The sequence below is a fragment of the Legionella santicrucis genome (assembly GCF_001468135.1).
GTDB lineage: Bacteria > Pseudomonadota > Gammaproteobacteria > Legionellales > Legionellaceae > Legionella > Legionella santicrucis.
Genome location: NZ_LNYU01000078.1, coordinates 1 through 57,671 on the forward strand (window position 1 = coordinate 1; position 57,671 = coordinate 57,671).

A 57,671-nucleotide genomic window follows, 5' to 3' on the forward strand; every position below is an offset into this window, starting at 1 on the left:
CATATCCATTGGATTCCCTCCCTAAAATTAAGAGCGGAATTCTAATGCTTTTTAGTCAGCCAGCAAGTCCCGTGCGTAACATGAGTAAAGTAAGTTCTTCGTGTTTATTGGAAAAACATATTAGTTGACTTTAAGTCAAAAAGAGGCCTAAACCCACACTTTTTTATAGTGTTGAGACACGTTCAGAGGATATTTTGCTTTTTTCCAATTTCTCTAAAAGTTCGTTAGCCAGTGTAGCAGGATTTCCTTTTGCAGTATTAATAACAGCATCAAAGTCTATTCCTTCTGGAATATTAAGCGAAACACGCTCTTGATTTTCAAAAAAACCAAACCGATTAGCTAGCTTACTATATTCTTCAATAGTTTTTTTAGAGCCTATGCGTGGTAAATCATCGGAAGTTAATTCCAGAGTATCATCGTTAAGTTGCAATTTAACCACACGATCTGAGTTAGTTATTATCTGAACTTCTTCGTCGTAACTTTGTTGTAGTGCATCCAGGTCAACAGGGTTTTCTAAAAATAAGCGATCACCATTTTTGTCCGTATTTGCATGTTTATTAACCATATAAAACAGTTCATTTCTTGAGAGCACGTGCTCAGAAGAATCATCAAATAATTTATCTGCCGTGACTAATGTTGCTAACTGATGAAATGGAAATAATCCTACCCGTTTATCCATAGGATTATCGATGTCAGCTTTACGATTTCTCTCTTGAATACGCTCACTTAATTTCTGCACAGGACAATAAGTAAAAACTATAGAAATGGTCAATGTTTCACTTGGATTTTCTTCACTATATTGCTGTGCACGCCTTTGAAAATTTTCTAAACATTCTTTGGCACTCCCATCTGGATCTGGCACAAGATCAATAACAACGGATTTCCCGGAATTGCCTTTGTCGAAAACTTCATCATAAAGCATCACCATGGCATCACCAATTTTGGTAACCAGACGTAAGTCTTTAGCCAGTTTAGATATTTCGCTTTGCATAAATCCTGCCTTTGTCAGGACATCTTCGAGGTTAGGAAGCAAAGGATTAGGGAATTGATGAGCCGTAATGAGATGACCGCCTTTGGATATAGTAAGCACTCCTGTACCGCATAATGTTAAAATTTCATCTTCAGTCATTAGTGTTTGAAGGTTTTGTATCACATCCGATTTATCGAGTTTCTCAAACATTAAGGACTTTAGCTCACTCGGACTCATATTAACAATTTTACCCACCACTTCATCAATGCTCGATGATTTCCATCCATATGTTGTAACCAATTCTCTGCACAGTGATGTTTTTCCTGCGGTTGATGATCCTAATAACAAAACAACATGCATGATAAACCTCTTTAATAGGGGAACAATAGATACAGTATAAGCTCACTTAGCATAGTTAAACCCATATTACTCTGTCCATGAATTATACAAAAAAGATGCTTGATTTTTTTCTAATTCAATTTGCTTTGCAAAAAATTTACATTGAATGAAATTTTCTAAATGGCTTTTGATAAAGTTATCTATTAGATTACTCAACCTTATGCAAGCTAAGTATTAAACTTCTATTTTTGTAAGTTACAGATTAGTAGGCGACTTAATTCAGAATTAACACTTTTGGTAGTTATGGGGATTTGGTCGCACTTCTGTCAGAAGAATACTTACAGAATCGAAAAAGAAAATAGACCCAAAAGGAATACCTCAAACATTAATAGAAAAATCCACCATAGCTGAAGTTTGATATAAAAATGAGAGAGAGTTGTAATTGAATAAAACAGATAAACGAATCCATGGACTTGATGTATTACGATCAGCAGCCATTATGTTGGTGTTCATGTATCACTATGTGGTTTTTGTTAGCCGTCAACCAACTTTTGGTTTTATAGATGAGATCGGATGGGTTGGGGTCGATTTATTTTTTGTTTTAAGCGGTTATTTGATTGGGAATCAAATTTTTTCACCTATTGCTAATCAACGAGAATTTTCATTTAAAATTTTTTATTCTCGACGATTACTTAGGACATTACCCACCTATTTATTTGTATTAAGTATTTATTTTTTGATTCCGAGTTTTAGAGAAAATGCTATATTACCACCTCTTTGGAAATTTTTAACATTCACACAAAATTTTGGTCTTCAAACAGGTACAGCATTCTCACATGCTTGGTCATTATGTGTTGAGGAGCAATTTTATTTAATTTTGCCAGCAATGGCCTTAATTATTTTATATAAAAAATCGATTCATCACGGTTGGATGATTCTGTTTGGATTATTACTTATGGGAATAATTTTACGAAGTTCTCTTTGGATTTATTATAGTCAACATGCAAAAAATCATTTTCACGCCCTTTATTACACAAAAATATACTATTCTTCGTTTTGTCGTTTAGATGAGCTTGTTTTCGGTGTTGCAATTGCACTGATACGAAATTTTCATCAGAATGTATGGGAAAAAATTACGAAAAAAGGTAATTTAATTTTACTATTTGGGATTATTAGCAGCGGAGTAAGCTTTTACTTGTTTATTCAAGACCATTATAGCCTGTTTGTAACGGCCTTTGGTTATCCCTTATTGGGGATTAGCTTTGCTTTTCTAACTCTTGCAGCTCTTAGCCAAGACTCTTATTTATATAAAATTAGAATACCTGGCACTTCAACTCTGGCTGTTTGGTCCTATGCTATCTATTTGATCCATAAACCAGTCAGTGTACTCATCTACCGTGCATTTTCAAAATTTGGAATTGATCCGTCTGGTCTTATCATGATACTGACTATAACTTTTGCTAGCATAGTCGCTGGTTGGTTGCTCTATACTTGCATAGAAATCCCTTTTTTAAAACTTCGTGAGAAAATTGGGAAAAAGAATCCCAATATGGGAGGAGTGGATGCTACTTCGATTGTAAGGACATCCAATTAGTAATGACTTGTAGCTGAGCTTAAATTGAGTTAAATCCAACAGGAAACGGTCCTTTTCGTCAGGATCCCGGCCGAACCTCCATACTCAGTTTTTGAAAGGACATCGCCCTCTTCCCCCGAAAAGTATTATTATAATAATATTCAAATTCCTTGCGCGGGAGAAGGGGCTGCTCAAAAGAACGTTAAGATTCTTATAATGAGCAGAGCCATAACAGTTCATAACAACTCATCGATAGTTTTAAAAATAAGAGGGGATGATCTCTTTAAATAAAGTAGGAGAATTTCCTCCCTTTTTACTTTCCGTGGTAAAAAAGAACCTTGAGGTTTCACACATCATTTTAGAATCCATGATAGGAGAAGAAAACTGAAAATTGTTTTCGTTAAAATATTCAAATAGTTTTTGAATATTTTTAGGTGTAAAGCTAGCAACAATTTCATGTTCATTGATGACTTTGTATTTTGTTATATCAGTTCTTGCTAAAACTTCTTTTATGCCATTCATCGCTTGAAGATCATTTGGAATAAATCTTATAGTTAATTTTTCCTTAGCTCCATATGTAGATAGGCTAAAATAAAGACTCTCAATGCCTATTTTTTTTAATTCACTCTGAATTGATTCATGGCTTACTGCAAGATTAAGTGAGGCAATTCTTTCTTGAAAATATTGCTTATTAATGGTGGGTAAAAAATCTATGGGCCGAGTAATCTTTTTATCATTCTCTGACAAAAACTCAATTACCGAACGCCCATCCTTAACCCAAGCAAGACATTTAATCTTAGTGTTGGTTGGATGAGCAAAAGTATATTGATAAGGATCTAAGTTGACTAATTTTATATTTTTTATCGCATTAGTTTTCAATTCATCCGCTAATTGATTCCCCAAAATAATATCTTCTAAGAGGATTGAATCGGATAAAATTTGCTCTAAATCATCAATTATTGCTTTGATGAATTTATCTCTATACCGAGAGCCTTCATCAAACGAATGAATAAATACCTTCATGCCCTTATCAGAATTGCTGACAATGACATCAAGAATTAAATCAGCATAATCCAAATTTCTTGGTTTCAATTTTAGTAATTTGTTCAATATAAATTGAATTTTTTTAATTATTTCTTGATCAAGTCCTGTATAATTACAGTGTATAACAAAATCAACTACAGGCATTGTAAGATTATTCCATTGCTGTATATCTTCCTCATAGGGTGTTATTTGGATTGAAAGGGTATTAGGAGGCAGCCCAAGTTTGTTAATCGAACTTTCAGTTTCTGAGATATAAACCCCGTGCGTCGTAATATGAGCTTGAGCGAGAACTTCTGTTTCACTAAGAATACTCAGACCTTTTTCTGGGGAGTATCTATAAAACGCTCGAAGAGGATAACCTAATTTTGATTGTAATAATAAAGCAGCTTTTGCTGATTTTTCTGTATGACCAACAACAATACCGACAATACCTTCTTCCTCATAGGTAGTAAGTGCCTCATTGTGACTAAGAGCTGGTTTCCCCCAATAATGAAGATCTTTGTCGGGAATAAGTTCTGAGGCAATTCCTTTTCTGCGCGTCTCCATTTCCATCATTTTTTCTCGAATACCATGAAGATCTTTTTTATCTTTACTAAAGCCAACTTTAGAATCATATTGAAATGTCCCATCAGCTGTACTATGACTCATGACATTTTTTTTATATAAATAAGGTACCAAAGTCCCTTGATGATGTGGGTTAATCATAACAAGCACATCACTTCCAAAAAGCTCTGTAGCTACTTCTTTCATCAGAAAAGAACATGGGCGCCATTTAAAGCCTTTGGGGGCCCAAATTTTGTCGTTTTCATATTGTTGTTCAAAAAATTTTTTTAATTCAGCAGTAGAATGAATACTATACTGATCCAATACACGTTTGTTTTCTTTTAATACTTTTAACTCATTATCCAATGCAGTATCTTTCAATCCACGCACATAGCAACCGTCCGTTTGGTAAAGTTTCATACCTAACTGTTGTTCGGCTATACCTTTAAAAGCGGGCAAAGGATTTATTCCAGCAATAATGCTGTTTACTTTAGGGCTATTTTTGCGATTATAAAGATCCAATAATGACAAAGAAGAAATATCTATATCTGAGAAAGTGACCTTTTTTCCTTCACGTAAACAAGCAAACAAAATTACTTGCAATAACATATTCTTTTCTGCTTCAAGAGCACTTAAGTAACAATTTGGAGAATATTCACATTCGCTGTGTAGATTACCTACCTTACCATCACCCTCAAAAATATTCAGTGTTTCTAAGTGATTTTCAATGATTTCATCAAGCTCCTTTAAAAAAGGAGGAACTTTTCGTAAGTCATTAAAAATATCAAGATACTCTTTATCAAAATGGCCTTCTGCCACAACACGAATAATATCAAGACAATCAGCATCATGTATTAACTTTTGATAAATATTTTTTGTTTCTTTAGTCTCTGAAGATTTCTTATTTTTACCAGCCTCACCATCTTTTTTTTCTATTGCTAACGCAATAGGCCCTACGGCATCTAATGAAAATCCGAGCGATAACATATCACTTTTAAAATTTTCTGCATGGGCTTTCTCATCACCTTCAATTTCATTGATATTTGCAGAATCATGATAAATGGCTGCTAGTTTAAGTAATTTAATCCTTTCTAAATTCAAAGAAGAGCCATCTGTTGTTTTTAATACATTTAAATAGTTAGGAGCATATTTTTGATATAATTCAATGAACATTTCTAAGTTAAGCGCAGCACTGCTGACATGTAAACCGCCATGGCGCGGTCTGTTGATCTGCGGTTTTATATCTATTTGTCCAGGATATGGGATTAAATAGTAGCTTTCAATCGCTGCTTGGGCAAGTTCATGAAAATGACTCTCTTTAGTTAAATTTAACTGTTGACATTTCTCAATAAAAGTCATGAAATAAATCTCCAACATTTTAAAACATGTTGATTATACCAAAACTAGTCCAATAATATGGACTCATACCTCCCTATTTTATGAATCCAATAAAAAAACAGAAAAACCCTTGAGCAATGTATTGTATTAGGAATCGATTGGCAAAAGATGTTTTCAGCACAATTAAAATCAGAGCAAAAAAAATGTTGCTCCAATGTTAGTGCCTAGTCTAACCCCATTTTGACAGATTCTGTTTGTGTTGGGTCTTCATGATCACGAAGTACTTTCAAGGTATCCCGTATTGATTTTTGTTTTTGCAGAAGTGGTGTGGAGGGTAATTCATTAGGAACAATATGTTCTCTATTCGCTACATCTTGAGAGGAGTTTTCAAATTGTATTACACTGACGAATGATTGGGACTCTTCTGAAAATGAACTAACATTTTGTTTCGTCTCAGAACTGATTACTTTCTCGATCTCACTATTTTCATTTTTTATACTGAAAAGTGATTGATTTACCATGCACGTTAATTCAATTGTGTTTAATATAATCGTCTTTTCTGTTTCATTGAGTTGAGAAAAAAGACCTTTGCCGTTAGATGGACCCAAGGTATCTCCATCCAATGTATTAATTTGCTTTGTAAAGATAATATTCAATACCTGTTTCATATTTTCTTTATCGGTATTGTTTTCTAAGAATTTGATAAGTGATAAAACGTTTTTTGCATTAATAGTTGTATCATTTCTTATAGTTATAGAATCAAGTTTTTCTATATTTCTAAAAAATTGTTTCTTTTGTTCTAAAGTAAAATCCAACGGATTGAGAAACTCAAAAGCTTTAATAAGATCGCTTGCTTCTACAATCTCAAGTTGCTCCTCACTATCATCCCAACAAGATGACCTTATAAAGCATTCATTTATTGCTATGTCTGGGGTAATTATGTCTAAATGTGGATGCTTATACTTCAGTGAAATAATTAGTTTTTCAAAATTAATTGACTCCTGGTTGGGGTTTATTTTGCGAATATTATCCTTAAGATTTTGTAATATTTGAGCAACTTCTTCATTACTGGCCGCCAATAAATAGGGTTCTAAGTGTGTCATAAGTGCGTGTTCAGTTATCCATATATCTCTTTTTTCAACTGATCCAGCATCTGCAAAAAAATCTTGATTTAATATTAAGTGATTTAAAAAAACATTAAATCGTTTGGGTAAACTTAAATTATCAATAAAATCAATACAACCACCTATATTCTTAGTTATATCCTTAGACCCTAATAAATATTGTCTAAACAGCCCCATTTCCTCTTGTAAATTGGTTTTATTTTCTCTGTAAAATGCAGCTACTTTCTCTGAGGACACACCACGATTTTTAAGCAACGTAAACCAAGTATTCAAAACAGGAAATTCTTTTGTTGAACTGATTAATGAATCATATAATTTTACATGCCAAACAACTGCTTGATAAAAGGGAATCTTTGCTAAAGAAAGACCCTCCGAAAAACTTTGATTGCCTGTAAGCATACAAACTGGTTCGGATGCCCCCATCAAGGCTTGCATCGATTGTGGATTGAGGGGAAACGGATTAATGATACGAATCACTTTATTTGACTCACGTTCTTGCGCTTCAAACTCCTCTTTAGTAATTTTTTTGGCAGTATACTCTGCACCTTCTTGCTGATACATATAATACTTAGGTTGCTCAGCGCTACCCGTGTTAGAGTAACTAAGCAATACTGTGCCACAAGTTTTTAAGTTATTTATAAAATCTGCAGACATTAATACTGCAATTGTGTTTTGTTTAATCACGTCCTTTTGGATTTGAGGCATAAGCGGCATGATCATATCAATATGTTTCATTTCCGAATTTTCATGTGCGGCATAAGCAATAAAATTAGCGGGACTTGCACCATTTCGAGCTGAAGCCATTTTATTAAAATAACCAAAATATAAACCACTATTGGGATTTAAATCATCAGGAAATTTTTTTCTATCATTGGGATGAATTCGTGAAAATAACTGCTCTTTATTAGCCTTTTCCTCCTCAATATAAATCCCAATATTATTGCATCCAAATCCAGAACTTAAATATATTGTCCCGGGAATTGTATCTATAAATTTTTTTCTTTTTTGCTGATTATGTGCTACATCATGCTCATATTCTGTCATAGATAGAACCGGTTTTTGGATGCTTGCAATAAGTTGTGCTGTCTTAGCGTCCATAAAGTGCGGGGTAGGATAAACAATAATGAAATCCGCATCATTAATTGTTCCTTTTATCTGTTTTTTTCCTTCCTCTGTTTGATATCCATGGATGAGTTGATGGTTTTGGTTATCTTGAAATAAAGCCTGGACCCTTTCTTTGTATTTAAGTTCTACATCTACAAGTACTTCTATCTGAACTTTCTTTCCTTTTTGTTTCGCTTGCTGTGATAAAATCTCTTGCAGTTTTGCGGCAGAACTAGGATCACCTAATGTTCCTTGAGGGGCATGAGTAAGAATTACAATTTTTTTCATGATACTGCATCCTAAAATCAAAAATAGTTCATTAGGAACATTATATGAGTGCCAACATTAAGCATTTCTTATGTCGATTTATCAGATCTTAGAGCTTCATTAAAAAATACTCATAGAGGGTAAGGAATGGATATCTGAAACATTTTTCTATTTTTTTTTGCAAAAATAGACTGCTGGAGCCTTTTAAGAATTTATTGTCATTGCAGAATTTTTATTTGTTAAATTGAAAGGAGTTAAGATTATGTTAATAAATAAAAACTATAATGAACATGTATTGACCATCACCTGTTTCAATAGGAGTATATATGCTTGAGATACGTGATCATGAAGTTCTTTCATATCAAAACGATGATGCTTTGCTTGACTTAAATATGGTGCCTGATATTGATACTCAAATCACTCAGACATTAATAAACCTCATTGATAGCCCTGTAAAAAGTTTAATAATTCAGGGTAGCGAAATGACTGTTCTTCAAGCACAAAAAATACTTGATTTTCTAAAAACACATCAACAAATTACACTGGATATTACTCTTCCAGAACATTTGGAAAACACTAAAATACAAATTGAATTGGACAACCTTATTTCCAATCATCGTTTAGAAAAGAACAAACAAAAGTTAGAAAAGAACCTCCCGCAAACACAGTCTACGTCAAAAAAGCCAGAAGGAAGAATACTTCCTAAAGGAAAAATAATACCTCGAATTGAAATTACTCTACATGAAGAGATGAGTACAGAAATTCAATCAATATCAATAAATGAAGTAGAAAGTCCATCGACCGTACTGCTAACGAATGATTTACCTAAATTGGATCGATCCCCAATTGCCACTCAGATTGTTACTGATATTTTGTCACTACCAACTCAGAGAGTGAATCTGTCCAACTGGAAAGAATTAACGAACAGAAAAGAAGCAGAAAAATTTAAAAAGGATCTAGGCCTTCAATTTAATAAAGGGAACCACCCGTTACCCGAACTTATAAAAAATAATAAGGAATTAGTAAAAAGTTTTACAATATGGAGTACAAAACTTAAATTTGATAAAGAACAATACAATGCGCTTCTTGATGTTTATGGGCAATATGGAGCACCTGGACTAACGCAGTTATTTAGAGCATGGGATGAGTACAATCAGGATCCTTACAAAGGACCTGTATTCATAGATACATATGCCTTTTTATTTAAATACATGCCCACCTTTTTACCTTTTATTGGCAATAAAGAATTCCAAGATACGCTTTCTAAAATAGCCAACCTCAGCAAAGAACATCGAAGTTGGTGGATGGCTCTTATCCAAAATCACGGTCGTAAAATTGGCTACAGTGACTTACCTGGTTTATTTAAACAATTTACTGACACAGTGAACACCATCGAACAGATGGGCTTAAGTTTTCACGAAATAAAAACGATTAAAGATGAAAAAGAGCTCTTGCCTACGCTTACTGCTTTCGTAGATCTTTTAAATAAGTGTCGCCCACAAGATCAAGCCGTTCAATGGCAATGTATCAATAACATCACCATTCCCGAACCTAATAATTTCCATTTTATTATTCCAGAAATGCAAGTAGAAACTAATTTGGGAGAAAGAGGAGAACTTGAATGGGTAAAAAGGTTATTAGTACAAAATAAAAATAGCAACCCAGAATTGGTTAAACCCGCATTTTATCGTTATCTTGCTACTCAAGAGCAACACCTACCTTTGGATCAATATAGAAAAATTATTGATGAATTGTTTTCAAATCAAGAACTCAATAATGAAGCTAAAATACGTATGCTTTATATTTTAGCCAAATCAACAAGCACGAATGCTAAAACAGGTTTTGATGCCAAAGCCGTACTTGAAGAATGGGAAAGCTTTCAAACAAGAATGATAAAACTCGATTCTCTAGATCGACTTAAAGCGAATCGTAGTACCATGGGAAGAGCATTATTCTCGAAAGGCATCGATGCGCAAGGAGGAACTCCAGCCGTACGTATTCAAACATTAAAACCTATTATGGACATGCTTGTTACTCCGCCCATGAGTTATTTAAACAAATTATTGAAACTTTCTGAATATAAATTTCTCGATCCCAAACTTAGTCTATTAGAGTTACAAGCAGTCCAAGCGGACATGATGAAAAAAATGGATAAGGCAGCCTCACTCTATAAAGATTATCCTGAAAGTATGATGCATGCAATTCGTCTGATTAAAACAGAAACCATCAAAGCAAACAATGATGGTCAATATTTTCCTGAACCCCAGGATATCACTCTTCTAGAACAATTCATTAGCGCCTGTGAAGTATTGACCGATTCGAACATCAATACAACGAATCCTCCGGAATTAAATCCCAAAGAAGTATTATTGCCGCTGCTTACTGCCTTTCATTTAGAATATGAAAACAAAACACGATTAGTCAATGAAATCATTGAGCCCTATAAAAGAAGACTCACTAATCCAAATAATGCTCAGTATCAAGAAAAAATTCAAAACTTGTTACCCTATGGCTTATCCTTATTACAATTAATCCAAAACAGAGACCATCCTAATAGAATGGACTATGCAGTATTCAATAGAATCCAAGATGATTTAATGAATCTGATTTGCCGTTCCGAGGCAACAACTAAAAAAGAGATTCGAGAATGGATGCATGAACACTATGGTAAACACTTTAGTGGAACAATATTACTCGATCTTAAAGACGCAGTTAATTTTAGTGCACTTTTCAGAGAACTTGGGTGTACTCAAAAAGAGACATGTTTGCTAATTGAACAGATGGTCAGTAACTTTGATAATGAAGAAGAAAAAGATCAACATGAAACTCTTGTAAAAAGCTTAGTGAGTCTCACAAAAACTTTAACTCCTGATCAAAAAATACGATTTTTTGAGTTCTGTCAAGAAGCATTTAAAACTAATGGACTGTTGTCACGCAACCAACATCCTGGCCCACCTAGTTATCTGACACAATTTAAGACTCTTGTTGATAATATTACAAACAATAATTCCTTTGATGAATTTGAACAATATATGAATCTTATTCAAGAGCATCGTTCAAATAAAGGTGATGTGACTAATTCCCTTGCAAAATGCAGCTACTTACTGGATATTCTTTACCCCCAACTTATAAAACAGCAAATCGCACGTAAGGAAGCATTTAACTTTTCAGCCGAATTAGTCTGCCTGAGCATGCCTGACTCACTCAATAAATATCATGAGAAAGCAAAAGTCCCTGCAGTACTGGATTATCCGAACGAGTTAAATGAGTTAAGGGATTCCATTTTTGATTTAATAAACAATACTAACTCTGGCATTAAATCAATCGATAAACTAAAAAAAATTAAACAAGATATTGATGTAATTTTAATGCTTTCAGCAAATAACAAAGAATACTTTAAGGACTGTCAAGCAATCAGTGCTCGTATTACTGAAATCATCAAAGCAGTAGAGGAGCGTTCTACACAACAGCAAAATAAAAACCTTTTTCAAAATGTTTTAAACTATTTTTGGAAAACTTCCCCTCGCACTGATGACGCAACTGAGGAAGAATTAGCCAGCTTGGAATCACTTGGCCTCATTCCAGGATTGGTAGAAAAGGAATCAAATACATACAAAGATCTCCAGACAATCAGGAATAAAGAAAATCACAGTTTCCAAAATATTGTCCTTCATCTCCATGCGAAAAAAAGAGAACTAATTCAAAAATATAGCAATATTGCTACTCGTGCGAATCACTTTATTAGCATGGCTCTTAAAAGTTCGCCAGATAATGTGAGCAAAAATCATAACGATATATGTCAACTTATTGATAAATTGGTTGCTCTTGATCATCAAAACCTTATTTTAAGTCTCATGTACCACTATTCAGGAGGTCTTCCTGATCGCGATGTAAAAGATTTAATCGAATTATTTAACTCCAAAGAATACAATGAATTACCTCTAAAACTGCAAAAAGATTATATTAATGCTGTAATCACGCAAATGAATAATTCAGTGAAATGCAGCAAGGCAGATGTTCACACTTTTCTTAAATTTATTCATGAAAATAAAGAAAATAACTCAATCACTCAATTCCTTCACAATTATTATCAACATGCCCCATTCCCGCCCTTATCCACCTTTATAGAGTGGACTACATCAGTACGATCTGGAGCAGAAATATCTGAAAGAACAGTTGAAGAAAAATACAAATACTTCGACAAACATCCTTGTGCCATAACCAAGCATGATGGACGTGAAAGAGAAAATGGATTCAAGCTCAATGAGGCGAAAAAAACTCTGAAACAGATGCCCGAAGTTCAAAAAATATTTACTCAAGACTATCTTGATGAAATTAAAAATGAACAAGAACGAGTAAGAGATTTATCTACCCAACAAATATTGGACCAACTTAAAGTATTTAAAGAAAGACCGCCTGCAAATCATATTAAAATGGTTATGCTCACAGCAGAGTTATTACATCGATGTAAAGGTCGTCCTCCGGAATTTGTGGGTAAAAGCCAAGTACCTGGACGTTCCTATGAGCTGAATACCACTCAAATTATAGCCATTCTTTCCCTCTTGGAAACAGGTAATAAAGTTACTGCTGAAATAGGAACCGGCGAAGGAAAAACACGAATCATGATGATTCTAAATGCCTGTCAATTTCTTAAAGGCAAAACTGTTGACTTCTTGACCAGTAACTTAGCTCTTGCAGAACGTGATTACCTTGAATCATTGCCATTCTTTAACTCTCTGGGGGCAGAAGTTAATTTCATCACCTCTTCATCTAAAATTGAAGATTATAAAATGGGTGGAATTAACGTCTCTGATCCTGAAAATCTTTGCCTGTTTCGTAATAAAGCATTCAGCCAAAATAAATCGGATCAAGTACTTAATAAAGATCCTGAAAAGCGAGCCTTATTACTGGATGAGGCCGATGTAACTTATTTTGATGTTGCAAATTTAAAATACAATTACTCTTCAACAATACCGAAACAAAATATCGATTTGCTAGCACTTTTTCCATTACTGATGGATTTTTTTGCTCAAAGTGATACTGAAAAAACATACTTAGAAAACAAACAACGTTGTAATGAACAATTACTCACCTTTATTGAGACAAGAAACACCAGGTTATTCCAAATTATTAAATCAATACCTGTCTCACAACTAGAAAAATGGCAAGATGCAGCCTATACAGCTCGTCATTTAGAATATAATGTTGATTATACTGTTGTATCCGATGCCACCACACCCACTCCACTTGGTGATAAAAAAGTAGCTGCTGCGATGTGCCTCATCGGTTCACGTATTAGTAAGAATTCTAATTTTGGTGATGGTGTGCATCAATGCTTGCATGCCGAACTCAATCGTCTCATCAAAGCACAAGACCCTAATATAGAAAATCCATATCTAAAAGAGGCGCTTGAACAATGTAAAAGTAAGAAACGTTTTTTTAATATCGATCCCATAAGAAAGATTACTTTTACTAGTTCTTCTAATACCTTACTTAAAGCCTATAACCATGGAAGCTTACATGCAGTAACTGGGACTATAGGTTCAAAAATGGAACAAAGAGAAGCTCAATCTGAATTTGGAACGCAATTTATCTATGTACCAAGACATAAAGGATTACGTCGTTTTGATCGCCCTACTCGCATTACTCAAAATGAAACAAAACAATTAGATGCGTTAGTCGATCATATCTTGGAGTCGAGAGCGAAACATCAGCCAATTCTTTTGATTTGTAAAAATGACAATGAATCTAAAATACTTCATGATAAATTAGAAGAGCGTTTAAAATCAAAACGAAATCAAGAGGGTTTGCCCAAACTGACTCGTATCCATGCGGGGATCGATTATGATGAATCTATTTCCGAAGCAAATTATATTAAAAATGAAGCTGGAAAACCAGGCCAAGTCACTATTACCACTGAGATGGAAGGAAGAGGTGTTGATATTGAACTCAAAGAGAAAGCGCATAAGTCAGGGCTTAAAGTCTTACTGACTTATCTTCCTCATGGAGAAAGAAGTTATGGTCAAATTATCGGCCGATCTGGACGATATGGTGCTATTGGTGAGACACAAATGGTTTTGAACCTCAATGAACTTAAAAAGGATTTTGGTATCAACCAAGTTAATACTGATTTTTATCTTAATCCTGAGGACTTTATTAGAAAACTGCAAATTTTTGCAACCCATACGAAAGAGCTTCGCCGTCTGTTCCATCGTGCTTATGATAATTATTTATCTTATTTTTCAGATCGTTATGCTACACTTCAAACTGAAGATAATGATTTAACAATAGCTTGGAGCGAGTTTTTAGAAAACTACAATCACAGTAAAGACCTCACTCTTCAAGTAATTGAAGCTCAATTAGAACAAAAAAACCCAAATATCGACATTATTCATGAGCAACTGAAACAACATAATCTAAAAGCCCAAGAACTTTGGCGCGAATTTACAGAACAATTACCCCTAGAGCAGAAAAATATAGATCAAAGCACTCCTATCCAAAACATCAAAACACCCAGGCTGTTGAAACGATGGTTAAGCGAATTAAAACAAATCAAACAAGATTCTGTAATCGTTGAAGATGTTCAAAAAGTACGGCTACAAGAACGTTATGATCCTACTGCCGCTGGTAGCGTACAAATTGTAAAAAATCCAAGTCTGCTCGTCGGATTTCTTGCAGACATTCGTGCTGCATGGCGAGGCGAAGGAATTTTATTTCCCAATCTTCGTGCCTGGTGGGCAGGACAGCTTTCTTTTGCTAACTTCCTTAGCCAACTTCCTTTCTTTCGTTGGATCATTACCCCTAAAGAGGAAACACATATTATTAAAAAAGAGGTTCCTGCTTCCCATGCAATATTGTATGAAAAATTAGCCGATGAAAAAGAAAACAATTCTTCTAAAAAAAATAACGATGATATAGAGACAGAGGAACCGATCCATTCATTGCCCTTGTTTCAACAACCAACAACAAAACCAGTGCAACAAACTGAAATGCAACAGGAACAAAATCACAATAAAATACCTTAACCGTTCAGATTGACTCATAGAATTATGATCTTCTGTGTCCCTCCTTTAGAAGCACGTAGCCATCCCCGCGTTGCGGGGGTACAATCTCCTAAAAATAATAATGCCCGTAATCAATTCTGATTTTTATTAATAATTTTAATCGACCTAAGGTAAAAAATATTTTAAATTTCCTACTTGATAAATTAGGGGTATCAACATATTTAAATGCAGTTGGATAACAAATTTTTTCATGAGTAAAAGGTGTATCGTATGAGTAATTTAAAAAGAGGCATTAGTCAGTTTATTTTTATGGGAAGGTGGTTACAACTTCCATTATATTTAGGTCTTATTTTAATCTTGGCTGTGTATGTTTATCGTTTTGTGTATGAATTGTTTCATTTAATAGTACATCTTAACAGTTTTGATGATACCCTCATCATGTTAGGTGTGTTGGATCTTATTGATGTTGTCATGATCGCTAACCTCCTGATTATGGTGGTCATGGGAGGGTATGAAACTTTTGTCTCCCATCTCGCGTTAGATTCACATCCTGATCAACCCGAATGGCTTGATCATCTCGATGCAGGGGCTATGAAAATAAAATTAGCTCTTTCATTAATTGGCATTTCATCCATTCACTTATTGAGAACGTTTATTGATCCCAACAAACTCAGCAATTTTTCTGTAATGTGGCAAGTCATTATTCATTTAACCCTGCTCATTTCTGCTATAGCAATTGCTTTAACAAATAAAATGCTTGTTCAAAGTAAAACCCATTAAAATAATATTCGTGTTTGCAATTCGTCAGTGCGGCGAATTGTAAATACCCTAGCCAGATACCCTTATCTTGCGACTAGTGCTGAAGTTAAAAATAAAAATCCGGTTGATTCTTTGCCCTAGTCCATCATTGATCTAAAATAATGCGCTCATGAATCTGATAACTCACAAACGCATCATTGCCTCTTTTAATTTTGAAGTTGATTCAAGGGATCAGAAGGCTGTTGAGTTTCCGGCTTTTCTTTTCTGGAAAAGAGGGAAAAGTTCGACATAACCCCGATTTTTACTTTCTGACTGTCTGCTTCGGCAATGACCCGGGTAAGCGCATCAGAAGAAGTATAGGCTCCTGGATTCATCAATGCTCCAGTGTAGGAATAAATGGCATTGAATTTTTTATCAGCGATCACTTGATTAATTACAGTCACCATTTTGGACACACTCTCATTGACAGTGAGACGTGCATTTTTACCACCCATATCTGTTTTTACCCATCCAGGAGAAATAGCAAAAGCGCCAGGCGCCTGAGCGAGTTTTTCAGGATCATCGCTAAAGGTATCCGCCCAGTTTTGAACCATTTCTTTGCAACGACTATAAATCATGATTTGTCCCGCTGCTTTGGTCATGGCAAAAGCATCCAACCCCACCACTTTTGTACCAAGGGCATGAGGCGAAGTTAAATAGACAATACAGGCGTTTTCATTTTTCAATTTATCATTCAAACCAAGGATAAGCTGCAATGGACCTTCGAGGTAGACCTGTTTGCAAAGTTGGTATTCAGACCAAAAGGTTTCAGGATTTAAAGGCAAAGCCTCCAGCAGGCGCACATTATCATTTCCCGTGGTCCCGGCATTCAATATCAGGAGATCGATCTTTTCTTCTGAAAGATGGGTGGTAAAGTTCTGGATTTGTGCGGGATTAGTTAAATCAAGCTCAGAAAGAACTAAATTTTCACCATACTGTTCCTGATAATTGATTAAATCAGTCAAATCACTGGTTGCCCTATGGGTGGCAATGACTTTATAGCCTAACTCCAGATATTTTCCTACAAACCCCAAGCCGAGACCACGAGTTCCACCCACTACAATTGCTGTTTTTTTTGTCATTTATAATCCCTCAATAAAAATTGTTTTAATAATCTGTGTTGTTTCTGATTTACAAAGTGATTGTCTCCTCCTGTTTCATTCAATTAAATTTTTTATCCTTCGCTTTGCTTCTAGATCCAGTTTTTCATCGTTTAAAAGCATGTCGAAAACTCTTTTTTGATGCTCTAGGTCTTCGCCACATCTTTCTTCCAGCGCTTTATTCCATCTTTTTACAAGATCTTCAAAGGACATATTTCCGGCACCATTCAAAAGATCGTGAAATCTGAGCCGCCAATAAGCATCAATACTTTGTTTCAGCCATGCGACCATTTTAGGCGTCAAATTCATCTCTTTCAGACCCAGTCCTTTAACCAAACCTTTTTCAAATTTTTTGGTTCGAAAATGCGCATGTTTCTTTCCATAAAACTTGTTGGCGATCCGCATGCATTTTTCACCAAGATGAATACCTGCTTCAGAATCTGGAGATACGCTAAGATGGGAACGAATTTCCTCAACCAATTTCATCCAATTTTTTTCAAATAAGATTTTTTGTTTCGAAGCATCTGTTTTTGTTTTAAAGTCAGCGTATTGCTTCAATTCTTCTGGAGTGAAAATTTCCCTCTCCCATGATTGTTGAAGCTCGGTATTAATTCGATACATTTCAATCAATTGAATCAATGTCTCCCATGGAATCACTGTTCCTTTACCTTTGGAAGCAATCTTTCTTAAAGTTTTAGCTCCGTTCAATAATGTTTTTGCTTTACTTTCTAGCATCTGAGCCTGTGCCTTAAAATGTTCAAAGGTATCTCCCGGCTCATTAAGTAGCAGTTTGATTTTGCCGAGTTCAAAGCCAACGAATTTCAGCGCAATGATCTGCTGTAATTTCAGCAAATCCTGTTCAGAATAAACGCGATAACCATTAGCCTGACGCAAAGAGGGTTTTAAGAGTGAAATACGATCATAATGATGCAGTGTTTGCACCGATACGCCTGTCAATTCACTTAGATTTTTGACAAACCATTGAGTCATTTTTTGTGCTCTCCTTATCTCGAAAATAAAAGATAAGGTCTATAGTAACTATAGTGTCAAGCATTTTTTATTCGGGGGGATTTTTTGTATTCGTGAACGATCGTTCCTCGGATATTTAGGCGTGTTATCACTGTCATTGAGCTGTCGATAACTCAACAAAGTGTAATTTGGATTTTCTTCTGCACGTACAACTCTTTTGCCATAGTTTCGGCTTATCAGGGATTAGGCGTGTTTGAATTGGAAGAGCTTTGATCTTGTACTTTATCACTAGAAGCGCCTTGATCCTCTCCTTTTGCTTTTAGCTCACCCTTTAGCTTTTTTTGATCGGGAATATCATATATTGATTTTCCAACTACTCCACTTACATAACTCGTTTTTACAGTCTTGTTTGCGCCAGAAACAACCGTGGCAAGAATAGGTAAAGATGAGCTTAAGGCAGAAGCACCCACGCCTATTCCAAATGACGCAACAAACAGCCCCACTGTTATTTTTTCCCCAGTATTAGGTGGTATTTTATATTTTAAATAATTTTCTGCACTGTTATAAATAGTAATACCTGAGCCTGCAACACCACAAGCCAGTGCACCAACACCAAAAATAGCAGAACCTAATGCTGCAGGGGGGAATACAGGAGTTATCGCTGTAGAACCAACAGCAAGTACAGTACTAGTTATAGTGCCAATTCCTAAACCTAATTGAGCAATTTTACGTGTTTTCTGTTTTTTTGTTTCGCCACCTGTAGGCAGTGCAAAACTAATATTATTTTTATGTTCAAAGCATCCTAAGGCTGAATTAACCTCGCTCTTTATCTTTTGCATATACTTAGGCTCTATGCAGTTATTGGCAACAAGTTCGCCCATATTTTCTTTTATTGCTTTATAAAGAGTAACAACCTTTTCTCTTAATATACCAGCATCTACGGTAGAATGTTGCTCTAAGGTACCATTGGTCAAAAAATCGAGAGAATATTGTTTAAAAGCTTCTTTTAACTGCTCAATATAATGAATAGTTTGATTAAATAATATTATATCATCAGTATTTACATTTGGGTTCGTTTGAAGATACACCTCACGTAACTCCATGATATGTCGCCCAAATTTAAATAAATAATCAAGCGCGCCTACTTCCGCGATAACTGATGTAGCTTGTAAATTTAACAAATCCACATAACCTCTAAGCTGTTTTATCTCCTCTTTACGCTCAGGCGGAGTATTCTTTTGTGCTTCCTTAAGCTGATTTTTTAAAAATTCAAATAAACTCCCATTTGGTGCTGATTCAGTTGGACGATTGAATATTTTTAGAGAAATATTTGCCGAACTCCGTCCTGTATCTGGAGTAATGTGTTTTAATGACCAATTTGCTGGATTTATAACCTTGTCTTTAGATATTCTGCTTTCTGGGTTGTTTTCTTTAATAATATCAACTAACTTTTGCAGTTCACCAATAAATTTTTCTTGATAATTCTGAATATAACTCTGGTGATCTTCTTCTAATCTTGCAAAATTAATAGTAATATCTTTACCCATGTATATCTCCTGTACACCTATAATAATCAGTATAGAAAGATCATGGTCAAAATTCAAACAAAGTGAAATAAAGATCGCCATCTTTGTTTGAAGATTCAAATGTTGAGAATGCCCTAAAAAGATATTTTAAGAGAAGTAGCATTATTTTTTGTTGGCTTTATTAATGAGTAACTATGGGCCGAATAAAAAATTTGGAGGATTATTGAATGATTCTTGATCATGTTGGAATTACGGTTTCTAATTATGAGCGCTCCAAAAATTTCTATTGCCATGTTTTAGAACCACTAGATATTACTTTAATCAAAGAACAAAATCAGTGGGCAGGGTTTGGTAAAAAAGATAAACCTGAATTTTGGTTTGGCGAAGGGAAAAAGAGCGATTATTTTAGCCATATTACTTTTGTTGCAGAAAATAAAAAAGCCGTGGAACAGTTTTACACTATAGCGTTGCAACAGGGGGCAACATGCAATGGTGAACCTAAATATAGAACCAATTATTATCCTAATTATTATGGTGCTTTTATTATTGATCCAGATGGTCATTATATAGGAGCAATTCTGCGCGCTTGAGCCCCAAGAACTATTATTTCAGTTGAAATAACCCTTTTGATCTTATATTGTTGCTCCAGAATCTAACATGAATTAGGGAGTTTCATGAAAAATCATTCTGGAGTATTTAGGTTAAGTGACTATCAAGTTCTTGATTATTTAATAAAACATGTTGATTTAGAAATTGATCTTTCTAAAAAACCAGTACAATCAAAAGCTTGCTTGACTATTGAGCCTAATCCCAAATCACAATCTCACTCTGTTAATTTGGAATTAGACGGTGAGAATATGAGCCTGGAATCAATTGCTCTTAATGGGAAAATACTCTCTCCCGAAGAATATGAGCTCACAAAAGACTCTTTAATAATCAAAAACATTCCTCAAGAAAAAGAATTTACACTTGAAACAACAACCCGTTTAGGTGAAAACACTGATTTATTCGGTTTATACGAAACAGAAGGAACAATTCTTGTTAAAGCTGAAACCGAAGGTCTACGACGTGTCTTATATTGCAACGATCGCCCAGATAATTTAGCCACATATAAAACAACCATTATCGCTAAAAAGAAAGACTACCCAGTATTACTCTCTAACGGAACTCTGATAGAGCAAAAAGACTTAAATGAAGGGCTCCATGCAGTAACTTGGCTAGATATGACGCCCAAACCCAGTTATCTTTTTGCTTTGGTCGCAGGAAAACTCCAAAAATCGGTAACTTATTTTAAGACTCGTTCTGATCGTGAGTTACCTATTGAATTTTACGTACCTCCTACTGCCACCGCAAAGTGTGATTTTGCTAAAGAGACATTAAAAGAAGCAATGCGTTGGGAAGAAATCATTTTTAATTTAGAATGTGATTTACCTCAACATATGGTTGCAGGTGTTGATAAATATGCTTCAGGAGCGTCTGAACCTACTGGATTAAATTTGTTTAATACTGCAAATTTATTTGCAACCCCCGAAACGCGTACTGATAATGATATTTTACGCGTATTAGAAGTCGTCGCCCATGAGTATTTTCATTATTGGTCAGGAGATCGCGTTACAATTCGTGACTGGTTTAATTTACCCTTTAAAGAGGGATTAACAACATTTAGGGCCGCCATGCTCCGTGAGCATTTGTTTGGTACCGATTTAATCCGTGTTCTTGATGGTAAAAACCTTGATGAGCGCGCCCCACGTCAAGATACATATACTAATGTGAGAAGTCTCTATACTCCTGCCGCCTATGAAAAAAGCGCTGATATTTTTCGCATGATGATGCTTTCTTTAGGCGAAAAAGATTTTTATACCAGCATGACTCAATTTTTAAAAGAAAATGATGGTGGAGCAGTTACCTTAGAAAATGTATTGGATTCATTAAGCGCATACACCGAAAAAAACATGCGTCCTTTTTTAAAATGGTTTACCGAATCCGGCATTCCGCAAGTAGCTGTTACTGACGAATACAATGCAGAAACAAAACGATATACTTTAAAATTTAAAATTAAAGAAAGCAAAGAACGACCAATACCTATTATGGTAGGACTTCTCAATAGCGATGGTGCAGAAATTCTAAGTGATACTCTAATTACGGTGGATAAAGCTGATATGGAGTTTCATTTTGATAATATTAATTCTCACCCTACCCCATCTTTATTACGCAGTTTTTCAGCACCTATTTCTCTTGAGTTTACTTATAATACTGAGCAATTATTGTTATTAATGCAACATGATACAAATATTTATAATCGGTGCGAAGCTGCGAAAAAATTAATTATACGAATGGTAAGCGATTATTGTTTGGGTAAATCCATGGTGCTTGAACCTCAGTTTTTTCAGGTATATCGTAACGTGCTCAATGAAATCACTCATTCATTAAATTATTGGCTTCTTGCTGAACTCATCGCCATACCCTCAGAAGAAGTTTTATTTGCTGAGTTACAAAATCAGGATTTTGAAAAAATTACGCGGGCCCGTCAATTAATACAAAACCAACTTGCTACGGAATTGAAAGAAGATCTATTGTGCGCGCAAAAAAATTTGGACAAATTACCTACACCTGAAAACTCACCATTTAAGTCATTCGATATATTTGCTGCAGGTCTACGCCGTTTAAAGCATGTGTATCATAATTACCTGCTTTCTGTACAACCAGAAAAAACGGAACAGGAGTTAATTGAACAATTTAATGATTCGTTAGGTAAAAATATGACAGACTGTATGTCAGCATTAAACTTATTGCTTCAGCACAACAGCAGCATATCAGATGAGCTTCTAGAACGCTATTATCACTATTGGCAAGATGATCTAAGCGCAGTTAACTATTGGTTTAATGTTCAAGCTGCAACACATACAAAAAATGCAGTAAAACATGTTGCTCAATTGATGGCGCACCCTGCTTTTGATTTATCCAATCCTAATAAAGTCAATGCATTATTAGGTACATTTATTAAAAATCCATATGGTTTTCATGCTGCATCAGGAAAAGGTTACCAGTTAATTGTTGATGTTATTTTGCAGTTAGAAAAAATAAATCCTACATTAGCTGCTAATTTAACAGAGAAATTTAATAGCTGGGATGAATATGATGATAAACGACAAAAATTAATGTTCAGTCAATTAGAGTTTCTTAGTGCTCATGCTCTAACTGCTGATGTGAGAAACATGGCAAAAAAGGGGTTAGACAAGAAAGGTAAGCTTGATCCTCCGCTACCCCTCAAGCAATTTTTTTTTAGCTCCTCTTCCTTAGGTGGCTTACAGCGCGAAGAAGAAAAGTTATTCATATCATTAAAACCCTTATTTAAGTAAATAAATATGTGTTTCCATGCTCACTTGTACTTCTTTTCTCATTCAACTATGATTATGAAGCTGTTTCCTTTCGCTGTTTCCTTTCGCTGTTTCCTTTCGCTGTTTCATTATATGGAGATTGAAAATGAACAAAAAAAGCTTAATTATTGCCGCTACAGCTGCCGCGTTGTTTACTTCAGGCGTTTATGCCTCTTCCGCCCTCGACAGTAATGGGACTAACACTAACTCCCCCACCAACCTAGCAAAAAATAGCTGTAATGGTAAGAACAGTTGTAGTGGTAAAAACAGCTGCAGTGGCAAAAATAGCTGTAAAGGTAAGAACCATTGTAAAGGCAAAAACTGCTGCAAAGGTAAAAACAGCTGCAAAGGCAAGAACCATTGTAAAAGTAAAAGCAGCTGCAAAGGTTCAAACAAATGCAATGGAAAAAGTAGCTAGTAAGTCATAATATGTCACGTGAATTGATGTCTTAACAAGATATCAATTCACCTATAACAACAGATCTCCCGTCTAGGAAAAGCAGATGGAAAAAAGTACACAAGCCCATCCTAAAAAAAATTTGCCTTTAGGAATGGGATTAGGTTTACGAGCAGAGCATTACAGTTATATTTTAGAGCACACCCCGAAAGTAGAATGGTTTGAAATCCTCACCGAAAATTACTTGGTTGATGGGGGAAATCCTCTTTATTACTTAGATAAAGTGCGCGAAAATTATCCTATTGTGATGCATGGTGTATCATTATCAATTGGTAGCACAGATCCTCTAAACATTGATTATCTTAAGAGAGTAAAACAACTGGCTGATAGGATTCAACCAAAATGGATTTCTGATCACTTATGCTGGACTGGTGTCCATCAACGCAATATGCATGATTTATTACCTCTATCTTATACAGAAAAAAACATCACTCGTATTGTTGAGCGAGTTAAATACGTACAGGATTTTTACCAGCAACAAATACTGCTCGAAAATGTGTCCAGTTATATCACTTACAAAGAATCTGAAATGACTGAATGGGAGTTTCTCTCTGAAATAGCCAATCATGCAGATTGTTTCATTTTATTAGATTTAAATAATATTTATGTAAGCTCCTATAACCATGGCTTTAATCCTGAAAGCTACTTGCAAAACATTCCAGTTGATCGGGTACAACAATTTCATTTGGCTGGACATCTGAATTGTGGCGATTACATTATTGATACACATGATCACCCAGTCATAACGGAAGTCTGGGACCTATACGCCCAAGCGACCAAACGTTTTGGTGACATATCAACGATGATTGAGCGTGATGATCATATTCCGCCGTTTGACGATTTATGGCAAGAATTAGAATATGCAAAAGCAATTAAGCTAAGTAGTTTACTCATTGAAAAAACGGATTTAGCATATGAAAATTACTGAATTACATACTTTATTACAAGACTCTATTCTGACCTCTGAACCACTCATTAATCCTTTTCTTGATTCTCCACCTAAAGGATCTATTGCAGACAGAGTAGCTATCTATGCCGATGGCTTTTACGCACGGCTAGAAGAAGCATTAATGAGCGACTATAGTACATTAGCTGCAGTAATGGGTGAAAATAAATTTAGCCAAATGAGTCAAAGTTATACCCATGCGTATCCATCATACAATTATTCACTCAATAATTTTGGGGAAAATCTCAGTCAATTTTTAACTGAAACTTTACCCTATAAGAAAAAGCCTCATTTAGCTGAAATTGCTGAATTTGAATGGGCTGAATACCAAGCCATTGTAGCTCATGATGCACATTTATTATCTGTAGCCGATTTGCAATCTTTACCATTAAGTCAATGGCCAGAAATGAAATTTCATCTGCATCCTTCATGTAAAATACTTCTCATGCATTGGAATAGTCTTTCTCTTATTAAAGCGTCACGTAGCCATAAATCAATTCCTACTCCCAAGAAGCTTAAAATTCCGCAATTTATACTGATCTGGCGCCATCAACTTGAAGTACGATACCGTAAGCTAGAATGTCCAGAACGAATTATGCTCAATGCAATAATACAAGAAGCATCGTTTATGAATATTTGTGAGATGTTAAGCCATCAGATGCCTGAAGATGAAGTGGCAAATTATCTTGTAAAAGAATTGCATGCTTGGATTCAGGAAAATTGTCTTATAAATAACAGTTAACAAACCTAGTGAAACCTTTGAAAATTCAGCTCCAGGTGCCCATATCTAAGTCATTCATTTTTATTCTAAATGCTTTCTAGTATGTCCCTGTGAAATAACATATTTGGTCTATAATACACTATTAGAATCATCCTGCAATTTGAGAATTGTACGAATGAAATGACGATCTTATTAATGGAATAATTAAAATGAATGCCTTAAAACAAGAAAAAAACTCAAAATCCAAATATCTTGTACATAAAGGGGCTATTTTCTTTACAGCCATTTCCAATGTGACCCTATTTTTGGGGCAAACAGCGTGGCCTTTTTTTGATTTTTTGTTTAGGTTCTGGATTGGTAACAAGATATTAATTGCCGGACTACTACAAGCACACCACTGGAATATCAGCGTATTACTTGCCACGAACGAGTATCCAGTGCCATGGTTAGCTCCCGAATATGAGGCATTCTTAGGAATATTTGTACAACTTGTGGGTGGTGGATGTCTCATTTTGGGTTTATTCACTCGAGCAGGGGCTTTGATGATTCTCATTCTCTCAGTTATGACACAGATATACTATGTTAAACTCGATCTAAATTTACTGTTAATAACCTTAATGATGGGTTACGTATTAAGAGGTCCAGGCCCTTTTTCATTAGATCACTTATTCGAACAAGGCTTAAGTCGTATCGCATTACCCTTTGCAATGAGCATCCATAATTTTTTCAATGTTACTAAACGAGCATCAGATACTATTTATCTTTTAGGTTTACGCATTTGGCTAATGATAATTTGTCTATTACTCGGCAATTATGTCTTACAGATAACCACTAGTGAAATGCAATTGGTTTCTGTTTGGTTACCTTTGCATTCTTTTAGTTTATTGATTAATCATCCAGGTATTTTTATTTTACCCTTATTTTTAGTTCTAGGTGCAGCTACACGATTAATCGCTTTGTTGTTACTTATCTTAATTTGCATCAATCAAGCCCATGCCAGCGAACTTGCTTATGCTCCTTATTGGATGATGATAATGGCTATTTTATTTGTTTCAGGGCCAGGTTTTTTCTCATTTGATCAAATTCTTTTAAGCTTTTTCAAGCGTCGATATCCACAACTCTCCGGGAAACCTGCTTTTACGCTCGATAATTTACCCCATGTGGTAATTATCGGTGGGGGATTTGGTGGCATTGCTTGTGCTAAAGCGCTTCGACATGTGCCAGTTAAAGTTACTCTTGTGGATAAGAATAATTATCATCTTTTCCAACCGCTTTTATATCAAGTTGCTACAGGTAATCTATCTTCTGGAGATATTGCTGTCTCTATTCGCTCAATCTTTCTAGATCAATTTAATGCCCAGGTTTTACTGGGAACAGTAACTTCTATTGATAAAGAGAAACGTCTTATCATTACTGATCAATTTCAATTATCCTATGACTATTTAGTCATTGCCAGCGGAGCAACACATAGTTATTTTGGTAAGGATGTATGGGAACCTTATGCGCCCGGTTTAAAAAGCATTGAAGATGCTATAGCTGTTCGTAGTCGCATTATACAAACATTTGAGAGCGCCGAAATTGCAGAAACCGAAGTTGAGCGACAAAATTTATTGAATTTTGTTATTGTCGGTGGTGGTCCAACTGGGATCGAACTTGCCGGAGCTATTATTGAGCTTGCTCGCTATGGCATGGAAAAAGATTTCAGACATTTTGATCCTGGTAATGCTAATGTCATTTTAATTCAAGCAGCACCTCGATTGCTTCCCGCTTTTTCTGAAAAAAGCTCAGCCAAGGTACAACAATCTTTAGAAGCAATTGGCGTGAAAGTATATACAAATAGCACAGTTGAGCATATTGATGAAATGGGCGTTATAGTAAAAGGTCAGAGAATTTATTCAAAGTCCGTATTTTGGGCTGCTGGTGTAAAAGCCTCTCCTGCCGCACTTTGGCTAGATGTACCAGCAGATAATACTGGACGAGTAATTGTAAATAATGATTTTTCAGTCCCCAACTGCAACAACATTTATGTCATAGGAGACACTGCCTCAGCAAATCTATGGCATGGTAAACCAATGCCTGGACTCGCGCCTGCCGCCAAACAAGGAGGAAAGTTTGTTGCAAAAAAAATTACCGCTCATGTTTATAATAAATCGGCACCTAGTTCTTTTAATTATACTCACTTGGGTAGTCTAGCGACCATCAGCAGGAAAGCATCAATAGTTGAATTCAATCGCTTAAGTTTTTATGGAGAACTTGCATGGTGGTTTTGGGGAGTCATTCATGTGTCATTCCTTGTTGGAGCCCGAAATAAATTTTCTGTTCTATCAAATTGGATATGGTCCTTTTTTACTTTTAGAGCAAATAACTTACTTATAACTTCTGTAAAGACCAAAAAATAGAATTAATTTTTAACGAAAGGATATGCACTAGGCATACGATTTTTTTCGCAATCCTAAAGCCTTGTTAAAAACTCATTATCATTGAGGTATTCTTAAAATACCCCATAATACCTTTTCGGATACCATCTGAAACAAAAGCATTGTATGCTATTCTTTATCAAGTGATCTTGTAGAATTAAGTAAGGATTGTGAAGATAAGTTTGGAACGTGCGATTCTTTTTATCTTATTGTGTTTTATAGCTGCTACAAACACAGTGCTATATGCAGAGCCTTGGTATACTGGCCCTATTTTTGCTCAAGCAGGAAAAACAATTCCCAAAGGTGATACAGTTTTACAGCCTTATTTTTTTGATACTTTCATCATAGGTCATTTCGATAAAAATGGAAACGTAACACATATTCCTTCTTTTCGAACTGTTAATCCAATTTTGGCAATCTATCATGGTCTCACAGATATTCTCGACTGTCAGATCATTGGTTCCTATGATATCAATTCTACCTTAAGGAGAACTTATACTGGTTTTGCTGATACTAATTTGGGTTTAGGCATACAATTACTTGAACAGTCTGATTCTTGGAAACCTAATTTGCGATTTGTGTTAAATGAAAATTTCCCTACGGGTAAGTACGATAATTTTGACCCAAAAGCTAATGGTGTGGAAGGAACAGGATTTGGTTCTTATCAAACTGTGGTTGGACTGGACTTTCAACTTTTAAAGCATTACCAGAAAGAACATTATCTACGCTCTCGTTTGAATTTATATTCAGTTTTCTCCAGCAAAGTATCCGTGCATGGATTTAATATTTATGGTGGTGGCATCAATTCTAAAGGAACTGTTCACCCTGGCCCTCAATATATTATCGATTTGTCATTTGAATATAGTTTGACCCAGAACTGGGTCCCTGTGATGGAGTTTCTTTATCAATTAAATCAAAAAACGACGTTCAATGGCGAAGTGGGTACTACATTAACAAATGAGCCGGCTTTTATTGGTAATAACGCAAGTCAACAATTTTCAATTGCCCCTGCCTTGGAATATAACTTCTCCAAGGATTTGGGTGTTATTGTTGGGTTATGGATTACCTTAGCTGGAAAAAATAGCAATGATTTAATTTCGGGCGTCATCTCGATTAATTATTTTCTTTAACCGCAATAGTGAAGAGCCCAATTAAAATTTATCAAATATTTTCATATGTTCATTTTGTACTATTATTTTGTTTGCTAAAATCTTTGCCATACACTCATGAAATTGTCCTATTAATTTAAGATTAGTTTCTGGTAACTCCTGAATAAACTTTATATTTATTTCGTATAGGGTAGTTGCTTGCGATGCGATTAAAGTTGCACTTCGCTTATTATTAGTATACATAGCCATTTCACCTAATATATTTCCTGAAGCAACAGTTAATACTAATTTACTTCCAATATAAACATAAACCTGACCTCGATGAACAAGTAATACATTAGAAGCATTATCACCCTCATTACAAATAATCTCATCTTGCTTATAGAATTTTGGATGGGATTTTTCTTTAAAAATTTTGACTAATTCTGATGAAAACCCAATATCTAATAGTTGAGTTTCTAATTTTGATTCTTGTAACTCAATATGTGCGTAATTATCCAATAATTGATTTTCGCACCACTGAAATGCATGTTCACGGTCTTTAAAAAACTTTACCCATTGCGCGTTTTTTTTAGGACTTAAGAGAGGAACTATATTTTCATACATAGTATCTGCCATAGAGCAAAAAATAAAAACAATTTTATTTTTTAAGGCAAGCTGTTCTAATCTTTTAAATAGGATGATACATGAAGAGTCCGTATTATTGGTTAACTCAAAATCTAAAATAACATAATGAATATTAGATAATTTCTCTATCGTTTTTTGTATATTGTAAATTGAACCAAAAAATAAAAATCCCTCCAATTTAAAATACTGAATTTCTTCTCTATGCTGGCTTAATATCTCATTTAATTTAGGATGTCTTACAAATGAAGAATGAATAATCGAGCCTGAAAATTGGTATTTAATGGGACTTACCATACTGTAACGAAAAGCAAAAATAATAGTAGAAATCAAAATACCCAATCCTACTGCTACTATGATATTAAAAAATATAGAAGTAACAACAATGAGTAAAATAATTGAGTATTCAGAAACGCTTAATACACGCCATGTTTCAATTAGCCACTCATATAAAAAATTAATAGCGATATAAAATAAATAGGTTCCAATAACAAGTTTTGGCAGGAGCTCTATTGATCCTATGCCTAAAAAAAACACAATGATGGACGGAATAAAAGCGGTAAATCCTGTAATTTTACTTTTGCCTTGTTCTTGGGCGAAACTGGTTGAGGAGATCGAAAGATAACCAACTATTCCCCCAAATAAGCCACTGGCCATATTAGCCTGTCCAGCAATTTTCAATTCTTGGTTTAAATTAATCGACTTTTCTAAAGCAAACTCCAAGCTGCTTACATTAAGTAATAATGCAATAAAGCTCATTAAAATGACTAATCCTATGCAATTTAATAGCTCTAAGGAAAAGAAAAAATGAAATGAGCTCGTATGAATACTTAATGAGGCGTTCATTGAATTAGAACTAAAGGGGCCGAGCAGGAGGCCCTGGGTTTCTGCTTCAGCAATCGTAATATTCATTACATATAGGACAATATAAAATAAAAAAATAAGCAAGAAAAAAACACCTTGCAAAATATATTGACTCTTGAATTTCATTTTAAAAATAAAGATGAGAAATGCGGCAATAAGTGAAGGTAACCAATGCGTGAGTATTTCAGGTGAAAATAATAAAAGCCAGTGATGGTAATCAATTACGTGATTCACTAAAAGATTTAAATTTGCTGAGAAAATCAACCGCCCTGTCGCTGCAAAAAAACCACAAATAACAGGATAAGGTAAATAGCGAATAATATTGCCTAGTTCAAATTTACCCACCAAATAAAATATAACTCCTGTAATAAAAGTGGTAAAACCTATTATGAACAACGTAGTCATAAAAATGGCTTCTGAATTTAATCCAACGGGCAAATTTTGATAAATAATAACTGCTAATGTAGCATAGAGTATGGCTGCTTCGTCTTGGAGTTGGGCTATGGCAAAACCAATCTTCGAGCGTAATAAACTGTTTGTTCCGATAATAATCGATGATAGGATAAATAATTTGACTACTACTGGCATATATTGACTCAATACGCCTTGATAGATAATCGAAGAAAAAGCAATTAACGAAATAACATTATCGATACCTATAATCAGTCCTGCAGTGCTTGCGGTAATAAGTTGACTTCGTGTCATTCAAGCTATCCTAAAAGGTTTGTATTTATTTTGAGAGTAAAAGATTTTGCTGATTCCGGCAAATTTATCCATCCCACAAATTGAGATTGGACAAAGCAACAATACATGTATATATATAATACATATAGATTAAAATACGATGTTTATGTTGCAAACAAAACCTATTACTGAGATTTATAGCCAAAATAATCAAGAATTACTACAAAATATTTGGCAACGAACGCCTATTAAAATTAATGGCCTAACCAAAAACTGGTGTGCATTGTCATGGAACTTTAATTTTCTTGTACATCGTTATGGTACTAGAAAAATTAAAATACTATTGAATTTACCTCAATATACTGGTGTATTAAAAGGTGGCCAAGAACTGTATGAGCAAGAAATGCTGTTCTCAGAGTTTGTCCAAAAGATCCTAGAGGATAATACTTCACCTTGTTATCTTGCTTATTCTAAACTGACGGATTTACTAGCAGAAGAACAACAATCATTTGATTTTCATCAAATAATTCCTTGTACTGACTATCCAACCAGTACAAGACTTTGGATTGGTTCAGCAAATACTTGTTCTGGATTACATACAGATCTAAAAGATAATATTTTTGCTCAGATTTTAGGAACTAAACGGGTCATACTGATACCAACTAATAATACACATTTGGTTTATCCTTTTCTTGATAATATTGTCAATAGTCAAGTTGATCCTGAGCGTCTTGATGCAATTAAATTTCCTAAATTCTCTAAAGCGACCATTTATGAAACTACAGTTGGTCCTGGTGACATCTTATTTATTCCACGAGGATGGTGGCATTACCTCCGCTCCGAATCCCCATCTATTTCAATTAATCATTGGTTCGGAAAGCCAGTTTCAGCTTTAAACTATCTTGCTTTGCTCCTAAGATTAGGACCTGCTTATATAAGCAGAACAATGATCGATTTTTTTAGGTATGGTCTTTTGCAGAAATCATATAAAAAAGAATTTTTCTTTACACCTATTTCTACAGGTGAACGATTTTACCATTGGCTTCGATATGGAGATTTTTCAAAAGAAAATGATCCTAGCGATTAACACCGGAGGAAAATTCTGTGAATATTAGTCCAACAGTTCTATCCTATAATGAATGGGATCCCCTAGAAGAGGTTATTGTAGGAGTTATGTTTGGGGCAGCAGTTCCAGAATGGCATGTCACTTTAGAAGCTACAGTCCCTAAAAGCAATAAAACATATTTTCAAAATAATGCGGGTGATAGTTTTCTGCAAACTTATATAGAGCAAGCTGAAATTGAATTAAATATTTTGGCTAAGACTCTAGAAAATGAAGGGGTCATAGTTAAACGGCCAAGCTTGATTGATCATCGCATGCAATTCGCAACTCCTAATTGGCAAAGTGCTGGCGGTTTATATAGTGCTATGCCCCGAGATATTTTAATGGTTATTGGAGATACCATTATCGAAGCCCCTATGGCATGGCGCTCTCGTTATTTTGAATTTGGAGCATACCGTCCACTGCTTAAGGAGTATTTTTTAAAAGGAGCAAAATGGTTAACAGGACCAAAACCGCAACTACTAGATGAACTTTACAATGAAAATTTTGATCGCCATGATCCACTAGGAACATCTAACTACGCTGTTACTGAATTTGAACCTGTTTTTGATGCAGCAGATTTCATTCGTTGTGGAAAGGATATTTTTGTACAAAAAAGCCATGTTACAAATCAGATGGGCATTGATTGGTTAACAAGACACATTGGCAATGAATACCGAGTTCATGTTATCGAGATTTCTGATTCTTCTCCTATGCATATTGATGCTTCTTTTATGCCTTTAGCACCTGGAAAATTATTAATTAATCCTATGCGAGTTAAAAAAATACCAAAACAATTTGCAAATTGGGAGGTTCGTAGTGCTCCAAAATCTACAATTCCATCATCCCATCTTCTATATATGTCCTCGTCTTGGATCAGTATGAATGTGTTAATGCTGAATCCGAAAACAGTTATTGTTGAGAAACAAGAACAACCATTGATTGATCTTTTGTTATCCTGGGGATTTGATATTATTGCATTGGAGTTTCGTAATGTGATGCGATTTGGTGGAGCTTTTCATTGTGTGACCTGTGATATACGTAGACGTGGAATCTTGCAATCTTATTTTTAATGAGGTGGTAGCAAAGTAATGAGAAACAAACATGTGGTGATTACAGGAGGGGTTTCTGGTATCGGTTCCGCTATAATCGATAGGTGTTACTCTGAAGGTGCTAAAGTTTGTTGTATTGATATCCAAGCTAATAGTCATCCTAAAGCAGATATTTCTTTTCAGTGTGATATTTCTAATGAAGCTCAAGTGGAACAAGCATTTAAACAGATTAAAGAAACTTGGCAAAATTTAGATATTCTTATTAATAATGCCGGGATTAGCATTCGTGAATCATTTTTAAAAACAACAGCTAAACATTGGGATCACACCCTCGCGGTCAATCTTACTGGCCCATTTTTAGTTACCAAAGCGGCTATGTCCATTATGGCTACCGGTACTATTATTAATATTGCTTCTGTAAGTGGTATTGTTGGGATGCCAAATTATTTAAGTTATAATGTTAGTAAAGCAGGTTTAATCGAGCTGACAAAAACATTAGCGCTTGAGCTGGCGCCTAATTTTCGCGTTAATGCCATTTGCCCTGGTTATGTTTTAACCCCTATGCAAGAAAAAGAATATTCGACTGAAGCTCTGATGGAGTGCGCTAAGAAAATCCCCTTACAGCGATTAAGCAGGCCTGAAGAAATAGCAGCACTTGTTAGCTATTTATGTTCAGATGAAGCGAGGTTTATCACAGGACAATCTTTAATTATAGATGGGGGAGAGTTGGCAGGAGGACTCGCAAGTCGATGATTTCGACAATATAAACTGAATTTGTACATTACTAATTAATAGGTAATTATGCCCAACGCCAATAAACAAATTAGGTAATAGCTCAGCAAGTTAGGATTGCCTAAAAGAGTTCTTTCAGGAGTGACTACAAGTTACTTGGGTTTGAGGAAATACAAAGTATTTCTTATTATGCCGTCTTAGTACCTATCCGGGAAATTACTATAGGCATATGAGTCTTTCTGGGGACCGAAACCAAACCCGTATAAGTTAATGCTACAAACGATATTCATTTGAACCCACTGGGAGCAACTGTAAGTCTTCTTTTATATCTTGTATGCTATATTTTATGTTTCTATCTGTTTTGGACAAATGTATATTATGTTTTGTATTTTCATCGATGAGGAACAAATGGTTCATCGCATATGAGAGACAAATACCTTGTACTCGAGTATTGTAGGTTTTTTTTATGGCCTCGAGCAACCCTTTGCTTTCCTCAGTGAGTGTGACTTCAAGTTTTTTAATTAAATCACTAAGCATCGATAGTGAACCACCAATATTTTTTGATATTATCTCATGAGCAATTTCTTCATCTTTTCTTTTTCGAATTTCATCATAAACGCTCAAAATTTTCATAAAAAGACAACCTGATTGTTTCTTCAAAATAGGCTTTTTATTATTGTTCATTATATTAAAAATTTTCGCCAATACCCCTGATTGTTCAAGCAAAACAGGATAATTTGCCAATACATTATTCCCCATTATATTAAAAATCTGACTTGCAATGTATTGAGCCAAAAACTCTGAGCTTAGAACATTTCGTGAATCACCATCAAAATGTTTATTAAATTTTCTCATATCACTGTAGGTAAATGCCATGATTAATTTCTACTTAAATATTTAGTAATTGACTTAGACTCTAAAAGTCTTAAAAGAGCACATATTTTAAACACCAACTATTAAGATAACATTAACTCAAAACGACCTCATTCGTTGAACGAATTGTATAAATGGCCAAGATGATGAAATTTAATCCTAGGCTCCTGAGAGATCCACACGAATAATTACGTTAATAAAAAGAAAATTGAAGTTGCAGGGCCATTACGATCAAATAACGTTTACACACTATAAGATAATTATTTAATTCTGAAGAAGTAAAAGATCGAACCAAACATCAAAACTGCGATTTGGAATGGAGTCCTAAGCAGCAATTTGAGCACTGCTGCTTAAACATAATGTTAGTGACAACTACTGATCACCTTAAAACTCTTTTGCTATTTTATTCATGATCTGGATGTACTACAAAAATACCTGGCGCATTGCGAAGATATTCGTTGTAATCCATGCCATAACCAAATATATAATGATCTTCGACTTCTAAACCGACAAAATCAGCTTTTGATAAGCCATTTGCTACGCGTTTACGATATTTGTCTACCAAAACAGCACTGTATACTTTTGCTGCACCTAATTCCTTGATTTCAGAAATAATTGTTGCCAAAGTAACGCCACCATCAAGGATATCATCAACAACAAGCACTGTACGTCCTTTTAAATTCGTTGATGGCCTTACCTTCCAAACTATCTCATTGCCAATTAGCCCGCCTCTATAACGAGTCGCATGTACATAATCTACTTCCAAAGGAAAATCTAAACGCGGCAATAAATTACCTAAAAGAACCAAGCCTCCTACCATAACACAAACAAGAACTGGATTTTCAGCTTGTAATTCTTTGTGAATATTAATCGCCATTCGATCTAGAGCTGCCTCAACCTCGTTTGTCGTATACAAACAAGTTGATTTCTCGTAAACATCTTTGATTTTATCTGGAATAGTCATTGTAAATCCCCTAGGCAAAATTGGTTTTCGCTAAATATTTATTAATCTTTTATTTTTCCTGTTCCAGGAAAAGGGCTAACTTTGTTGCCATAGCCTGGATTATCTTTGACTTTGGCTGTTCCTTGTTTTGTTACTTCATCGATACGGTAAATTGAATGCATGGGAATAAATGTTCGCTTTACACCATTAAATTCAATTTTTAATCGCTCTTCGGAAGGATCAACAACCAATGAGGTTTGCTCACCGAACACGAGTTCTTCAACTTCGAGAAACCCAAATATATCACTTTCCTTCACAGATCGCGCATAAATTTCATAAATTGCTTCTTGATTAGCAAAAGTGATTCTGAATATTGTTTTCTTATTCATAAAACTAACCTTATCTTATGAGAATATGAAGTATACAAAAACACAGGTACTCTGTTCAAATTAAATTAACTCAGGTATGGGATAAAACGATACCTTACTTATTTTGTAACCATAGGTTGTAATTCGCATTTCATTAGAGAACTGCTACTCTTTAAATGATCAAGAACTATTTTAATTTCTGATGATGAGAATAAGATATTAGTAATTATTGAGGCAATATATCATGACGCAAAGCTCACAAGAACAAGCAGAAGTAGTTCCTTTAAATAAAATGATTTTTTTTCAAAATCTGGCGTTAGGACAACAACAATCACATTTCATCGATCATTTTAAATCAGAATGTATTGCCTTTGAAAATAATGAAGAAATAAAAAAACAACGTGAGCAACTCCTTCTACAGTATCCCCCTATTCTTTCTTTTCATGACGAGTATCAGGAAAAAATATTTTATGAAAATGAAATCAAAAATCATCAGCAATTTTGTTGTGGTAAAATAACTCCAATAAGTATTGCATCTATAAGTGATATTGTTTTTTCATCTAAAGATAGTTACGTATTTTCTCCTGGGAACGGTAAATTTTATACAGGAAGCCAAAAAGCGATCGTTGAAAATTTAAAGCAAGATATTAGTCAAGCGTCTTTTGGTAGCTCTGATCAAAATGTATTAATGAACAGCTTAAAAACATTCGATGCTACAGTATCGCAACGAAGCCAATCTAATACATCAGTAGAAATAGATGCCCCTCCATTACCTGAATTAAAAAGTCCTAGTCCATTTAATATGAATTTAAAACCCAAAGAGTAGTTAAAAAAATAAGTAGTGAGATCAGCGCAAACTTTAAATTAAATCGGCTGTAATGGCGCTTCATAATCTTTTATTGATTTTATTTGCGGTGATGGCTCAATGAGTTGGTATTTTTGTGCAATATAACAATAAAATCCCGATGGAAACGGCCAAAGCATTTTACCTATTTCATCTAAAAACGTGAATTTTTTAATGAGTGTAGGATTACTTACCGGAGGAATATAGCAAAAACTACTTAGAGAGTGTTGTCGATAACCTCTTTGTAAAAATACTCTATTAAGGTTAAAAGGCGTACGCATTTTAACTTTGGGATCGCTATAACAATGGAGCAACCCCATTTTCATCGCACCACCCCATAAACTCCAAGGGTTAATACCTAATAAAATAACAAAACCCATAGGACTAAGTACACGATCAATTTCATCAATAAGGCTAAAACTGCCTCCGAAAGGCTCTAATGTAAGTGGTGCAATAATACAATCTATACTATTACGCTCTAAAGGAAGTTGATTTAAAGCACATTCTATTTGAGTCTTTTTGTTGGCCAAATAAAAGGGGGAAGCAATCCATTTATGCATGTAATTAAATTTTTTTAACCAGGGATTATCACCACAATTTCCTAATTGCAATAATATCTCACCATATGAATACCCCATCGTAGAATCCAGATTAACCAAAAACTCATGGGCAGTAAAATGCCCCAAAGGCGAATGGAACCATTTATTCAGGGCGCGATATTGTTTTATTTGACGTTCAATCAACAAAATAATGCCTTTTAAAATAGTTAATCCTGAATTAAACTACAATACAACGAGTTTTAGGTGCATACAATCAATTTTATTTATTAGACCAAATTAGGTCTGTTGACAATTGATCTCCTCTACTCTGTACTACATCTTATATGGACAACCAACTTTGCAAGAACCATTATTGATCAGCTCATTTGGCTCTTGTGTTATAAAGAGCAGATTGAAACTCGTGCTTTTATTGAATGCATTAACTATAGTTAATATTATTATAAAGCTAATTGGAATTTATGTTAGGAAGCGATGAATTTAAATTATATGGTATAGGACAGCTTTTTGTCTTAGAGAAACTTTTAGAAAAATCTAAGGCCATAGAGTTTTATAAGCTTGCCGATGCTGAAAAAATTTCTTTAGTTCAATATCTTGTTAAAAACAATATATTATCTGCGACCCAAATTGCCCTCACAGCATCACAAAATTTTGGTGTGCCTATGCTGGATCTCGATTGTATTGATGTAGAAACGCTTCCTACAAGTTTAGTGAGTGAGACATTAATCCGTCGTCATTCAATGCTTCCGTTATTTTGTCGAGGAAATCATTTATATTTAGCCACTGACGATCCAAGCAAACAAACCTCACTGAAAGAAATCCAATTTCAAACTGGACTTAATACTTATGCAATTGTAGTAGAAACAGACAAGCTCAACGTTCTAATTGATCATTTGCTCACCACTAAAGAAAACCAATGTTTATCCGAATTTGTTGGCGATACTAATGAGATTGATGGACTCATTATTAATGAAGAAGAAGAGCATGATGTCAATGCACCCATCTCGATAACAGAAGATGCTCCAATCGTTAAATTTGTTAATAAGATTCTTCTTGATGCCATTAAACAAGGAGCCTCTGATATTCATTTTGAGCCTTATGATAAAGAATATCGTATACGATATCGCCAAGATGGAATTTTACATGAAATAGCAACTCCACCTGCAAGATTAGCAGCCAGAATTACTGCTCGCATCAAAATTATGTCTTGTTTAGATATTTCTGAAAGACGGATTCCACAAGATGGTGGTTTTAAAATGAAATTATCTAAAACAAGAACCATCGATTTTCGTGTTAGCACCTGCCCTACTATTGCTGGTGAAAAAGTAGTAACTCGTATTCTTGATTCCGGTTCGGTTAAATTAGGTATTGAAGCTTTAGGTTTTAGCCCACTGCAAAGAGATCATTTTATCCATTCCATTCAACGTCCTCAAGGCATGATTTTGGTTACCGGACCTACAGGAAGCGGTAAAACTGTTACGTTGTATTCCGCATTAAATATACTTAATACTAAAGAAGTGAATATCTCCACCGCTGAGGATCCTGTAGAAATTAAAATGCCTGGCATTAATCAAGTTAACATTAATCTTAAGGCGGGATTAACATTCTCTAATGCCCTACGATCTTTTTTGCGTCAAGACCCCGACATCATTATGGTGGGGGAGATACGTGACTTGGAAACAGCAGAAATAGCAATTAAAGCATCACAAACAGGACATTTAGTCCTTTCAACCTTGCATACGAATAGTGCTTCTGAAACATTAAATCGTTTAGTGAATATGGGAATTCCAACGTTTAATATCACTAGTTCCGTCACCCTCATTATCGCGCAGCGTCTGGCTCGTAAATTATGTGAGCATTGTAAAATTTTAAGAGATGACTTCACTAAATCTGGATTACTCGAATTAGGCTTTACAGAATCAGACGTACAAGAAATCAAGTTATACAAAGCCGTAGGTTGTAATAAATGTACTGGCGGATACCGAGGAAGAATTGGATTATTTGAAGTATTACCTATGACTAAAACCATAGGTCAGTTAATCATGTCAGGAGGTAATGCTCTTGATATTCTAAAAGCAGCACAAGACGAAGGCATGCTAACTATTTACCAATCTGGACTTGAAAAGATAAAACATGGTATTACAACTATAGAGGAGGTCAATCGGGTAACCGTTGATTAACTGCATAAAAAATGAAAAAAAATGCAAATACCACTTTAACTTTTCATTACATAGGAATTAATAAAGCTTCTCAAAAAATCAATGGGGATATTGAAGCGAGAAGCCTTGCTTTAGCTAAAGTAGAACTACGTAGACAAGGGATTATTATTAGCAAAATTGTCAAAAAACGTACCCCTTTTTTCAAACGAAAAAGCAGAAAAGTTAAATCTTCAGACATTACTGTGTTTAGCCGTCAATTAGCTACAATGATTGAATCAGGCATCCCTTTGGTTCAATCTTTTGATATTGTAGCAAAAGGACAAACTAACAAGCGGCTCAAAGAGTTAATTGAACACATTAAACACGATGTGGAAACAGGATTGACACTTTCTGAAGCCTTAAAAAAGCATCCTTCTCATTTTAATGATTTATTTTGCAATTTGGTCGACGCTGGCGAAAAATCAGGTTCTCTCGATATCATGTTGAATAAAATCGCTACTTATAAAGAAAAAATAGAAACCATAAAAAAGAAAATCAAAAAAGCACTAACCTATCCTATAGCAGTGATCATTGTAGCCCTTATTGTTACGGCGGGATTACTAATTTTTGTGGTACCTCAGTTTGAAGCCTTATTTAAAGGTTTTGGTGCAGATTTGCCTATGATGACAAAAGCGGTAGTAAACCTTTCTAATTTTTTCCAATCCTATTGGTATCTTATTTTTGGATCATTAATTGGGGCTGTTTACGCTTTTATTTATGCAATAAAACACTCCCCAAAATTTGCTCAAAATATAGACAAAGCCTTATTAAAAATACCTATAATTGGCCCCATCATTGAAAAAGCTGCGATTGCTCGTTTTGCAAGAACATTGTCAATTACTTTCGCTGCAGGACTGCCTCTGGTTGAAGCACTTAAATCAGTAGCAGGTGCAACAGGGAACATTATTTTTTCTAACGCAACAAATAAAATCAGAGAAGAAGTATCTACTGGGCAACAAATGAATAAGGCTATGGAAAATACTCAATTATTTCCAAATATGGTAATTCAAATGGTTGCTATAGGTGAAGAATCAGGTGCGTTGGAAAGAATGCTAAGCAAAGTTGCTGATTTTTATGAAGAAGATGTTGATAATGCTGTAGACTCACTCAGTAGTTTACTAGAACCTATAATTATGACTATTTTGGGAGTTCTAGTGGGAGGCCTTGTAGTTTCAATGTATTTGCCAATTTTTAAATTAGGTGCTGCAATATAAGAGTTTCTCATCAATAGCCTAGGTACTGCGAAGCGAGTCCTAGAGATTTTGTATTACTTTTCTGGGTATTTCTTCACTGAAACCCCAGGCTTAATTTTAGGTAGGATTGTTCGATGGTATATGATTTAATCACTCATAATGCATGGTTGATGTATCTTTTAATTGCGTTACTTTCACTTGCTGTAGGCAGCTTGCTTAACGTGATTATATACCGCTTGCCTATAATGCTCGAAATTGAATGGAAGCAACAATATAACGAGTTAATAGGTGTTGAAGGAGACAAACAAGAAAAGATTAATTTATTTTTTCCCAGATCATTTTGCCCTTCTTGTAAAGCAATGGTTAAAGCATGGCAAAACATTCCTATTTTAAGTTACATTTTTTTACGTAGGCGTTGCTATCAATGCAAAAGTCCCATTCCAATCCGTTATCCTTTAATTGAATTAAGTACCATGCTTCTCTCCATATATGCAAGTTGGCATTTTGGATTTACTATACAATTGCTTTTTGCATTAATAGCCATATGGATTTTAATTTGTTTAATTTTTATTGACTTAGATCATCAACTATTACCCGATTGCCTTACCTTAAGCTTATTGTGGTTAGGATTAATTGCCAATACTGCAAACCTGTTTACACCTCTACCCCAAGCAGTACTGAGTGCGACAGCAGCATATATTGGAATGTGGCTATTTATAAAACTATTCTATTTATTTACTGGTAAAATAGGCATGGGGAATGGTGATTTTAAATTATTTGCTGCATTTGGTGCTTGGTTAGGCTGGATATACTTACCTTTAATTCTACTTCTTTCCTCAATTAGTGGTACAATTATTGGCCTATTATATTTGTATTCAAAAGGTAAAACAAAAGAAACAGCTATTCCCTTTGGTCCTTTTCTATGCATAAGTGGATTAATATGTTTATTTTGGGGAAAATATATAGTTAGCTGGTATTTACATTTTTGGATGTAAAATGACTGAGAGGAGTCATTAATGCCTTATCAAGTTATTCTGTTTGATTTAGATGATACTTTAATCGATTTTTCTTATTCTGAACGAATGGGATTAATAAGTATTTATAATCAATTTTATACATCGGTGGAATACACTGTTTTTGAACATTTATATAAAGAAATCAATACACTGCTGTGGCAACAAGTGGGTAACTCTCTTAGCTCCAGTGAAGTGAGATTATTGCGCTTTACACATCTAAACCAAAAACTTCCATGCCCCACACCCATCGAAGAAATAGCCAGTGAATATGAAAAAAGCCTTTGCGCACATGCATGTTGGCTGCCTCATGTAAAAGCAGCTATTGAGTTTTTACATCAAAAAGACCATTTTTTAGGGATTATTACAAATGGCTTTACGGAAACACAAGAGCAAAAGCACCAACAACTTGAGTTATCTAATTGGTTTGATTGTTATATTATTTCTAGCGAAATCGGTGTCGCAAAACCTAATATAAAAATTTTTGAAATTGCGGTAGCAGAAATTATTAGCAAGCGACAGCATTGCATTGAAAAACATTCCATGTTAATGGTTGGCGATTCAATAATAAGTGATGGCCATGGAGCAAAAAATTTCGGAATTGATTTCTGTTTTATCAATAATCAGTCATTAGATGTTTTACCTTCAGAACTTCCTATCAAATACAATATTAACTCTGTTGCACATTTACCCATTTGTATAGGCTATAAAGCCGAATATGAGAATTTTTTAGAAGCATATCAGTCGATGACGGCATAATCCATGAAGCTTAATGAAATAACTATTAAAGGATTAATATGGATATTAACTTGACAGTTTTTGCTGCACCTATTTTCTTAATTTTAATAGGCATTGAAGTGCTCGTCGCTTATTATAGAAAGAGCAACGAATTCCAATTCAATGATTCTATAAATAATTTAAGTAGTGGAATTTTGGAAGAAATTGCATCATTACCTGTTAGAGGTCTAATTATTTTTAGCTACTATTATTTATACGAACACCATGCATATTTCCATATTAATTCCCATTCACTTATCGCCTGGTTCATGCTCTGGTTGGGCGTTGATTTCTGCTATTATTGGTTTCATCGTACAAGCCACCGATGTAATTTTTTTTGGATAGGTCATTCCGTTCATCACCAAAGCGAATATTACAATTTAACTGTTGCTTTACGTCAAGGCTATTTCCAAACCTTAACATCCTGGGTTTTTTATCTACCTTTGGCCTTAATTGGTTTTCCTACTTCTATGTTTGTTACGGTGTCTTCCTTAAATACTATTTATCAATTTTGGATTCATACTCAATCTATAAAAAAAATGGGATGGTTTGAAAAAATATTTAATACACCCTCTCACCACCGAGTACATCATGGCAAAAACCCACAATATATAGATAAAAATTATGCGGGAAGCTTGATTATTTGGGATAAGTTGTTTGGAACCTTCGAGCCTGAAAATACTCCTGCTGAATATGGTGTTACTGAACCGTTAGACTCATGGAATCCTTTTTATGCCAATGTCAAAGTCATCAAAGATGTTTTATATTATGGTAAGGGTTTAAAAAATAAGTTGGATGTCGTTCGCGCTCTTTTTATGCCTCCCGAGTGGATTCTTCATCGTTTAAAACAACAATCCTCCACAATTCCAAAAAAAATTGCTTTTCAGAAAAGCAATCAATCACCTCGATTATACATGCTTATAAATATTTCATTTGCGATTATTTTATATGGATATTTATCTTTTGTTTTTAATCCACATGCAACAATCCCATGGTTAATTGGAATATTAATCTTATCCACCCTTTATGCACTTGGAGCACTAGCCAATGGCAAAAAAATCCTTACAATAGAATTTTCACGAGCGACACTCATCATTTTTATTTTAATTTTACTCAAGAAAAATCTATTTTTTTCATTGGGATTAGGAACATTATTTTTCTTGATGAATCAACTATTAGTTCATTTTAAATTTTGCAAAAATGAACCTAAAATCAACTCAATATCCACCTAGGGTATAGTTAAGTAATAATCAGCCTCTAGAGGGGGTATTAGTAATTTACTCTGCTCCCGTATGTTCTGTGCTTATGCATGAAAGACGTTGGGTACTTGTCAACAGTCCTGCTTCTCTGCCTAAGACTTTAGATTACACAAGCGGATTTTTAAGCACAGCCGGAGGAGGTGGTGCTTCTGGATAAAAGAAGTAGGTAATAAGTAATATCAAAAAAACAATTGAAGAAATATAAAAGACCATTTTTGCATAACGTATCACTGTTGGATCGGTTCCTTTATATCCCAAATATCCCGAACCAATAGCGATCATTAAAAAAATAAAAACTCCTGTTAACATTTTATCATTCCTTCTTCTCAAAGTTTAAGAGCGCTCTCTACTTTATTTAAACAAAGTATTATTTTTATAAATATAGTTGATTTTCAGGAAATTTCTATTAACAAATCATGAGGATAATGAGCTTTGATGGGATTATTCTGCCTATTATGGTTTTATATACTATACTTAAAACAGTAATGAAACTATTTCTTTACCATTCCCCGCAATCAATTGCGGTTTAAAATTAGAAACACTCGCAGCCCAATAAATGCGCGTATTACTCAAAACTAGAACAACGATTATTTTGGGGAGATCTTATGATAGTTGGAGAGTACTGTAACAGGGATGTAGTAGTCATCAATTGTAATGAATCAGTAAAGAATGCTGCAGAACTCATGCGCCATCACCACGTCGGTGATTTAGTTTTGCTTGATGAACAAAAAAATAAAAAAATTCCTATTGGTATTGTCACTGATCGTGACTTAGTTATTGAAGTCATGGCAGCTGGAATAGCACCCGAATCCCTACTCATTAAAGATATCGTCACTGAACCTTTTAGCAGTATCTTTGAAAATGACAACTTATTAGATGCTTTAGAATTAATGCATTCCAAAAGAATACGTCGTCTCCCTGTCGTTGATAATGACAAAACACTCATAGGAATTATTACTCTAGATGATTTTATTGAAATTCTAACTGAAAATATGGCTAAAGTAGTTGATGTCATTAAGCTTCAACAACAAAAAGAGGCCAAACAAAGAACCTAGCTTTAACAACCCCATACAATATGATTGTATGTGAGATAAGGAGTTATATAAATGAACAATTCAGTACATTTTCCTATACAAATAGTATTTAATAATTTGAAGCACTCTCTAGCCATTGAGAGTAGTGCATATAAACATGCCCAAAAACTAGGAAAATACTTTGACCGTATTTTGAGTTGCAAAGTAAGTATTGAAACACATCGTCATCATAATAAAGGAAAAATCTATCATATTCGTGTTGATCTTATTGTGCCAGGTGCAGAATTAGTAGCCAACCGCGACCTACCTGAAAATCATGCCCATGAAGATGTCTATGTTGCAATAAGAGATGCATTTCTTGCTATGACACGCCAACTAAAAAAATATGTTCATAAGCAACGAGGAGAAGTGAAACATCATGAATCTCCACCTGAGGGGCGTATTCGTGAAATTGCTCCTGTAGCTGATTATGGCTTTATCGAAACCGTTGATGGCAGAAGGCTTCGTTTTACGAGCAAAAGTGTAATTGATTATGATTTCGAGAAATTAGAAATAGGTTTTCGAGTATCATTTATTGAGGCAATGAGTAATGATGGTCCCGCAGCAAGTACTGTCTATGTTAAGTAATCTATATTTTAGTGATGAAAAAGACTTTAAGTTTTTTTCATCACTCCATAGTCTTAAAACTATTGCCCTTAATTGAAATTCTTAAAATAAGATCATCAAAACTTAATCCATGGGCCATATTAATCTAATTGAACAAATACCATCCAATTAAATATTTTGATTTCTCATATGAATTTTTAAATAATTTATTATTTTCATGAGGTTAGTTGGCTGAATTTGAAAGTCATCTGGGATTTTGGAAATATAAATCAAAAACAAACGAGCAACTTAGATTGGAAAATATAAAGCGCTCACTTTATTAATTAGCATGAGTTAATTAATGCCTTCTTTTAATAAAATGTCACAATGATATGATAGCTCAATTTTTTAATCCAATAAGGTTTCTTCATGGATAAAAATTTTGATGCAATTTATGTAACTAAGCCCGAGTTTCTTTCTGTACTTTGTGAAGAATTAAATAATGTTTTATTTACTTGTGACAATTTGGTTTTTTCAGTTCAAAAAAAAACTGATGTTTGCTTTGCGCAAGATATTTGGTTAGAACCAAAAACTGCAACATTTCAGTCCATTTCAGAGGCAGCAAAAATCCTTCGCCAAACGGGAAAATTTTGGTACTTGCATCCTATTTCCCATATACGACGATCGCGACTCATTGAAGAACAACTACGCCAATCCCCTGCCCTTGCTCGTCATTTTCCTATTGAAGAAACAATACCATCTATAGGTGCCTTTAGTTTATTAGATAAAAATACATTGATATATAGTGCAAAAAGACTTAAAAAGTGGCCTCAAGGAAAGTGCTATTTTATTGAGGATAAAATTAATCCGCCTAACCGTGCTTACTTAAAATTATGGGAGGCTCTCACTTTGTTAGGAAAATATCCAAAACCAGGGGATGAAGTTTTAGATTTAGGGGCTTCACCTGGGGGATGGACATATGTCATGCAATCATTAGGGGGCTATGTGACTGCTGTAGATAAAGCGCCTCTTGCTCCTAAAATTACACAGCGGCCACATATCAACTATTTACAACAAAGTGCTTTTGCCATAGATCCAATGCAATTAGATCAAAATTATGATTGGGTCTTGTCAGACGTGGCTTGTTACCCTGATCGCGCTTATACACTCATCATGAAATGGATAGAGTCAGAAAAGGCAAAACAAATGATTTTTACTATAAAATTACAAGGAAAAATAGATCTATCTACAATCCAACAGTTTCAAATGATACCTAACTCCTATATTACCAATATGTTTTATAATAAACATGAAGCTACTTTTTTTTATCCTTTTAAACCAATAGAAACTATTTAGAACTCGAAATACAGTAACTATTCGCCCCAAATTTATATTTGGTATCTCTTACATGAACACAAGATTCGCAAAAAGCATCTCATACTGATGCATGCGCTAATAGGACCACGTTAAAGAAAAACTTAGAAAAATATCAACACCTATAAAAATAACCAAAATCTGCATCTTTAAGTAATTATAAAAATAATGTTAATCTATTTTAATTGTAACTTTCCAAAATCAAATTTATTCTAACTCTATTCCAAGGACGAAAGACATGGACTTAAAACTTAAAGATAAAACTGTATTGGTAACTGGATCTACTGCTGGAATCGGCTTAGCCATTGCACAAACATTAGCTCATGAAGGTGCTACTGTGGTTATTAATGGTCGTTCGAAAGAGCGCGTAACACAAGCAATTCAGAAAATTCTTACAACTCATCCTGATGCAAAATTAATTGCATCACCGGCTGATCTGAGTCAGAAAAAAGAAGTGGATGCGTTAATTCAGCAAATACCTACAGTAGACATACTGGTTAATAACGTGGGTATTTATAATACAAAACCTTTTGTTGATATTACTGATGAAGAGTGGTTACACATATTTGATGTCAATGTAATGAGTGGGGTACGTTTAAGCCGCCATTATCTTGTCTCCATGCTCCAAAAAAATTGGGGAAGGATTATTTTTATTTCAAGTGAATCTGGTCTACAAATTCCTGCGGAAATGGTGCATTATGGCATGAGTAAAACAGCTCAGATTGCCATTGCACGTGGAATGGCAGAAATAACAGCAGGCACTAATGTTACTGTAAACTCTGTACTCCCTGGTCCGACGAGTAGTGAAGGTGTTAGTCAATTTGTCACAAGTATTGGAAAAGAGCAAAATAAATCACCTCGAGAAATTGAGGACGAGTTTTTCAAAACAGTCAGACCCTCTTCATTACTCAAACGATTTACATCACCCGAAGAAATCGCCAATATGGTTGCCTTCCTATGTAGTCCGTTATCTTCTGCAACTAATGGCGCTTCCGTTCGCGTCGATGGTGGTGTTATTCGTTCAATTGCGTAAACATAACCGGTTATATTCAAAAAGTAATTTTATTAATACAGATTGAGTTATCTGGTACTCAATCTGTAAAACATAAAATATTTATTTTTAACAAGTCGTTTATTCTTCTTTGCTAATTTCTTCAATGGCTTTCAACGAATCAGGAGAAAGCTCAAATGAATCTATACTCAAATCTTCTTGCATGTGATACTGAGAACTTGTACCAGTGAGTGGTAATATTCCTAGTTGCAGAGCAAAACGAAAAATAATTTGCGCTACTGTTTTATGATATTGTTGAGCAAGCTTTTGTAATCTATCAGTGAGCAAATAGGATTGATTTGCAGTAAGCAAGGAAAATGCCTGATAAATTATCCCATGTTTTTCACAAAACAAACGAATGGGTAAATCCCATTGAGTATTGGCAAAGCATCGATTTTGTACAAATGACGGTTTAACAGTAGCATGCTTATAAAGCGCTTCAAGTTGGGCCAAATTAACATTCGAAATACCTAATAACCTGACTGTTCCTTCATGGAATAAACCCTCCATTGCGCGCCAAATCTCTAAATCATCTTGAACTAGCTCTGAATAATAAGATAGGCCATGGAGAATGTAGGAATCAATATAATCAGTCTGCAAATGTTTTAACGAGCTTACAACTGATTGGGTCACTTGAGTTTTATAGGAATCCCCTTCATCATATGGCTTACGATGATCTTGACTTGATACTGGGGTAAATTTTGTTTGTAAAAAGAGAGAAGTACGCTTTTTCCCACTAGTTTTTAAAAATTGTTGGATTCCAAGCCCGACGCCTTCTTCAAAATAATGTTTGCGTTGATTTGCAGTATCAATGCCAGTAAATCCATTTTGTAATGCTTGGTATGTAAGCTCTTGAGTCCTCTCTTCTTTCCAAGCAGTACCATATAAAAATGGTGGAATAATAATATCGTCCAATTTGTGTTTCCATGATTCAAGCATTATTTTTACCTTTACAATTGATAATGGGCAATATCCTTTATAGTATTCTTTAAAGAGAATAAATCAATGAAATTATTCCTCCTGCCAAATGAATAAATAAGGAGCAATTTATGAAAATTACTTTAATAGGACTTGGTAAAATGGGTTCCGTTTTAGCTGAACGCTTATTAGCAGCCAATTTTGATTTAATTGTATTTAATCGTACAAAAGAAAAAATGCTCCCTTTAATTGAAGCGGGTGCCAGAGGAGCGGAAACTTTAGAAGATGCTGTAAAAGAAGCTAAAATAATTATCACATGTCTTCTTGATGATCATGCTGTTTTAGAGACTACTCAAAACTTTGTTCATTATCTATCATCCCATGCCATACATGTGGGAACCTCAACCATATTGCCAGAAACTTCAAAAAAATTGTTTGATCTTCATCAACAACACGGAAGCACCTACATTGCAGCTAATGTATTAGGAGTTCCTAAAGCGGCTGCACGAGGTGAACTCACAACAATTGTTGCTGGTTCAGATGATGTAATTGAGCAATGCAAACCCATATTTGCATCATACTCAATAAAAGTCATTCCCGTAGGTACCCAACCTTTTCAAGCCAATGTTATCAAAATATGCATGAATTATTTCCTGGTCACTACCATAGAAACCATGGGCGAACTCTATACCTTTGCTGAAAAAAGCCAGGTGAATCCTTCCATTCTGAATACCCTATTTCATGCTGTATTTGCCCATCCAGCCTTCCAACTTTATGTTGATAAAATTAATCAGCGAGATTTTGATGACGTAAATTTTGATATAAAAGGAGGATTTAAAGACTTGAATTTGTTTCAACAAGCTTTTGCTAATGTAGGAGTTGCTCCTGAAATTGCAAATATCATCAAAGATAAGTTTATTATTGCTTTAGCACATCATATGGAACATAAAGATTGGAGTGCAATTACTGAAATCACACGATTACAAGCCAATCTATAATAAATTTAAAAACGCTGCTGTGAACTGAAAATACACATCAGCTCACAGAGCCATACTTAATTAAATCACTTTCACTTCAATTGATGGATTTAATTTTTCCTAAAAAACAGAAGAATTGGTTACTCTTATACTTTCTTGACTACTTGCATCTCTTTTGTCTTTGGTTGAAAGAGTAAATAGAGAAAAGTAGCGTGCTAATTTTTGTCTATTTAAAACATTATTTGAGCGAATTGCAGCATATCGTCCGTACTCCTCTATTTCTAAATCAGTCTTTTGACCACGTGAAACTGACTTATCAAATTTTCTATGAATATCATTACATACCGCGAGTAACTCATGAATTGTTTTCTCTGATGTCAAATCACTATCCTTTTTCTGACCCAAATACGTTTGCCCATATTGAGCTAAATAGCGCACGCCTTCATTTTCTTCGATTTTTTTGAAGCCACCATGAATTAAGGTTGCAAGACCCCGAGTAACTGGTTTTATAATCCAAGTCAACGGCGTAGTAATTAGTTCGATAGCACCTCTTACCATGTTAAACAGTCCATCGATTAACGACCACGCATTGAGAGTGCAAATACCAATTCCAGTTTTAATCAACCCAGTAAAAAAACTACCTATTGCAACCAAAGGTTGTTTAAAGTCTTGACCAATTTGATGGACACTTTTATAAGGTTTGAAATAATCAACAAACAATTTACCTATTTTTTTTGCAGTATGTTTTAGAGGTGTGAAACTCAATTGACCAAACTTAACAAGGGGATATTCACGATGAGGAAAGGGATTCCATTTAGGATTCACTGCCCTTGCTAGAGGATCGTGAGTGAAATGTTTAAAATAATCTTTAATTGCAGGTTCTAAATCATCATCATAATCAGCTACTGATGCAGTCTTTATAAATCGTACTGCACGCATCGCTTTCATGAAGCTTCTTACTCGCCAAAAGCTGTAATTACCTACTTCTTTAACTTTTTTAGGCGCAAAATCTTTTAAAAACCACGTTTGGTATTTATGAAGTAACTCATCCATTATATCAACATTGCGAAATGAATCTTTGATCGACAAAGTCATTGTCGTTAAAAATCGAGCACTTGCCTGCAAACCTGCATTTAAGCCTTTAAAATAGGATAAGCCAAGAGCTGAATCACCTTCTAAAATAACACGAGTTTTGCCATGACTATTAACAATCTGTTTCGCATGTGTGGCAGGAGCTTCATTCACACTAATACGTATTGATTCGTTATCAATTCTTTGTCCCATATTTGAAGTATCTTGAACTTTATATTGAAGATAGGATGTAATAAATGACTGAAGATGAGGAGGTAGCGTTGGAATCCCTGGTTGTATAGGTGCTGATGTTGAAAAAGGCTTTATAGGATTTTTGGAAGTTGCTTTTTGCAGTGCAAGAAAATCTTCCTTTGAAATCATCATCTGCATGGTTACAGGCGTTTTTCCATTTTCATAATGACCTACATACTCATTAGCAATCAGCCCTTTTCGAGCCATTTGCTGATAAAAGTCTTGAATTTGGATTCCAGATGCTTTTTCATCACCATCAATGTCAAAACGAAGCTGCAGAACATAATCAAACTCATGCTTTAGCTGATTTTTTTCAGAAAATAACGAGCGACTGACTACGCTATGCGTGCCATCTGCACCAATAATTAGACGCACATTAGGGTATTCATTCGTTAATTTTTCTTTGATAGTTTCTGCTTTGACTTCTTCTTCCGTCTGAATCTTAACGCCAATTTCTTGTGCTAATTGAGTCAAAATTTTTTGTAAAGTATTAGGGCGTGTTTTTAAAGTTTTCAAACGGTTAAAAATTTGCTAAAAAGGCTCCATAGTAAAAACGGAGTAACTGGATGTCACGATTTGTCATTGATGATGTGATGTGGAGCAAACTAGAACAATTATTGCCAGCCCCCAAAGGCCGTCATGGAGAAAATGATCGGTTATTTATCGAAGCAGTTTGCTGGATCATCAGAACTGGGGCGCCCTGGAGAGATTTACCCCCTGATTATGGAAAATGGCAAAGCGTTTATGGTCGTTATAATCGTTGGGTTAAAAATGGACATTTCAATGGAATACTTGAAATTTTAAAAAAAAGATGGCGATCACGAATGGCACATGATGGATGGTAGTGTTATTCGAGCACATCAACATGCGGCTGGCGCCCAAGGCGGTCAAGAGAAACAAGCGCTAGGCCGCAGCAAAGGGGGGTTTAGCTCAAAAATCCATGTAAAGGTTGATTCTTTTGGATTACCTTTGAGTTTTATTTTAACACCTGGACAAGACAGCGAGATTAAAACAGCAAAAGAATTGCTGGGTAATGAACTATCAGAGTATTTATTAGCCGATAAGGCCTATGATAGTAACGAATTCCGCGAAGAGTTAAAAAATAGAGGAACTACAGCAGTCATCCCATCTAAAAAGAATCGCATCATACCGATAGAACATGATACACATATATACAAAGAGCGTAATTACGTTGAGCGTTTTTTTAATCGAGTCAAAAACTTTAGGAGAATTGCTACACGTTATGATAAAACAGCGGCCATGTTTTTAGGAGCACTAACGCTAATAAGTATTATATTGTGGCTGAAACTTTAAAAACACGCCCTAGCTTTTTGGTGAAGTTTTTCTGATTTATTGTGAATGGATAATAACTCAGAGAATACTGCTTGTATTTTCAAGGAAACATCCGCTTTTACATTTTCGGAAAGTCCCAGTTGATTTAGAAGAGTAAGGGCTTGCTGTCTTTATTTTAAGTTGCCCAATAGCGGCACTTATCATGGCGTCATAAACATTCAAGTCGATGTGCTCGTCAAAGCATAATTTGCTTAATTCATCAATAGCATCAATAAATCTGCCGGGCAATCGGATCCTAAAATCTTTTTGTTCGGATAAAGCCTTTGTGGAAAAGTAATGTTCAATAGCTGCTAGATTATTCATGTAGTGCTTTAATTCAATTGTTTCTTCTTGGCTTAATTTATCCCAAAATTATGGATCTCAAGGAGGTTTTTGAGAGTGAACAAGCAAAAGCACTTATTCGAGAAGAACTGATTGATGATTTCCCGACGGCACGCGTTACTTCTTTAATTTTTAAATAGAGTTAATAGTTTTACGCCTTAAGTAAGTGCCATTCAAGTTAGACCCTGTTATGCTATTTACATGCATGATTGGCTAAAGTTACAGCATTTTGAGGATCATTCCAATCTTTTAACCAATTAACACTAAGCTGGCATATTGAACTTCCCTCGTTGGCGCTACCTAATTTTTTTCAATTCAGATAATTTATTTTTAGTGTAATGGATGCACCTAAATGTTAGGATGCTCGCAAAATGATTGTTTTTAGATCACAGTAATCAAAAAGAGCATTCCTATGTCCACACAAAAAATAGAATTATCATCTGCAAGCCGTACAAAAATTAATATTATTGAACGTACAATTCAAGAAGATCAAACTGCTGTAGCAACACAATGGTTGAACACGTTTAAACATAATGTAAAGGATAATGCAGCTACTCAGATTGCTAAACTTATGGTGGCTTCGATTGCACAAGGCGATTTTAAAACAAAATCTACTTTGGCTTCTCCTGATTTAAGTGCCCCACCTAATACGCTTTCTGTAATTGATTATGTATCTCATGCAAGCCGTATCGTTATTGACTACAAAAATTTAAATCCCGAACACTTAAAAGAATTTTTGGCATTCTTCCCTCAAGCAGGTCAAAAAGGCGTATTTGCTCGCTCAGCAACCCATGCTGTGATTAGAGAAGGGGCTAAAATTACTGAATTAAAGGGATTTATGCTCGGTGTAACCGGCCAATTACCCTCGTTTGTGAAAACTCCTTATGACTTTGGTGTCAATATTGCAATGGGTGGCGAAGGTCAAGTTAATTCTATTGGTAATACTATTTCAGATAATGGTTTTAGTGGGCATATCTATTTCCACCATTATGCTCCAGATTCCTTGCTTATGCTGGGGCTAGAGCAAAGTGCCCCTGCTGCATCGCTTTTGGATGCTATTTGGGGACATAAAAGTTCCGCGCATGGTGTGCAACAAGATAGTGATCAATTTGGGCAAGGACACTCATTGACAGGAGCCTCGGATACTTACACTGCTGCAGGTTCTTTATACTTTAGTGATCCGATCTATCAAGCAAAACTACTTGCTGAAACAGGTACCATGCCTCCTGATAAATACGGTGCTATGCAAGTAACCTTAACTGATGAAAATTGGAGCGAAATCAAACAGTTTCTTGGTGCTTTAGATACCAATCTAGAAACTCATCGTGAGGATTTGGTAGTCAATCAATTACTGACACCACCGAAAACAGCCATTGAAATACCCCAAAAGATTCAAAGCTATATTGCCATCGATTTTAAAGCCTATTTCAAAGGCATTGCCATACTACTCGAACAAGTCCCTGAGGAACAACGAACCGCTGTAAAAGAAAAAATGAAAGCGCTCCAAACCGAATTATTAATTAGCATACAAGGACTACAAGAAGGTCATCCTGAGCATTATAGACAATTCCAGCAGCAGATCGAAACGATATGTGCTCTTGATAATCTTCCTGAAAATTACACTAAGGCGGTTCAGCGTATCCAAGGTTTGTTCACCTTACAGCAACAACTTGATCCTACATTAAAAGAGACGTATATCAATATTTTGATTGAACAGCGTTGTAGCGAGTTGCTTGATGCCATTACCGGTCTGCAAGAAAAGGCAATGTTTTTGCGAGAATATTTTTCTTCAGAACATATCTCTCAAGAAAATGGAGTAGGAATATTTCTAAGTAATTTAGAAGAACTGTCTCAAAATGTGAATAAAATAAAACTTAGATTGGTCCCGGATGCTCAATCTACCAGTATAGATAAATATGAACTAGAGAATTCTAATCTAAATGATAGTATTATCAAGCAAAACAGCTTAGAGAGCAGTTGGTTAAAACTCTCCCCCTTGTCTTTAAAAAATTTAGCATTGTATCAGGATGAGATTCAAAAGTTTGAGCAGTTTCTAAAAGATACGCCTCGACTCGTTTCGGAAAGCTCCTTATCAAAAGCAATAAAGATTATTGATGATTATCGATGTATTATTCAAAAGCAAGAACAAGAATTAAGTGCGCTACAACTACGTTTTGAAACTCAAGTTCGAGAAGCAAACTTAAAAAATACTGAATTGGAACGTACCAAAAAAGACCTTTTCCAAATTAAAAACGAATTATCACTATTAGAACAGCAATTAAAAGAAGAACAACAAAAGGCATCCTCTACTATTGCCCATCATCTCAAAACCATTGACTCGCAAGGTTTAGAAAGCCAGAAAAAGATAGACGAGTTACGCTCACAAATTAGCACGGAAGCCAAACATCACGACAGAGTAGAAAAAGATCTTAGAAAGCAAATTAGTGCATTGGAACAAAAAGATAATGAATCAAAACACTTATTAGAAACACAAACTAATAAAATCAAGCAACAGCAACAACAGATTACTTTACTAAATAGCGAACTGGAAAGAATTGCTTTTGTGCAAAAGCAAACTGCCTTAGCGTTTGAGGATTTGAAATGGGAGTCCTCTGCAGAAAAAGAGCTTCTTCAAAAGAATCTTACTTTGCAAGTTGAAAAAACTAATGCTACTCAAGAAAGCCTAAATCAACTTCAAGAGAAGATGGAAATTGTTTGTCAGGAGAATGAGAGACTCTTTGTTGAAGCTCGTTCATTCACGTCAACTACTCAAAAACTCATTGAAAAGGTAGTGCATTTAGAACGACAATTGGAAAGTAAAACCCAAGAGGCTTTACAATTAGTATTACAAGTGGTTGAAGTGGAAAACAATTTGCTTCAAGCGAAAACTAAGCATGAATTAGACTTGAAGTCTTTCGATGATCAGAAGTCTGTATCATCACAGAAAATTCTCGAGTTAACTTGTCAAATTCAAGAAACAGATAAAGAGCACCAAGAGATTGTATCCGGATTAAAAAGCCAATTAAATCTAGAACAACAACGTCATAAGACACTTGAAATGCAATTGCTTACCAAAATGGAGCATTACAAATCTCAGCAGAGTAGTCTTTATGAAGCAAGTCAAAATCAAGTTTTAAAATTAAAAGAAGATCTGGTCAGATTAAGACAAGAAAATAAAAACTTGGTTTTACAAATTAAAGAGAAGAGCAAAGTACCGCAAAAAGAGCGGGAGATGCTTTACGAACAACTACGAGCACAACAAGAAAAAATAGTAAATGCCGAAGAATTATCAGCTCGCCTTAAAGGCACAGTGGAACAATTACAAACTGAGAATCAACTCTTACATTCAGAAATTCGAAAGCTAACGAATGCACTCCATTCAATGGAGTCGGAGCTGACCCAGTTAAAGATGAAATTGACTAATTCTGAGAAGTTGTCTGGCGAGGAACGAAAACATTTATTAGATGACGTGCAAATTAAAGAACGAAATCTAATCTCAGCAAAACAGCAATTCGAGGAGGTTAAAGCGACTTTAGGTAAAACCCAACAAAATAATGTTGCATTAAACGAAGAAAATCAATCCTTACGCTTAAAAGACAAGCAGCATCAAGAACATATTGCGAGATTAGAAATACGAATGCAGGAACTTCAGATTGAGAAATCTAACAACCTAACCCCAGCGATGAAGCAAGTTCTTATTGGCTTAGCTCCTGTTTTCATCCAACTTATTAATCTTGAAGGGCAAAGCCAATCGTTGTTGAAGCGTGGTCATATCCATGAATACACTTTGGCTGCAAAACTTGCTGTCAATATTAGAAAAGAAATCGATATTTACCTGACGCATGTCGATAAGCCCACCGAGGAAAATGCATTGGCTCAACTAAAAATCAATTGTGGCAAATATATTGAAAGAGTAACTCCTGATTTAGAAGTTCATCGAGGATGGAAACTGATCCTTGGTAATTTAGCTGCTTGTATCGTGGGCTTAGGTGTGGGCTATGCTATTGTTGGTATTATTAACAAATTAACAACAGGCCACTTCTTCTTTTTTAACCAGACGAAGAGTATGAAAGCAGTGAATGGATTACAATCAAGCTTGAATGGATTCGAGTCTGCTAATACTTTAGTACCTGTAAAGGCATAATAGGTAAGCATCGCAAGATGCACCGAAAGGCTGTGGCCCATCTTGGGAGAAAATATGGTCGTGTTGCAAAAACAGACATTGACTATAATAAGTAAATCCAAATGTTGGGGCTGTTCATGGACAAATATCAACCCAAGGACTTTAAATGGCGTCATTTTCACGGTGAAGTGATTATGCAATGTGTGCGTTGGTATTGTAAATACGGCATCAGCTACCGTGATTTGGAAGAAATGATGGCCGAACGGGGTCTAACTATCGATCATACAACGGTTTATCGCTGGGTTCAGCATTTCTGAGCTGAAAAAACGTCTTGACTGGTATAAAAAGCGTTATGCAAGCCGCTGGCACCTCGATGAGACGTACATCAAAGTGAAAGGAGAGTGGAAATATTTATATCGCGCCATTGATGAACGCGGGAATACAATTGATTTTTACCTTTCTCATCGTCGCAATGCCATTGCTGCCAAACGGTTCCTTAAAAAACTGATTAAAAGCAATCCAACCTGTGATGTCAGTGTCATCAATACCGATAAAAATCCAGCCTATAATCAGGCGATTAAAGAGCTAAAACAGGAAGGCAATTTGTCACCACATGTCAGCCATTTGCAAATAAAATACCGTAATAATCGGTTGGAAGCAGACCATGGTAAACTCAAACGATTAATCAATCCCGTTCGAGGTTTTTACTCCATGAAAACCGCTTATGCCACCATCAAGGGTTTTGAAATTATGCGCATGTTTAAGAAAGGGCAATTTGATATCTGGATGTATGGGAATCGCAA

At 35.0% G+C, this 57,671-nt stretch carries 42 protein-coding genes and 1 pseudogene (1 of these 43 running past the window's edge); 28 read left to right on the forward strand and 15 right to left on the reverse strand.

Annotation, left to right across the window (positions count from 1 at the left end):
* Positions 1–163 precede the first annotated feature (163 nt).
* The gene (locus Lsan_RS12980) at positions 164–1,330 is read right to left on the reverse strand and encodes a hypothetical protein (RefSeq protein ID WP_058514652.1); all 1,167 of its coding nucleotides are present in this window, start codon (positions 1,328–1,330) and stop codon (positions 164–166) included.
* Positions 1,331–1,751: 421 nt separating this feature from the next.
* Between Lsan_RS12980 and Lsan_RS12985 the strand changes: the two genes are divergently transcribed.
* Positions 1,752–2,903, forward strand: coding sequence for an acyltransferase family protein (locus Lsan_RS12985; protein ID WP_065236306.1), 1,152 nt, complete (start codon positions 1,752–1,754; stop codon positions 2,901–2,903).
* 237 nt (positions 2,904–3,140) lie between these two features.
* On the opposite strand, the gene Lsan_RS12990 is transcribed toward Lsan_RS12985, so the two are convergent.
* Positions 3,141–5,828, reverse strand: coding sequence for a hypothetical protein (locus Lsan_RS12990; RefSeq protein ID WP_058514653.1), 2,688 nt, complete (start codon positions 5,826–5,828; stop codon positions 3,141–3,143).
* A 203-nt stretch (positions 5,829–6,031) separates the two neighbouring features.
* Positions 6,032–8,323: a hypothetical protein gene (locus Lsan_RS12995; protein ID WP_058514654.1), complete on the reverse strand. Its 2,292-nt coding sequence runs from the start codon at positions 8,321–8,323 to the stop codon at positions 6,032–6,034.
* Between the two features lie 305 nt (positions 8,324–8,628).
* Between Lsan_RS12995 and Lsan_RS13000 the strand changes: the two genes are divergently transcribed.
* Both Lsan_RS13000 and Lsan_RS13005 read left to right on the forward strand, forming a co-directional pair.
* On the forward strand, positions 8,629–15,327 hold the full coding sequence (locus tag Lsan_RS13000; protein ID WP_058514655.1) for a preprotein translocase subunit SecA: 6,699 nt from the start codon (positions 8,629–8,631) through the stop codon (positions 15,325–15,327).
* Positions 15,328–15,576: 249 nt separating this feature from the next.
* Positions 15,577–16,086, forward strand: coding sequence for a TIGR00645 family protein (locus tag Lsan_RS13005; protein WP_058514656.1), 510 nt, complete (start codon positions 15,577–15,579; stop codon positions 16,084–16,086).
* Between the two features lie 185 nt (positions 16,087–16,271).
* Here Lsan_RS13005 and Lsan_RS13010 read toward each other — a convergent pair whose 3' ends face one another.
* From Lsan_RS13010 to Lsan_RS13020, 3 genes are all read right to left on the reverse strand, one after another.
* Positions 16,272–17,186: an SDR family NAD(P)-dependent oxidoreductase gene (locus Lsan_RS13010; RefSeq protein WP_058514657.1), complete on the reverse strand. Its 915-nt coding sequence runs from the start codon at positions 17,184–17,186 to the stop codon at positions 16,272–16,274.
* A gap of 75 nt (positions 17,187–17,261) precedes the next feature.
* Positions 17,262–18,194: a MerR family transcriptional regulator gene (locus Lsan_RS13015; RefSeq protein ID WP_058514658.1), complete on the reverse strand. Its 933-nt coding sequence runs from the start codon at positions 18,192–18,194 to the stop codon at positions 17,262–17,264.
* 215 nt (positions 18,195–18,409) lie between these two features.
* Positions 18,410–19,720: a hypothetical protein gene (locus tag Lsan_RS13020; RefSeq protein WP_058514659.1), complete on the reverse strand. Its 1,311-nt coding sequence runs from the start codon at positions 19,718–19,720 to the stop codon at positions 18,410–18,412.
* A gap of 206 nt (positions 19,721–19,926) precedes the next feature.
* Here Lsan_RS13020 and Lsan_RS13025 point away from each other — a divergent pair, with 206 nt between their 5' ends.
* The 7 genes from Lsan_RS13025 (at position 19,927) to Lsan_RS13050 (ending at position 28,747) form a co-directional block, all read left to right on the forward strand.
* Complete coding sequence (locus tag Lsan_RS13025; RefSeq protein ID WP_058514660.1) at positions 19,927–20,289, forward strand: VOC family protein; 363 nt, start codon at positions 19,927–19,929, stop codon at positions 20,287–20,289.
* 84 nt (positions 20,290–20,373) lie between these two features.
* On the forward strand, positions 20,374–23,058 hold the full coding sequence (pepN, locus tag Lsan_RS13030) for an aminopeptidase N (protein ID WP_058514661.1): 2,685 nt from the start codon (positions 20,374–20,376) through the stop codon (positions 23,056–23,058).
* 257 nt (positions 23,059–23,315) lie between these two features.
* A complete protein-coding gene (locus tag Lsan_RS22650; protein ID WP_193392712.1) occupies positions 23,316–23,504 on the forward strand; it encodes a hypothetical protein in 189 nt (62 codons plus the stop codon).
* 75 nt (positions 23,505–23,579) lie between these two features.
* A complete protein-coding gene (gene bufB / locus Lsan_RS13035) occupies positions 23,580–24,461 on the forward strand; it encodes an MNIO family bufferin maturase (protein WP_058514662.1) in 882 nt (293 codons plus the stop codon).
* Positions 24,448–25,221: an HvfC/BufC N-terminal domain-containing protein gene (locus Lsan_RS13040; protein ID WP_058514663.1), complete on the forward strand. Its 774-nt coding sequence runs from the start codon at positions 24,448–24,450 to the stop codon at positions 25,219–25,221. The genes bufB and Lsan_RS13040 overlap by 14 nt, the downstream gene beginning before the upstream one ends.
* A gap of 188 nt (positions 25,222–25,409) precedes the next feature.
* Entirely contained in the window at positions 25,410–27,599 is a 2,190-nt protein-coding gene (locus Lsan_RS13045) for an FAD-dependent oxidoreductase (RefSeq protein WP_065236307.1), read from the forward strand.
* 188 nt (positions 27,600–27,787) lie between these two features.
* Positions 27,788–28,747, forward strand: coding sequence for a transporter (locus Lsan_RS13050; protein ID WP_162265608.1), 960 nt, complete (start codon positions 27,788–27,790; stop codon positions 28,745–28,747).
* Positions 28,748–28,768: 21 nt separating this feature from the next.
* Here the strand turns inward: Lsan_RS13050 and Lsan_RS13055 are convergent, their stop codons facing one another.
* Positions 28,769–30,919, reverse strand: a complete 2,151-nt coding sequence (locus Lsan_RS13055) for a SulP family inorganic anion transporter (RefSeq protein ID WP_058514665.1) — start codon at positions 30,917–30,919, stop codon at positions 28,769–28,771.
* Between the two features lie 145 nt (positions 30,920–31,064).
* Between Lsan_RS13055 and Lsan_RS13060 the strand changes: the two genes are divergently transcribed.
* The 3 genes from Lsan_RS13060 to Lsan_RS13070 are packed head-to-tail and all read left to right on the forward strand — an operon-like array spanning position 31,065 to position 33,805.
* On the forward strand, positions 31,065–31,985 hold the full coding sequence (locus Lsan_RS13060; RefSeq protein ID WP_162265609.1) for a cupin-like domain-containing protein: 921 nt from the start codon (positions 31,065–31,067) through the stop codon (positions 31,983–31,985).
* 17 nt (positions 31,986–32,002) lie between these two features.
* Positions 32,003–33,073, forward strand: coding sequence for an amidinotransferase (locus tag Lsan_RS13065; protein ID WP_058514667.1), 1,071 nt, complete (start codon positions 32,003–32,005; stop codon positions 33,071–33,073).
* Between the two features lie 18 nt (positions 33,074–33,091).
* The gene (locus Lsan_RS13070) at positions 33,092–33,805 is read left to right on the forward strand and encodes an SDR family NAD(P)-dependent oxidoreductase (RefSeq protein WP_058514668.1); all 714 of its coding nucleotides are present in this window, start codon (positions 33,092–33,094) and stop codon (positions 33,803–33,805) included.
* Between the two features lie 252 nt (positions 33,806–34,057).
* On the opposite strand, the gene Lsan_RS13075 is transcribed toward Lsan_RS13070, so the two are convergent.
* The 3 genes from Lsan_RS13075 to Lsan_RS13085 all read right to left on the reverse strand — a co-directional run bounded on the left by Lsan_RS13075 (position 34,058) and on the right by Lsan_RS13085 (position 35,989).
* On the reverse strand, positions 34,058–34,660 hold the full coding sequence (locus Lsan_RS13075; protein WP_058514669.1) for a hypothetical protein: 603 nt from the start codon (positions 34,658–34,660) through the stop codon (positions 34,058–34,060).
* A 400-nt stretch (positions 34,661–35,060) separates the two neighbouring features.
* A complete protein-coding gene (locus tag Lsan_RS13080; RefSeq protein ID WP_058514670.1) occupies positions 35,061–35,621 on the reverse strand; it encodes a hypoxanthine-guanine phosphoribosyltransferase in 561 nt (186 codons plus the stop codon).
* 41 nt (positions 35,622–35,662) lie between these two features.
* The gene (locus Lsan_RS13085; RefSeq protein ID WP_058514671.1) at positions 35,663–35,989 is read right to left on the reverse strand and encodes a DUF1820 family protein; all 327 of its coding nucleotides are present in this window, start codon (positions 35,987–35,989) and stop codon (positions 35,663–35,665) included.
* A 223-nt stretch (positions 35,990–36,212) separates the two neighbouring features.
* Here Lsan_RS13085 and Lsan_RS13090 point away from each other — a divergent pair, with 223 nt between their 5' ends.
* Positions 36,213–36,794, forward strand: a complete 582-nt coding sequence (locus tag Lsan_RS13090; RefSeq protein WP_058514672.1) for a protein kinase family protein — start codon at positions 36,213–36,215, stop codon at positions 36,792–36,794.
* 38 nt (positions 36,795–36,832) lie between these two features.
* Here Lsan_RS13090 and Lsan_RS13095 read toward each other — a convergent pair whose 3' ends face one another.
* Positions 36,833–37,558 (reverse strand): methyltransferase domain-containing protein, encoded by a 726-nt coding sequence (locus tag Lsan_RS13095; RefSeq protein WP_058514673.1) that lies wholly within the window; start codon positions 37,556–37,558, stop codon positions 36,833–36,835.
* Positions 37,559–37,830: 272 nt separating this feature from the next.
* Between Lsan_RS13095 and pilB the strand changes: the two genes are divergently transcribed.
* The 5 genes from pilB (at position 37,831) to Lsan_RS13120 (ending at position 43,782) form a co-directional block, all read left to right on the forward strand.
* On the forward strand, positions 37,831–39,549 hold the full coding sequence (gene pilB, locus Lsan_RS13100) for a type IV-A pilus assembly ATPase PilB (protein WP_058514674.1): 1,719 nt from the start codon (positions 37,831–37,833) through the stop codon (positions 39,547–39,549).
* A gap of 11 nt (positions 39,550–39,560) precedes the next feature.
* On the forward strand, positions 39,561–40,781 hold the full coding sequence (locus tag Lsan_RS13105; protein WP_058514675.1) for a type II secretion system F family protein: 1,221 nt from the start codon (positions 39,561–39,563) through the stop codon (positions 40,779–40,781).
* 113 nt (positions 40,782–40,894) lie between these two features.
* Entirely contained in the window at positions 40,895–41,755 is an 861-nt protein-coding gene (locus Lsan_RS13110; protein ID WP_058514676.1) for a prepilin peptidase, read from the forward strand.
* 21 nt (positions 41,756–41,776) lie between these two features.
* Complete coding sequence (locus Lsan_RS13115) at positions 41,777–42,532, forward strand: HAD-IA family hydrolase (RefSeq protein WP_058514677.1); 756 nt, start codon at positions 41,777–41,779, stop codon at positions 42,530–42,532.
* A 38-nt stretch (positions 42,533–42,570) separates the two neighbouring features.
* Positions 42,571–43,782 carry a sterol desaturase family protein gene (locus Lsan_RS13120; RefSeq protein WP_058514678.1) on the forward strand — a complete coding sequence of 404 codons (1,212 nt, stop codon included), beginning with the start codon at positions 42,571–42,573 and terminating at the stop codon, positions 43,780–43,782.
* A 132-nt stretch (positions 43,783–43,914) separates the two neighbouring features.
* On the opposite strand, the gene Lsan_RS13125 is transcribed toward Lsan_RS13120, so the two are convergent.
* Complete coding sequence (locus tag Lsan_RS13125; RefSeq protein ID WP_058514679.1) at positions 43,915–44,118, reverse strand: DUF1328 family protein; 204 nt, start codon at positions 44,116–44,118, stop codon at positions 43,915–43,917.
* 296 nt (positions 44,119–44,414) lie between these two features.
* Here Lsan_RS13125 and Lsan_RS13130 point away from each other — a divergent pair, with 296 nt between their 5' ends.
* The 4 genes from Lsan_RS13130 (at position 44,415) to Lsan_RS13145 (ending at position 47,835) form a co-directional block, all read left to right on the forward strand.
* Positions 44,415–44,864 (forward strand): CBS domain-containing protein, encoded by a 450-nt coding sequence (locus tag Lsan_RS13130; protein ID WP_058514680.1) that lies wholly within the window; start codon positions 44,415–44,417, stop codon positions 44,862–44,864.
* A 51-nt stretch (positions 44,865–44,915) separates the two neighbouring features.
* The gene (locus Lsan_RS13135; RefSeq protein WP_058514681.1) at positions 44,916–45,470 is read left to right on the forward strand and encodes an HPF/RaiA family ribosome-associated protein; all 555 of its coding nucleotides are present in this window, start codon (positions 44,916–44,918) and stop codon (positions 45,468–45,470) included.
* 387 nt (positions 45,471–45,857) lie between these two features.
* Positions 45,858–46,784, forward strand: a complete 927-nt coding sequence (locus Lsan_RS13140; RefSeq protein ID WP_058514682.1) for an SAM-dependent methyltransferase — start codon at positions 45,858–45,860, stop codon at positions 46,782–46,784.
* 256 nt (positions 46,785–47,040) lie between these two features.
* The gene (locus tag Lsan_RS13145) at positions 47,041–47,835 is read left to right on the forward strand and encodes an SDR family NAD(P)-dependent oxidoreductase (RefSeq protein WP_058514683.1); all 795 of its coding nucleotides are present in this window, start codon (positions 47,041–47,043) and stop codon (positions 47,833–47,835) included.
* Between the two features lie 99 nt (positions 47,836–47,934).
* Here Lsan_RS13145 and Lsan_RS13150 read toward each other — a convergent pair whose 3' ends face one another.
* The gene (locus tag Lsan_RS13150; RefSeq protein ID WP_058514684.1) at positions 47,935–48,792 is read right to left on the reverse strand and encodes an aldo/keto reductase family protein; all 858 of its coding nucleotides are present in this window, start codon (positions 48,790–48,792) and stop codon (positions 47,935–47,937) included.
* Between the two features lie 110 nt (positions 48,793–48,902).
* Between Lsan_RS13150 and Lsan_RS13155 the strand changes: the two genes are divergently transcribed.
* Positions 48,903–49,769, forward strand: coding sequence for an NAD(P)-dependent oxidoreductase (locus Lsan_RS13155; protein ID WP_058514685.1), 867 nt, complete (start codon positions 48,903–48,905; stop codon positions 49,767–49,769).
* Between the two features lie 99 nt (positions 49,770–49,868).
* Here the strand turns inward: Lsan_RS13155 and Lsan_RS13160 are convergent, their stop codons facing one another.
* Complete coding sequence (locus tag Lsan_RS13160) at positions 49,869–51,587, reverse strand: hypothetical protein (RefSeq protein ID WP_237762131.1); 1,719 nt, start codon at positions 51,585–51,587, stop codon at positions 49,869–49,871.
* 50 nt (positions 51,588–51,637) lie between these two features.
* Between Lsan_RS13160 and Lsan_RS13165 the strand changes: the two genes are divergently transcribed.
* Together Lsan_RS13165 and Lsan_RS13170 are read left to right on the forward strand one after the other, a co-directional pair.
* Entirely contained in the window at positions 51,638–51,916 is a 279-nt protein-coding gene (locus Lsan_RS13165; RefSeq protein WP_058514686.1) for an IS5/IS1182 family transposase, read from the forward strand.
* The gene (locus Lsan_RS13170) at positions 51,903–52,385 is read left to right on the forward strand and encodes an IS5 family transposase (protein ID WP_058514687.1); all 483 of its coding nucleotides are present in this window, start codon (positions 51,903–51,905) and stop codon (positions 52,383–52,385) included. Before Lsan_RS13165 ends, Lsan_RS13170 begins: the two co-directional genes overlap by 14 nt.
* A 57-nt stretch (positions 52,386–52,442) precedes the next feature.
* Here Lsan_RS13170 and Lsan_RS13175 read toward each other — a convergent pair whose 3' ends face one another.
* Positions 52,443–52,727, reverse strand: coding sequence for a hypothetical protein (locus tag Lsan_RS13175; RefSeq protein ID WP_237762132.1), 285 nt, complete (start codon positions 52,725–52,727; stop codon positions 52,443–52,445).
* Between the two features lie 430 nt (positions 52,728–53,157).
* Here Lsan_RS13175 and Lsan_RS13180 point away from each other — a divergent pair, with 430 nt between their 5' ends.
* Both Lsan_RS13180 and Lsan_RS21655 read left to right on the forward strand, forming a co-directional pair.
* A complete protein-coding gene (locus tag Lsan_RS13180) occupies positions 53,158–56,889 on the forward strand; it encodes a hypothetical protein (protein WP_058514688.1) in 3,732 nt (1,243 codons plus the stop codon).
* 116 nt (positions 56,890–57,005) lie between these two features.
* A pseudogene (locus tag Lsan_RS21655) lies at positions 57,006–57,671 on the forward strand (IS6 family transposase); it runs 43 nt beyond the window's last position.

Excerpts from the sequence above, each read along its gene's own strand:
- Lsan_RS12980 (WP_058514652.1), bottom strand. The coding sequence starts at position 1,330 with ATGCATGTTGTTTTGTTATTAGGATCATCAACCGCAGGAAAAACATCA.
- Lsan_RS12990 (WP_058514653.1), bottom strand. The coding sequence starts at position 5,828 with ATGACTTTTATTGAGAAATGTCAACAGTTAAATTTAACTAAAGAGAGT.
- Lsan_RS12995 (WP_058514654.1), bottom strand. The coding sequence starts at position 8,323 with ATGAAAAAAATTGTAATTCTTACTCATGCCCCTCAAGGAACATTAGGT.
- Lsan_RS13000 (WP_058514655.1), top strand. The coding sequence starts at position 8,629 with ATGCTTGAGATACGTGATCATGAAGTTCTTTCATATCAAAACGATGAT.
- Lsan_RS13005 (WP_058514656.1), top strand. The coding sequence starts at position 15,577 with ATGAGTAATTTAAAAAGAGGCATTAGTCAGTTTATTTTTATGGGAAGG.
- Lsan_RS13010 (WP_058514657.1), bottom strand. The coding sequence starts at position 17,186 with ATGACAAAAAAAACAGCAATTGTAGTGGGTGGAACTCGTGGTCTCGGC.
- Lsan_RS13015 (WP_058514658.1), bottom strand. The coding sequence starts at position 18,194 with ATGACTCAATGGTTTGTCAAAAATCTAAGTGAATTGACAGGCGTATCG.
- Lsan_RS13020 (WP_058514659.1), bottom strand. The coding sequence starts at position 19,720 with ATGGGTAAAGATATTACTATTAATTTTGCAAGATTAGAAGAAGATCAC.
- Lsan_RS13025 (WP_058514660.1), top strand. The coding sequence starts at position 19,927 with ATGATTCTTGATCATGTTGGAATTACGGTTTCTAATTATGAGCGCTCC.
- pepN (WP_058514661.1), top strand. The coding sequence starts at position 20,374 with ATGAAAAATCATTCTGGAGTATTTAGGTTAAGTGACTATCAAGTTCTT.
- Lsan_RS22650 (WP_193392712.1), top strand. The coding sequence starts at position 23,316 with ATGGTAAGAACAGTTGTAGTGGTAAAAACAGCTGCAGTGGCAAAAATA.
- bufB (WP_058514662.1), top strand. The coding sequence starts at position 23,580 with ATGGAAAAAAGTACACAAGCCCATCCTAAAAAAAATTTGCCTTTAGGA.
- Lsan_RS13040 (WP_058514663.1), top strand. The coding sequence starts at position 24,448 with ATGAAAATTACTGAATTACATACTTTATTACAAGACTCTATTCTGACC.
- Lsan_RS13045 (WP_065236307.1), top strand. The coding sequence starts at position 25,410 with ATGAATGCCTTAAAACAAGAAAAAAACTCAAAATCCAAATATCTTGTA.
- Lsan_RS13055 (WP_058514665.1), bottom strand. The coding sequence starts at position 30,919 with ATGACACGAAGTCAACTTATTACCGCAAGCACTGCAGGACTGATTATA.
- Lsan_RS13060 (WP_162265609.1), top strand. The coding sequence starts at position 31,065 with ATGTTGCAAACAAAACCTATTACTGAGATTTATAGCCAAAATAATCAA.
- Lsan_RS13070 (WP_058514668.1), top strand. The coding sequence starts at position 33,092 with ATGAGAAACAAACATGTGGTGATTACAGGAGGGGTTTCTGGTATCGGT.
- Lsan_RS13075 (WP_058514669.1), bottom strand. The coding sequence starts at position 34,660 with ATGGCATTTACCTACAGTGATATGAGAAAATTTAATAAACATTTTGAT.
- Lsan_RS13080 (WP_058514670.1), bottom strand. The coding sequence starts at position 35,621 with ATGACTATTCCAGATAAAATCAAAGATGTTTACGAGAAATCAACTTGT.
- Lsan_RS13085 (WP_058514671.1), bottom strand. The coding sequence starts at position 35,989 with ATGAATAAGAAAACAATATTCAGAATCACTTTTGCTAATCAAGAAGCA.
- Lsan_RS13090 (WP_058514672.1), top strand. The coding sequence starts at position 36,213 with ATGACGCAAAGCTCACAAGAACAAGCAGAAGTAGTTCCTTTAAATAAA.
- pilB (WP_058514674.1), top strand. The coding sequence starts at position 37,831 with ATGTTAGGAAGCGATGAATTTAAATTATATGGTATAGGACAGCTTTTT.
- Lsan_RS13105 (WP_058514675.1), top strand. The coding sequence starts at position 39,561 with ATGAAAAAAAATGCAAATACCACTTTAACTTTTCATTACATAGGAATT.
- Lsan_RS13110 (WP_058514676.1), top strand. The coding sequence starts at position 40,895 with ATGGTATATGATTTAATCACTCATAATGCATGGTTGATGTATCTTTTA.
- Lsan_RS13115 (WP_058514677.1), top strand. The coding sequence starts at position 41,777 with ATGCCTTATCAAGTTATTCTGTTTGATTTAGATGATACTTTAATCGAT.
- Lsan_RS13120 (WP_058514678.1), top strand. The coding sequence starts at position 42,571 with ATGGATATTAACTTGACAGTTTTTGCTGCACCTATTTTCTTAATTTTA.
- Lsan_RS13125 (WP_058514679.1), bottom strand. The coding sequence starts at position 44,118 with ATGTTAACAGGAGTTTTTATTTTTTTAATGATCGCTATTGGTTCGGGA.
- Lsan_RS13130 (WP_058514680.1), top strand. The coding sequence starts at position 44,415 with ATGATAGTTGGAGAGTACTGTAACAGGGATGTAGTAGTCATCAATTGT.
- Lsan_RS13135 (WP_058514681.1), top strand. The coding sequence starts at position 44,916 with ATGAACAATTCAGTACATTTTCCTATACAAATAGTATTTAATAATTTG.
- Lsan_RS13140 (WP_058514682.1), top strand. The coding sequence starts at position 45,858 with ATGGATAAAAATTTTGATGCAATTTATGTAACTAAGCCCGAGTTTCTT.
- Lsan_RS13145 (WP_058514683.1), top strand. The coding sequence starts at position 47,041 with ATGGACTTAAAACTTAAAGATAAAACTGTATTGGTAACTGGATCTACT.
- Lsan_RS13150 (WP_058514684.1), bottom strand. The coding sequence starts at position 48,792 with ATGCTTGAATCATGGAAACACAAATTGGACGATATTATTATTCCACCA.
- Lsan_RS13155 (WP_058514685.1), top strand. The coding sequence starts at position 48,903 with ATGAAAATTACTTTAATAGGACTTGGTAAAATGGGTTCCGTTTTAGCT.
- Lsan_RS13165 (WP_058514686.1), top strand. The coding sequence starts at position 51,638 with ATGTCACGATTTGTCATTGATGATGTGATGTGGAGCAAACTAGAACAA.
- Lsan_RS13170 (WP_058514687.1), top strand. The coding sequence starts at position 51,903 with ATGATGGATGGTAGTGTTATTCGAGCACATCAACATGCGGCTGGCGCC.
- Lsan_RS13175 (WP_237762132.1), bottom strand. The coding sequence starts at position 52,727 with ATGAATAATCTAGCAGCTATTGAACATTACTTTTCCACAAAGGCTTTA.
- Lsan_RS13180 (WP_058514688.1), top strand. The coding sequence starts at position 53,158 with ATGTCCACACAAAAAATAGAATTATCATCTGCAAGCCGTACAAAAATT.